Raw genomic sequence first — 57355 nt, 5'->3', positions numbered from 1 at the left:
TGGTAATAGACTTCAAACTCGTCGCGTTGCAGCGCCGCGCGCAGATCCATTTCCAGAAGGCGCCGCGCCTGCGCACGCGCATCCATGCCGGTGTCGAAGAAGCGGTAGGTGCCGCGGCCATCCGCCTTGGCGCGGTAGAGCGCAAGGTCCGCGTTCTTGAGCAGCTCGTCCGGATGGCTGCCGTCCTGCGGCGACAGCGAGATGCCGATCGAGACGCCGATCACGATCTGATGGTCGTCGATCTGGTAAGGCGCCGAGATCACCTCGACGAGGCGTCCGGCAAGCGATCGCGCGGCGATCTCCTCGGAGCGTCCGATCTGGACCACCGCGAACTCGTCGCCGCCGAGCCGCGCCACGGTGTCCTGTTCGCCGACGGTGGCCTCGAGCCTGCGGCCGACCTCCTTGAGCAGCGCATCGCCGATGGGATGGCCGAGCGAGTCGTTGATGTCCTTGAAGTGATCGAGATCGAGGCAAAGCACCGCGAGCTGGTCGCCCGACTTGGTCTGGCGCAGCCCCTGCTCGAGCTGTTCGTGGAACAGCACCCGGTTCGGCAGGCTGGTCAGCGCATCATGGCGCGCCATGTGCGAGATCTTGGCCTGCGCCTCCAGCCATTCGGTGATGTCCTCGAAGGTCGCGACCCAGCCGCCGCCCTGCATCGGCTGGTTGACGACCCGGATGGAGCGGCCGAACCGGTTGACGACGTCGGTCGTGGTGCGGCCCTCGCGCGCATCGGCGACGAGGCGGGCGAAGAATTCATCCGCATCGCCCTGCCACTGGCCCTTGGCCTGCTCTTCCCTGAGCACGTCGACCAGCAATCGGCCGGTGAGCGGCACGTCGGTTCGACGGAGCATCGCGGCATAGCGCTCGTTGAACAGGATGATCTTGCCGTCGGCGTCGAACATGCACAGCCCCTGCGACATGTTCTCCAGCGCGCTGTCGAGCACGATCTGCTGGCGGCCCAGTTCGCCCTCGGCGCGGCGGTCGAGCAGCGCGGCCACGAGCGCAATCGCGATGATCGCGACGGCGGCGCTGGCAGTCAGGAACGACAGCGAGGCCGGCGGGACCGAGAGCCCGCTGATCGCGATCGTCGGGTCCGGCGTCAACAGCACCGCGCCCATCGCGGTGAAATGATGGGCAACGATCGCGAGCGTCAACAGAGCAGTCGCGCTCAGCGCATGCCGAATGCCGTCACCTCGCGCGGCGACGAACAGCGCGAGCGCTGCGAAGACGACGCCGAACAGCACCGAGGCGGCAACCGTGCTCCCGATCCAATCCAGCCGTGCCGGCATCTCCAGCGCCGCCATGCCGGTGTAATGCATCGCCGCGACACCAAGGCCGACGATGGCGCCGCCGACGACGATCCACACCGGGCGCGAGGACGCCACGGCGATGCTGAGGCCCACGAAGGTCAAGGAGATCGCAAGCATCAGCGACAGAATTGTCACCGGGATGTTGTAGGCGCCGGCGCTTCCCGGGCCGTAGGCCAGCATCGCGATGAAATGCGTCGCCCAGATGCCGCATCCGCTCACGGCCGCATCCAGGGCGATCCAGGCCAGGCGCCCGGCTCCGTGCGTCGCGCGTGCGCGCTGAAACAGGCTGATCGCCGCGGCGCTGGCGAGCAGGCACACCGCGCCCCCAAGGGCCACCAGTCGCCAGTCATGCTCGTCGGTGAGACAGTAGAGAACTTGATACATTGCCGGCCCCTATCGACCCGCACTTGAGCCGACAGTGGTGGACGATCGGTAACCGGCTACAAACCTGCTCCGGAAGTGGTGAATGGAAGATGAGCGAGTTCGCTCACATTGCTGATCCTCGCGACGGCGCACCGAAGCAGCACCACGGCAGCGGGAAGCGAACAAGCACAAGCGCCGCGCGGACCGTCGCGCGGCGCTCGTAGTTTCCTCTACTCAGCTCGCCGCGCGCAGATTCACCTTGCTCTCGGCGAGTGTCGTCAGCTTCTGGTCGGTCGCCTTCTCCTCCTCGAGCGTCTTGGCGAGCACCGCCGCACAATCGTTGCGGCCGAGCTGCTTGGCCCAGGCGATCAGGCTGCCGTAGCGGACGATCTCGTAATGCTCCGCGGCCTGCGCCGCATTGATCAGGGCCGCGTCGAGCACCGCCTTGTCGGCGACTTCGCCGGCGGTCTCGTCGGCTTCCTCGATGATGCCATCGATCGCCGGGCAGTCGACCGCCTTCACGGGGACGCCGTGCATCTTGAAGACCTCCTCGAGCCGCGCAACGTGCTGCTTGGTTTCCTCGAGGTGCGTCAAAAAGCCCTGTTTCAGCTGCGGATCAGTGGCCTTGGTCGCCATCTTCGGCAGCGCCTTGGTGAGCTGCTGCTCGGCGTAATAGATGTCCTGGAGCTGATGTACGAACAGGTCGTTCATGGTCTTGATGTCTTTTGTGAACAGTCCCATCGTTCCGATCCTCTCGGGTCTTGGGAACACGGAGGCGCCGGCTTGCACGAAAAAGCCGCGTATTCCGCCATGTTCGATTGCTGATGGAGGCTAACGACCACGCGGCATCGACGTTCCAAAAACGCCGATACGGCTCTGCGTTGGAACAATGCGGACGGCGCCGGATCTGAGATCGTATCGGCACGGTGAGCGCGCGGATGGAGCCTGGTTTCGCGACTCATATGCTTAACGCGCCGCCGATATGAACCGCGTATGACAAAGTTGCCCGCCGAACGCAGAACCTATTGTTGTCAAGGGCTGCACAAGCCGCTGATTTTGCCTTAAATGAGCTGGATCATGCCTAGCGATCGATGCCTGCCTTTTGGCCGTGATCGCACCCGACCGGCCAATGTCTGGCCCGGTCGGTCTTGCCCCCCGCCGGGAGGATGAATGCACGGACTGCTGCCCGCGTTGAAACGCGGCTTCAATAGATGGATCGGCTGGCGACGGCTCGGCGTCGCCGCGAGCATCTTCATCATCGCGTTTGCGATCACGACGCTGGTGCGGACGCTCAAGGGCATCGATACCGGGGTCATCCTGACCGCGTTGACGGAGATTCCCCGCGGCAACATCGGGCTGGCGGCGATCTGCGTCTTCTTCGCGTTCTGTACGCTGACCTTCTACGACTATTTTGCGCTGCGAACGATCGGCAAGAAGCACGTGCCCTATCGCATCGCGGCGCTGTCCAGCTTCACGTCCTATTCGATCGGGCACAACATCGGCGCCACGGTCTTCACCGGCGGCGCGATCCGTTTCCGGATCTATTCGGACTACGGACTGAACGCGATCGACGTCGCGAAGATCTGCTTCCTGTCCGGCCTGACCTTCTGGCTCGGTAACATCTTCGTGCTCTCGATCGGCATGGCCATCCATCCGGACGCGGCCTCCTCGATGGATCAGCTGCCCTCCTCGCTCAACCGGTTGATCGCCGTCGGCGGTCTCGCATCGATCGGCGCGTATCTGGTCTGGCTCTGCATGGGCGAGAAGCGCCGTGAGCTCGGCCAGAAGGGCTGGAAGGTGGTGCTGCCCTCGGCGCCGCTGACTTTGGTGCAGATCCTGATCGGCGTCGTCGATCTCGGCTTCTGCGCCACGGCAATGTACCTCTTGATGCCGGCCAACCCGCCGATCGACTTCATGTCGCTCGCGGTCGTGTTCATCCTGGCGACCCTGATCGGCTTTGCCAGCCACGCGCCGGGCTCGATCGGCGTGTTCGATGCCGCCATGCTCGTGGCGCTGCCCCAGTTCGGCCGCGAGGAGCTTCTGGCCACGCTGCTGGTGTTCCGTATTCTCTATTTCGTGATCCCGTTCGGCCTTGCCATCTCCATCATGGGCACGCGCGAGCTTTGGACGAATGTGGTCGCGCCGTGGCAGGAGCGGCGGCGGCTGGCGGAAGCCTGCGCGCAGGCCAACCTGCCCAAGGAGGTGACGCCGATGGAGCGCGAACGGCTGCTGCGGCAGGCCGGCAAGCGCTGAGCCGCCCAAGGCGCCGCCGGCAATCAAGCCGCCGCCGGCAATCAAGGCCCCTCGGAATCATCAGGCAAAAGTTGCGGGCAGGCGCGCAATCCTCTCTTATTTCCGCCTCAACTTTGCCGTTGAAAACGCGGGCCATGATTTCCGTATTCCTTCGCACCCTCTCGGCAGGCGCCGTGCTGCTTGCCGGCCTTCTCGCTTTGCCCGAGCGCGCCGCCGCGCAGGACGCCGGCAGCATGCAGATCAGCTGGGAGGTGCGTAACCGCTTCCGGCTATTCCGCGAGGAGCGCGACTTCCTGCTCCATGTCGAGAACGCGCGCAACCGCAGCATTCTGGCCGCCGAACAGTCCCTGGAGCTCCAGAGCGAGGGCCGCGGCTGGGCCCGCAACATGGTCAACCGGCTCTGCATCGACCTGCAGGGCCGGGTCAACCAGCCCTGCACCCGCGACAATGTCAAAGAGAACTACATCACGCCGATCGACCATCCCGTGACGGTGCGCCTGACCGGCGCGGTGCCGGTCGGCGCCACCTGCGCCTGGTCATTCGATGACGGCGATGGCCCGCAGAGCTCGACCTTCGACTGCGCCGAGCCGATCAATTTGCGCGTCCGCTACGGCAAGCCGACGGTTGCGACCGTCGATGTCTCGGCCGGCTCCGATCCGACCCAGCGGATCCAGACCGAGATCCAGGTCCGCGACATCTTCATCGCAGGTCTCGGCGACAGCATCGCCTCCGGCGAAGGCAATCCGGACCGGCCGCTGGCGCTGTCGGACGAAGGCTTCTGCTTCCGCTCCTATCTCGGCACCGCCGGCGCGCAGTACTACCGGCCGAGCCGCCACGGCTTCAAGGGCGGCCGCGCCTGCGAGGCGCCGGATACGCTCGCCAACTGGCAGCGCTACAGCGCGCTCTGGTTCAATGCGCCGTGCCATCGATCGCTCTACAGCTATCAGGCGCGCACCGCGCTGGCGCTCGCGGTGCGCTACACCCACATCGCCGTGACCTTCCTGCCGCTCGCCTGCACCGGCGCGAGCATCGGCGACGGGCTGCTCGGCTCGCAGCGCGCCCGCGAATGCCCGCCCGGCAAGACCGGCGTCTGCAACACCAGCGTGAACGCGCAGGTCGCCGAGCTGCGGGAAGCCGTCACCGCGGCGAAGAAGCGCCAGCCCGATCGCACGCTCGATCTCGTGCTGCTCTCGGTCGGTGCCAACGACGTCTATTTCTCCGGCCTCGTCGCCGACGTCATCGTCGAAACCGCGACCGAGCGCGCGCTGTTCCGCCGCTCCGGCGTGTTGGCGAGCGTCGACGATTCCCGCGATGCGCTCCAGCGCGAGCTGCCGCAGAATTTCGTCAAGCTGCGCGAGGCGCTGAAGCCGCTGGTCGGCGGCGACCTCTCGCACGTGGTCTATGTCTCCTATGCCAACCCTGCGCTCGCCGACGGCGGCGCGCCCTGCCGCGGCGGCCGGGCCGGCTTTGACATCCACCCGTCCTTCAATGCCGATCCGCAGCGCCTTTCCCGCGTCTCCGCCTTCGTCGACAGCGAATTCCTGCCGCAGCTGAAGGGGCTCGCCACCTGCACCCGCGGTGCGCTGTGCCGCGATCCCGAAGCCGACCGCATGACCTTCGTCGATGCGCACCAGGCCGCGTTCGCCGAGCACGGCTTCTGCGCCCGTTCCGGCAACGATCCCGAATTCGACCGCAGCTGCTTTGCCGCGAACGGCCAGAGCTTCGATCCCGACATCGTCAGCGCGGCGAGCCAGCCGATGCTGTGCGGCCGCGGCGCCTCGGAGTACCGCGCCTACCTGCCCCGCGCGCGCTGGGTCCGCGACGCCAATGACAGCTATTTCGCCGCGATGACCTATCCGCAGGGCCTGCCGGCGGCGAGCCAGCCGACCGACATCCACGATGCGACCTGGGGCGTGCTCTCCGCCGTCTATGGCGGCGCGGTGCATCCGAGCGCCGAGGGCCATGCCGCGATGGCCGATGCGGCGCTGCCGGCGGCGAGCGCCGTGCTCGGTCTCGACGCCGTGCCGCCGAACGTGACGCGCGGACTGCTGCCGCAGCTGCTGCCCAGCGCGCAGCAATAGCTGCGCTGTCTCCACACACTCACCGTCATCGCCCGGCTTGACCGGGCGATCCAGTACTCCGTGACAGCAGTGATTGAATCGAGACGCCGCTGCGTACTGGATTCCCCGCCTTCGCGGGGAATGACAGCGGTGGTTTGATAGGGTTTCCCAACACCGATCATCCCCCACTTCGCCGTTCCATCGATCCAAAAACAGCATCGATCGATACTGCCTTGAACTTGGACACTTCGCCGCGCGCACCTCTAGGACTCGTGTCGGGCAAACGGCCGAGGCCTAAGAGTGGCGCGTGATGAGCGCAGTGGCGTCCGCAGCGGACGTGAGGCGGTCTCGCGTCAGCCTGTTCCTCCTGAGGGCTCCCATGGGAGCTTGACCAGGCAACTCAACGGCGGCCCACAAGGCCGCCGTCTTTGTTTTGGGGGTGATCGATGCTAGAAGTGCCGGGGAAACGCCTTATTCATCTAAGGCATGTATCGATGTTCGACCTCAACCAGCTCCGCTGTTTCGTCACGGTGGCGGAGGAATTGCACTTCGGCCGCGCCGCCGTGCGGCTCAACATGACGCAGCCGCCGCTGTCCCGGCAGATCCAGGTGCTCGAGCACATCATCGACGCGCCGCTCTTGGAGCGCACCAGCCGCTCGGTGCGCCTCACCCCGGCCGGGCGCAGCTTCCTGCCGGAGGCGCGACGCATCCTCAAGCTTGCCGAAAGCGCTTCGCAGGTGGCCCGCCGCATCGCGCTCGGCAAGACCGGCTCGCTGAAGGTCGGCTTCACCGCGGCCGCGGCCTATGGATTCCTGCCCGAACTCATCGCCGCCTGCCGCGCCAAGCTGCCGGAGGTCGATTTCTCTCTGAAGGAGATGGTATCGGGCGATCAGTTCGAGGCTCTGACTTCTGGCCAGATCGATGCCGGCCTGCTGCGGCCGCCGATCGCGCGGCCCGAGCTTGCCAGCCGCCGCGTCGTCGCCGAGCCGCTGCTCGCGGCGATCCCGAAGAAGCATCCGCTGGCGAATGCCGACGGCATCACCATCAAGGATTTCGACGACCAGCCCTTCGTGATGTACTCGCCCTATGAGAGCCGCTACTTCCACGATCTCCTGGTGGCGCTGTTCACCCGCGCCGACGTGCTGCCGCGCTACGTCCAGCATCTCAGCCAGATCCACTCGATCCTCGCGATGGTGCGCGCCGGCCTCGGCCTCGCCATCGTACCGGCGGCAGCGGCGAGCCTGAAGATCTCCGACGTCCGCCTGCGTCCGCTGAAGCTGCGCACGCGCGTTCCGGTCGAGCTGTTCATGGTGTGGCGGCGCGAGGACGAGAACCCGCTGCTGTCGGCGCTCGTCAAGATCGCCGGCGAATTGTCCTCCGCGGAGGTGGCGGAGGATTGATGCTCAATCCGCATCGGTCGATATAGGCTTTGGCTTGGACGCGCATCGAACGGTCTCCTAAACCACGGCGCATGGACGTGCGGCCTCTGCTTGCGTCCTCCGCAACACGAGAAGGGAGCGCCCATGAGCAAGATGACCCCGCAGGAAATGGCCCAGAAGATCGGATCGGGCCTCCTGTCCTTCCCCGTCACGCCGTTCAGGGCGGACTACTCCTTCGACGAGGCGACCTATCGCGCCAACATGGACTGGCTGTGCGGTTTTGACGTCGCAGGCCTGTTCGCCGCGGGCGGCACCGGCGAGTTCTTCTCGCTGACGCCATCAGAAGTTCCGCAGGTCGTGAAGGTCGCCGTCGACGAGACCAAGGGCCGCGTGCCCGTGCTCGCCGGCACCGGCTACGGCACCGCGATCGCCCGCGAGATCGCCATCGGTGCGGAAAAGGCCGGCGCCGACGGCCTCCTGCTGCTGCCGCCCTACCTCACCCATTCCGAGCAGGAAGGCCTTGCCGCCCATGTCGAGGCGGTCTGCGCCGCCGTGAAGATCGGCGTCATCGTCTATAACCGTGACAACGCCATCCTCCAGCCCGACACGCTCGCGCGCCTTGCCGAGCGCTGCCCCAACCTCGTCGGCTACAAGGACGGCATCGGCGACATCGAGCTGATGACCCGCGTCTACACCAAGCTCGGCGATCGTCTCACCTATGTCGGCGGCCTGCCGACCGCCGAGACCTTCGCGCTGCCCTATCTCGACATGGGCGTGACGACCTATTCCTCGGCCGTGTTCAACTTCGTGCCGGAATTCGCCACCAACTTCTACGCCGCGGTGCGCAAGCGCGACCACGCCACGATCCAGGCCGGCCTGAAGGATTTCATCCTGCCGCTGATCGCGATCCGCAACCGCAAGAAGGGTTACGCGGTCTCGATCATCAAGGCCGGCATGAAGGTGATCGGCCGCGATTCCGGCCCCGTCCGTCCGCCGCTGACCGATCTCACCGAGCAGGAGATGGCGGAGCTAACCGCACTGGTGCAGAAGCTGCCCGCCGCACGATCGTCACAACAAGCTGCAGAATAGCAAGACGACAGGGAGGAGCCTGCGATGGCCCAGACTGAGATTTCCGGCGCGTCAGTCGCCGGAGCACCTGTTATCACGGCGATGCAGGTGATCCCGGTCGCTGGCCGCGACAGCATGCTCCTCAACCTGAGCGGCGCGCATGCGCCGTTCTTCACCCGCAACATCGTCATCCTCACCGACAATGCCGGCCACACCGGCGTCGGCGAGGTGCCGGGCGGGCAGAAGATCTGGCAGACGCTCCAGGACGCGCGCGACCTCGTGATCGGAAAGACGGTCGGCGCGATGAACAACATCCTCGCCGATATCCGTACCGCCTTCGCCGACCGCGACGTCGGCGGACGCGGCAAGCAGACCTTTGATCTTCGCGTGATGATCCATGCGGTCACCGCGATCGAATCCGCGCTGCTCGACCTGCTCGGCCAGCATCTCGGACTGCCCGTCGCAGCACTGCTTGGCGAAGGCCAGCAGCGCACCAGCGTCGAGACGCTCGGCTATCTCTTCTTCGTTGGCGACCGCCGTAAGTCGAAGCTCGACTACGTCACTGGCGAGACCGCCAAGCCCGACTGGTTCAACCTCCGCCACCAGGAGGCGATGACGCCAGAGGCCGTGGTGCGGCTTGCGGAGGCGACCCACGACCATTACGGCTTCGCCGACTTCAAGCTCAAGGGCGGCGTGCTCCGCGGCGAGCAGGAGATCGAGGCGGTTACCGCAATCGCAAAACGCTTCCCCAGCGCGCGCGTCACGCTGGACCCCAACGGCGCCTGGTCGCTCGATGAGGCGATCAGCCTCTGCAAGGGCATGCATGGCATCCTCGCTTATGCCGAGGACCCCTGCGGCGCCGAGGCCGGCTTCTCCGGCCGCGAGATCATGGCCGAGTTCCGCCGCGCCACCGGCCTGCCGACCGCCACCAACATGATCGCCACGGACTGGCGGCAGCTCTCCCATGCGCTGCGGCTCGGGGCCGTGGACATCCCTTTGGCCGATCCCCATTTCTGGACCATGCAAGGCTCGGTGCGCGTGGCCCAGACCTGCCGTGACAACGGCCTGACCTGGGGCTCGCACTCCAACAACCATTTCGACATTTCGCTTGCCATGTTCACCCATGTCGGCGCCGCCGCCCCCGGCAAGGTCACCGCGATCGACACCCACTGGATCTGGCAGGACGGTCAAGCGCTGACGAAGGAGCCGCTCCAGATCAAGGGTGGCAAGATCGCCGTCCCTGATAGCCCGGGCCTCGGCATCGAGATCGACCGCTCCGCCATCGAGGCCGCGCACGAGCTCTACAAGAAGCATGGACTTGGGGGGCGGGATGACGCTATGGCCATGCAGGACTTGATCCCCGGCTGGACGTTTGACGACAAGCGTCCCTGCCTCGTGCGTTAGAAACGTTCCCCTGGAGGAAAAAGATGACAGCGATCCTGAAGAACTTCATCGGCGGCGAATGGGTCGACGGCTCCGGCGTCACCAGGAACATCAATCCCTCCAACACCAACGATCTCGTCGGCGAATACGCCAAGGCCGACAAGGCGCAGACCGAGAAGGCGATCGCCGCCGCGAAGGCCGCCTTCCCCGCCTGGGCACAGTCGACCCCGCAGGCGCGCTATGACGCGCTCAACAAGATCTCGACCGAAATCCTCGCCCGTAAGGAAGAGCTCGGCCGCCTGCTCGCGCGCGAGGAAGGCAAGACCCTCCCCGAAGGCATCGGCGAGGTCGCCCGCGCCGGCCAGATCTTCGCGTTCTTCGCCGGCGAAGCGCTGCGCCTGATCGGCGAGAAGGGCGCCTCGGTGCGTCCCGGCCTCGACGTCGAGCTCACCCGTGAGCCGGTCGGCGTCGTCGGCATGATCACGCCCTGGAATTTCCCGATCGCGATCCCCGCCTGGAAGATCGCGCCTGCGCTCTGCTACGGCAACACCGTGGTGTTCAAGCCGGCCGAGCTGGTGCCCGGCTCGGCGCATGCGCTGTCCGAGATCATCACCCGCTCCGGCATTCCCGCGGGCGTGTTCAACCTCGTCGTCGGCTCCGGCTCGGTGGTCGGCCAGACCCTGCTCGAGCATCCGGACGTCGCCGCGATCTCCTTCACCGGCTCGGTGCAGACGGGACGCAAGATCGCGCAGGCCTGCGTGCTCTCGAACCCCATGAAGAAGTTCCAGCTCGAGATGGGCGGCAAGAACCCGCTGGTGGTGCTCGACGACGCCGACCTCAAGACTGCCGTCGAGGTCGCCGTCAACGGCGCCTATTTCTCGACTGGCCAGCGCTGCACCGCCTCGTCCCGCCTGATCGTTACCGAGGGCATCCACGACCGCTTCGTCGCCGCCATGGCCGAGCGTCTGAACAGCCTGTCGGTGGACGATGCGCTCAAGGCCGGCGTGCATATCGGCCCCGTGGTGGACCAGAACCAGCTCGACCAGGACCTCCGCTACATCAAGATCGGCCAGGACGAAGGCGCCAAGCTCGCCTTCGGCGGCGAGCTGCTAAAGCGCGAGAATCCCGGCCACTATCTCCAGCCGGCGCTGTTCACCGAAGCCAACAACAACATGCGCATCGCGCGTGAGGAGATTTTTGGCCCGGTCGCCGCCGTCATTCGTGCGAAGAATTACGAAGAGGCGCTCGCCATCTCCAACGATACCGAGTTCGGCCTCGCCTCCGGCATCTGCACCACCAGCCTGAAATACGCCTCGCATTACAAGCGCAACAGCGAGTCCGGCATGGTGATGGTCAATCTGCCGACCGCCGGCGTCGACTATCACGTGCCGTTCGGCGGCCGCAAGGGCTCGAGCTACGGCGCCCGCGAGCAGGGCTCCTACGCGCGCGAGTTCTACACCACGGTGAAGACGGCTTACACCAATCCGGGCTGAGATATCGTAAGGGTGGGCAAAGCGAAGCGTGCCCACCGCTTACGCTCGGTGTGAGGACGGTGGGCACGGCGCGTTGCGCCTTTGCCCACCCTACGACTTCTGAGGCAAGTGCAGATGGACCAGGACGTCGCAGCGAAAGAGCAGCCCCGCTACATCAAGCTCAACGAGCGCGACAATGTCGCGATCGTGGTCAATGATTTCGGGCTCCCCGCCGGCGCGCGCTTTGCCAGCGGCCTGACGTTGCGCGCCTTCGTGCCGCAGGGACACAAGACCGCGCTGGTCGACATCGCGGAAGGCGAACCGATCGTCCGCTATGGCGAGATCATCGGCTACGCGCTGTCGCCGATCCTGGCCGGCGAATGGGTGGACGAGGCGCGCATCCGCATGCCGGAGGCCCCTGCCCTCGACAAGCTCGAAATCTCGACCGCCGTCCCCGCACCGCTGCCGCCGCTCGAAGGCTTCACCTTCGAGGGCTACCGCAATCCGGACGGTTCGGTCGGCACCAAGAACATCCTCGGCATCTCCTCCTCCGTGCAATGCGTCAAGGGCACGATGGAATATGCGGTGAAGCGCATCCGCGCCGAGCTGCTGCCGAAATATCCGAACGTGGATGACGTCGTGCCGCTGACGCACGCCTATGGCTGCGGCGTCGCCATCACCGCGCCCGACGCGGTGGTGCCGATCCGCACCCTGCAGAACCTCGCGCTCAACCCGAATTTCGGCGGGGAGATTCTGGTGATCGGCCTCGGCTGCGAGAAGCTCGCGCCCGAACGCCTGGTGCCGGAAGGCGTCGGTGACGCCATCGTGCGAATGCAGGACGAGGCTTTCGACGGCTTCGGCGCCATCGTTGAGGCGATCATGATCCAGGCCGAGGCGCGGCTGAAGGTGCTCAACACGCGCAAGCGCGAGACCTGCCCGGCATCTGATCTTGTCATCGGGCTGCAATGCGGCGGCAGCGATGCCTTCTCTGGCGTCACTGCCAATCCCGCCGTCGGCTTCGCCGCGGACCTCCTGGTGCGCGCCGGCGCGACCGTGATGTTCTCGGAAGTGACTGAAGTGCGCGACGCGATCCAGCTGCTCACCCGCCGCGCCATCAACGAGGACGTCGGCCGCGCGCTGGTGCGCGAGATGGCTTGGTACGATTCCTATCTCGCCCGCGGCGGCGCCGACCGCAGCGCCAACACCACGCCCGGCAACAAGAAGGGCGGCCTTGCCAACATCGTGGAGAAATCGCTCGGCTCGATCGTCAAGTCCGGCTCGAGCGCGATCACCGGCGTGCTCTCGCCCGGCGAGAAGGCGACGCAGAAGGGCATGCTGTTCGCCGCGACGCCGGCCTCCGACTTCATCTGCGGCACGCTGCAGCTCGCCTCGGGCATGACGTTGCAAGTTTTCACCACCGGCCGTGGCACGCCCTATGGCCTTGCGGCAGCACCGGTGATCAAGGTCGCGACGCGCAGCGAGCTCGCGCGGCGCTGGAAAGACCTGATCGACTTCGACGCCGGCAAGATCGCAACCGGCGAGAAGACCATCGAGGAGACCGGCTGGGACCTGTTCCGCCTGATCCTCGACGTCGCCAGCGGCCGAACCAAACCCTGGTCGGACCGCTGGGGCATCCACAACGACCTCACGCTGTTCAATCCCGCGCCGGTGACCTGAGGCGTTTTCGAGCGAAGTGGATCCCGGTTCGCGTCAAGAAAACGCGTCAAAACAGAACCGTCACTGTCCCTCGATCAAGTGCATGTCGCCCAGCGTGAGCGGCAGGCTTCGGACGATGAGGTTCGCGATCGCCGCACGCAGCCGTTCGCTCGAACCCGCGTCCTCGAACGTCGCTTCGATCGGTCCGCTCGGGCCGGCGATCCGTACCGTTCCAGTGTTGTCGAGCGGCGCGGCCGCCCTCTTCTCGATCACGTCGAACGACTTGCCCTCGATGATGCGAACCTCGTACAAGGCGTGGATCAGTCCGTAATCCGCAAGCAGCGTCCGATATTCGGCGAACCCGACGCCCTCGACGTTGCGGCCGTTTCCAAGCTTCGATCTCGCCCGGGTGATGACGATATATGCGTCCAGTCCCTGCGGCGTGACATCGCTGCGAACCAGCTCCTTGAACGGGTCGCTCCGCAGCAGATTGACCGGCGCGACCGCCGAATCCCTGATCGCGGCGAAGGCCGCGCGCCGGTAGCTCACCGGCTGCACATGAAACCGTCCGCTCAGCAGCTTCGTCGCCTGCTGGACGATCAGCTCGTCCAGCCCCCATGCGCCGATCGAGGCGGTCTGCGCGGCGTTGTCGAGCCCGGTCAGGCCGGCTCGCGTCAGGCTGATCTCCTCGCCGATCGCCGAGATGATGCCGACGGTCTTGATCGCCTGGAGCCGGCTCGCACGCGTCTCGAACGCCGCGGCGGCGCCGAGCGCGACGCTGGCGATCGCGCAAGCGAGAGTTAGGATGATCTTGCCGCGCATGGTCTATCGGATCCTGAAATCGAACGAATAGGACGCACCGAGACCGACGGTGGTCTGGTTCGAGGATCCCCGCAGCTTCACCAGTGGGCTGTCCGCGACATCGCCGAGCAGCTTCTGGTACTCGACATAGGCGTGGACCTCCCACTGCGGATTGATGCGGTAGGAGATCTGGCTGCCGAAACCGACCGAGTGCGCACCGCCTCTGGCATCGTATCTTGGAAGCCCCGATGCCAGCGCCTGCACGGCATCGACGCCGAAATACGGCGCAGTGGCATTGGTGCTCTTCCAGGTGAAGCGCGGGCCGGCCGAGATCGTCAGCCTTTGAATCAGCGGCACGATGACATCGGCAGATACATCCGCGACGGTGCCGGTATGGCCGCCCATGCCCTGGCGCAACTCGCTGCGCAGGCGCAGCCAGTCGACCGGATAATACTCCACGAAGCCGCCGAGCTCATAGGCGGCGTCGACATTGCCAAGGCCGGTCAGCTCGGCATATTTGTCGGCCTTCCTTGAGGCGACGTATTTGAACGCGGGGCCGGCGCGAAAATGGCCGATGTCGAGCAGCGCGATGCTGGCGCTGTCGCGCGGTCCGCGAAACTGGTCGATCGATCCGGCGCGGCGGATGGAGAAGATCGGGATCGGAAGAAACTTCCCGTTGTTCGATCCCACGAACTCGGGCCTGTATTCGCCGCCGATACCGACCATGACGGTCCAGTTTCCCGACGGCGAGGGCAGCATCGGCAGCTCCAATGGCGGCGCTGGCAGCGTGAAGGCGGTCTGCGCCGAGACTGATGGCGCAGTCGCCATGATCGCACCGAGTGCGGCGAGACAGGCGGTCGTCCGCCGCACAATCGCCGTGAGGCGGAGAGCGGCTTCTTCGAAATCATTCATTGCGGGGCCCCGGACCGGCCTTTGCAGGCCGAGTCGACTGTTGTGGTTAGGAGCCACAGCATCTGGTCCGGCAAAATTGCCCCAAGATTGCAAGGTGCGATCGGATGCTCCCCAGGGCCATGTCCGCCGCTGGCAGGCACGCCCGCCGGATCAACATTGCCCCAACATTGCACCACCGCGATCACGCCCTCAAAAACGTGACGGGCCGTGCCCGCGCGCTCACCCGGTCCTGCCTTTTATTCGCCAAGCTCGCTGCCTTTAAGGGAACCCTCGCGCACGAGCCGATACGCCAGAATTCGGCCAGGGAGCGTCACGGTCAGGGTGTTGTTGCCCCAGCAGAGTCAAGGACGACCCGCGTGCGCTCCCTCGTGATCGAAGACGAACCACAGATCGGCGCCTATGTGAGCCGGCTGCTCGGGCAATTGCACGGCATCGTCGACCTCGTCGGCTCGATCGCCGATGCCCGCCAGGCACTGAACAATTTCAAGTATGATCTGGCGATCGTCGACCGGATGCTACCCGACGGAGATGCGCTCCAGGTGGTCACGGCGCTGAGCCAATCGGCGGAGCGGCCCGCAATTATCATGCTGACGTCCAAGGACGCCAAGGAGGATGTCGTCGAAGGGCTCAACGGCGGGGCCGACGATTATCTCGGCAAGCCGTTCGAGCCGCAGGAGCTGCTTGCGCGCGTGCGCGCGGTGCTGCGCCGGCCTCGGCTGCTGGCCCCATCGGTGCTGTCGCTCGGCAACGTCGAGTTGCACCTCGGCAGCAACGAGGCGGTAGTCGCCGACACCAGGATCCTGCTGCGCCGGCGCGAGGCGCTGATCCTGGGGGCGCTGCTGATGCGGCGCGACCGCGTCATCACCCGCGCCGCCCTGATCGAGGAGATCTACGGCTTCGACGACGAGATCGAGTCCAACACGCTCGAGGCGCAGGTCTCGCGCTTGCGCAAGAAACTGGCCGAACTCGGCGGCGACGTCGAGATCCGCAGCATGCGGGGCATCGGCTACATCCTGCGGCTGGCAACGCCGCGATGAAGTCAATCGCCCGAACCTTTGCGTTCTCGCTCGGTATCGCCGCCACCACGATCTTCCTGATCATGCTTGGCCTCTTCATATGGCGTTACCCGACGGAGGAGCGCGAGTTCAGGGCGTGCCAGGTCGTAGCGGCCGTTCTCGATCGCGCAACGGTGATCGAAGGGCAAAGACTGATAATACGCTCGACTCCTGCGCTCGAGGAATTGAAGCTGGACAGCCCAAACCTCTGGTACGTGGTGTCCGCGGGCGACCTGCTCAGCGAGTACGGCAGCGAACACCGGCCTCCCCTTCCCTTCGTGCTGCCCTACCACGGGCCCATCGGCTCGTCCGTTTTCAGCACGCTCGACCAGAAGAGCACCTTCTGTCTTTCCGCCGTACAACGGGGCCCGTTGCGGCTCGCGATGATGGTCGGCGAGCCTCAGGTTCGCTTTGGCCGGATTGCAAGGACTTTTCTCCTCCGCAGGGTCTTTTCGATCGCCTTGGTGGCGCTGGCCTTTGCCGCGACCGTCGCCATCGGTTCAGCGCTTGCCGCACGTTTCGTCTCTCGTAGCATCGAGCGGGTGGCGCGTCGCGCGCTCGCGATCGACCCCTCGGCGCCGCAAGGTTTGATATCGCTGTCCGAGGTCCCTCGCGAGTTGAAGCCGCTGGTCGAGGCGCTGAACCGCGCTTTCGGCGAGATCGACGCCTATATCAGGATGCAGCGCCGCTTCCTCGGCAATGCCGCCCATCAGCTTCGCACGCCGCTGACGCTGCTGCGCGCCAAGATCGAGGACGTGCCCGAGCCGGCCCTGAAGGCCGAGCTGGTGCGCGACGTCCGCCGGCTGACCTCGCTGGTCTCGGCCATGCTGGACCTGGCGCGACTACAAAATCATGCGATCGAGAAGCGGCCGATCAATCTTGCCCAGATCACGCTGGACGTGCTGGCGGATTTCAGCCCGTCGGCGCTGGACGCCGGCATCGAGCTTGCGCTGGAGCACGATGGAAGAGGTCCCTTCGTGGTGCAGGGCGTAGACGCTGCGATCCGAAGTGCACTTGCCAATCTCGTCGGCAATGCGCTCATCCACGCCCATGGCGCGCGGCGCATCGTCGCCACGATCGGCTGCGATGGCGTGGCTATTCACGATGATGGGGCTGGCCTGCCCGATGGCGCCGAACACAGGCTGACCGAGCCGTTTCAGACCGGCAACGCCGCAGGTGCAGGCGCCGGTCTCGGCCTGTCGATCGTCCGCGAGATCATGGCGGCGCATGGCGGGGAGCTGGTCGTCGCTTCCGCGCTCGGCTACGGCACGACGATGCGCCTGCGCTTTGCCGCGGCCGCGGGGCCGGCGAGATCTGCGCAGCTCGATCTGCAAGAGCATTGAACGGGCGCATCGGCGCTTATCGCGAAACCGTCCGGAAACATTGGCGCGGAAAACGTCCTCCGCGTTTCGTCCCTTCGCATCACGCAATCAATATCTGCGCCGAAGACAACGGGAATGTTCGCGCACGGGCGAACCTGTTCTGCCATCGCGGCGACCAAACCTCCGATTGACATCTTCCACGGAGATTCTCCCATGCGTGTTCTCTCGATGATTGCCGTTGCCGGCGCCATGATTGCGAGCTCGGCCGCCGCGTTCGCCAGCGAACTTCCCTCCTATGAAGTGACGTCGTTTCCGATCACGACAACGCAAGTGCAGGTGCTCGGCGGCGCCGGCGTCGAGGAGCAGTCTGCAAGCCCCGCGATGATCGTCGCTGGCATGCCGGCCTCGCCCGTGCAGGTCGCCGTGCTGTCGCCGCGGATCAAGCAGCTCGCGAGCGCGGGTTCGAATAACCAGGCGCGCTAAGCTTGGCGTTGTCGCTCCGGTTCGGCGCTTCGCGCCGACCGGAATGACGCGCTTCTACGTCATGCTGCCCGGCATGAAGCAACGCACGCGCGGATGGCCGTCGATATAGTGCTTCCACACCATGGTGCGGCCGATCTTGTTCGGGACGGTGATCACGGCGCCGTCAGGCACCACGACCCACTCGTCGTCGATGCGCACGCGGTAGCGACCGCGATCGGACTCCCAATCGACGTCGGCGATGACGTAGCCGTCCGCATCCGAGCAGCATAGCCCGAACTCGCTACGCAAACTCTCGAACCAGGGTTTCAGGGGCGAGTTGGCGAAGCGGCCGTCGTCGCGCGCCAGCGCCGCATGCGTCAGAACCGCCAGCCCCAGCAGCACGGCGGCACACTGTCTTGCAGGTTTCATGTGGTCTCCGCGGTCGAAGTGATCACCGCGGGGCAAACGCTGCCATCCGCCTTCCGCATGGTGCGCGGCAGGCGTGGAGACGGCGACTCGCTCCCCCAGCAGCTTTGCCGACAGCTATGCAAATCCAGCGCCAGCGCGCATTCCGGGGAACTACTGGAGGGCGCCCGAGGCACGTTCGCCCTTCGGCGAAAGTGGCCGCACAGGCTGGAGACCCTGCGCTAGGGCCATTGAGACCGCGCAGCGCGCGGCTTGCGCCCTTACTGCTTTGCCGGCGCCATCATCGCGCCGCCCTTCTTCGCCGCGGGCGCCGGTTGCTTGGCGGCAGCAGCCTGCGCGGGCAAGTATTTTGCGACGATGGCCGGATCGACCTGCGCGATGTTGGCATCGGGCAGGCGCGTCCAGGTCTCGTCCTTGCCGAGCAGCGCGATGCCGAGATAGCCGCGCAACGTCAGGGTCTGACCGTCGAGGCTGACCCGCATGTTGGCCTTCCAGATCTGGCCGTCGCGCGGATTGAGCACGTTGCCGCCCTCGTACTTCAATCCTTCGCGCTTCATGTCGCGGACGAAGGAGATGCCGAGCACCCGAGCGTTCTTGCGATCGTCGGTGCACTTGGAGCAGACCTCGTTCGGGTCGTCGGTTGGCCGCGGGAAGGTCTTTGCGATTACGCCTTCGAAGACGCCGTTGCGATCGATGAAGAGGAACCATCCGACCGTCCTGCCGTCTTCGACCTTCTGCCAGAGGCCCGCCGCCGTGGGCTCGGCGGTCTGCGCCGCGCACGGCGTCACGATCGCGAGCGACAATGCGAGCGCCAGGAAGGAGAGCAGCCGAAAGCTGGAAACGAGAGTCCGCATTATGATCACCTTGCTGAGCCAATCACCTTTGCTGAGCCAAGACTTCGCAGAGCCAAACTGTGCTAAGCTAAAAACTTGGCCAAGCCTATGACCGGAATGGCCGCAGACTACGGCGATTTCGCGAACGGTTCCAGCACCAGAAACATGGGGCATCGCCGCCCCGGACGCTTCCGTCAGTTGACACCGAGCTTCTTTTGCAGGCTGGAGGACGAGGTCGTGTACTGGAACACGAGCCGCTTCTCCGGATAGACATAACGATGGGCTTTTTGCGACATCAGCGCGCCCTCGTGGAAGCCGCACAGGATCAACTTGATCTTGCCGGGATAGGTGTTGATGTCGCCGATCGCGAAGATGCCCGGCACATTGGTCTCGAACGCGGACGTCTCGACCGGCACCAGATTGTTCTCCAGCGCGATGCCCCAATTCGCGACCGGGCCGAGCTTCATGGTCAGCCCGAAGAACGGCAGCATGGTGTCGCAGGCGATTTCGGTGACGCTGTTGTCGTTGCCCTTGACGGTCGCGCCGGTGAGCTTTCCATCAGCGCCGGAGAGCGCGGTGACCTGGCCGAGCCGCAGATCCATCTTGCCGCCGGCAACCAGCGCGCGCATCTGCTCGACACTATGGGGCGCGGCGCGAAACTCGTCGCGCCGATGCAGCAGCGTGATGCGCTTCGCAATCGGATGCAGATTGAGCGTCCAGTCGAGCGCGGAATCGCCGCCGCCGACGATCAGCACGCTCTTGTCGCGGAACGTCTCCATCTTGCGCACGGCGTAATGCACCGAGGTGCCTTCATAGGCCTCGATACCCGGTACCGGCGGGCGCTTGGGCTGGAACGAGCCGCCGCCGGCCGCGATCACCACCACCTTGCATTCGAACACCTTGCCGGCATCCGTGGTGCAGCGAAACAAGGGATCGCCGATCTTCTCCACGGTCTCGACCATCTCGCCGAGATGGAAGGTCGGATGAAACGGCTTGATCTGCTCCATCAGCGCGTCGGTCAGCCCCTGCCCCGAAACCTGGGGAATGCCGGGAATGTCGTAAATCGGCTTTTCCGGATAGAGCTCGGCACACTGGCCGCCGACCTTGTCGAGGATGTCGACGAAATGCGCCTTCATGTCGAGAAGGCCGAGCTCGAAGGCGGCGAACAGACCACACGGCCCGGCCCCAATAATCAGCACATCGGTTTTGATCACGTCGCTCATGTCGTCTCTTTATCGATCGTTATCGGTTGGACGGCGCCCGTTGGGCAGAGGTGACCCTGCCTGTCTAGCCAACGGGGATGGAACAGGAAAGGCATAAAAGCGGGATCGCCCCGCAGCCGCGCCCACTTGCCGGGCCAAAATAACTGGGCTGTAACGAGGATGGATATGACGGAGATCAATCGGTGAACGCGCCAGCCCGCCTCGACACGACCCCGCGCCTTGAGGACTTTCCGTTTCGCCTCAGCGACAACGTCCGGTTCGGCGACCTCGACCCGAACCAGCACGTCAACAACGCGGTCTATGCCACATATTTCGAGACCGGCCGTGTCACGCTGATGAAGCTTCCCGAATACGGGCTGACCCCGCCGGGGCTCGCCTGGATCATGGTGCGGCTCGACATGCATTTTCGCGCCGAGCTGCACTGGCCCGGCTCGATCGAGCTCGGCCTCGGCGTGGTCAAGCTCGGGCGAACGTCGGTGACATTCGAGCAGGTCGTGTTCTCGAAAGGCACGTGCATTGCGTCGGCGACGTCGGTCGGCGTCCTGCTCGACGAGGCGACGCGCCGACCGGCGCCGCTGACCGCAGAGGTGATCGAGAAGCTCAGACCCTGGCATAAGCGCGGCATCGAGGTCGCGCCGCCGAGCACCTAGTCGACTTGGACAGTCTGCTTGGAGACGGATCAGGCCTGGCGCTCGGGCGTCGCCACGACGAGGCCGTCGAGCTCGTCGGAGACCTTGATCTGGCAAGACAGGCGCGAATTCGGGCGCACGTCGAAGCCGAAGTCGAGCATGTCCTCTTCCATCGGCGTCGGGCTGCCGACCTTCTCGCGCCAGGCTTCGTCGACATAGACATGGCAGGTTGCGCAGGCGCAGGCGCCGCCGCATTCGGCCTCGATGCCGGGAATGCTGTTGCGGATCGCAGCTTCCATCACGGTTGCGCCGTTCTCGATTTCCACCGTGCGGGTTTCGCCCTTGTGGTCGACAAAGTGAATCTTGGCCATGTGTGCTCGTGCTGCCGCGGTGCTTTGAATGAAGGAGGGTCCCGGCTGTCCTATAACGGGTCGGTCAGCCCGGCGCCATAGCGTTTTGAAGCCAAATGATTCCCGCTTTGCGGGAAGAAAACGCGTCAAAACAAGCGACTAGAGCCCGGCTCCGGACGTATCGGCTCAACGCTTCAGCATCGCCGCGATGGCAGCGCGGGCCTCGGCCACCGCCTCTTTCAGCGCGGCGAAGGCGTGGGGCCGGCCATGGCCGGTCCGGATCGCAGTCTCCAGGCTGGCAGCGGCATCAGCGACCGCAAAGGCGCCGATCCCGCGCGCCGAACCCTTGAGCTTGTGCGCAAGCGTGCCGGTCTCGGCCGGCAATGCGGTCATCGCCGCGAGCAGACGGGCCGCCTGCTCCGCGAACATGGCCAGCACTTCCTGCTCCAGCTCAGCGTCGCCGAGCGTCATTCGAGAGAGGTGATCGAGGTCGAGCGGGCTGTCGATGGGCGCAAGCGGGGGCGAAGGCATCCAGTCCATCCCTTGCAGTTCAGGCGTCATGGCGCAGGCCCCGGCTTCGCGCGACGGCCGCCGGTCCGGCGGTCAGATTCCCCTCACCCAAGCATGGAAATGGTTAACGAAATGTTTGGGGGATTTGACGCAGATCCGCCGGTTTATTGACGAAAAGTTGCCGCAATTGGCCGAGTCCGGTTGAGAATTGCGTTGATTGCTAAGGCGTTACGGCGCGATCCTGTTAACGATGATTAAGAATGTCTTAATCGCGGGCATTTCATTCGCGACGCTCTGCCAATAGGATGTTGCAGAAATTGGCGGACAAGCCGTCCGGGTGGGGACGGCTCGGAGATCCGCGCAAGCGGCATGATCCGGTCTGTGGGCTTGCGTCGCGCGCAGGGCTCGCGGGGGGACGCGTACAAGTAACGAGGGCTCGGACTGAACATGGCGAACACTCCGAAAAAGGCCAAAGACCCTACAGAAGTTGCGCTTTCTGCAATCCAGGAAGCTCTGAACATCAGCGACACCGCGGCCGATACCAGCCGCAACGCCGCAATGCGCAACGAAACGGCGCCCCCGGTGCCGCCGGCCGCGCCTCCGGCCTTCGACGAGCCGAGCTTCGAGCCGCGCCCCGCCGCCAACGAGCGCTCGACCGTGTTCGACCCGGTCGAGGAGCCGCGCACCGCGCGCCGCGCCGCCAACGACGATCGCGAGACCATCGGCCAGCTGCTCCAGGCGCTGCAGAAGGGCCGCCCTGCCCGCAGCGTCTACACCTTCGCCACCATCTTCGCCGGCATCTGGCTCGCCGCATGCGCTGCGCTGACCTTCGGCTTCCTGCCCTCGATCCAGGCCGCCATGGGCCAGAGCGGCGGCGTGCTCGTGATCGCCGGCCTCGTCGCGATGTTCTTCGCACCGGTCATGCTGTTCTACTTCCTCGCGAGCCTCGTCTGGCGCGGCCAGGAAATGCGCATGATCGCGCAGGCGATGGCGCAGGTCGCGATCCGCTTCTCCGAGCCGGAAGGCTCGGCCTCCGATTCCATGGTCACCGTCGGCCAGGCCATCCGCCGCGAGGTCGCGGCGATGGGCGACGGCATCGAGCGTGCGATCGCGCGCGCCGGTGAGCTCGAGACGCTGGTCGCCAATGAGGTCGCCGCGCTCGAACGCGCCTATTCCGACAACGAGGTGCGCATCCGCGCTTTGCTCCAGGACATCGCGCATCAGCGCGACAACCTGGTCGGCCAGGCCGAGCAGGTTCGCAGCGCCATTTCCGGCGTGCAGATCGACCTGCGCCACGACATCGCGCTGATCTCGGACGCGATCGCCTCCCGCGTCGACGAGGTGGCCAAGTCGATCACCGGCGCTCTGGAAGAGCGCGGCGCCCACATCACCCAGGCGCTGAGCAATGCCGGCGACAACATGATCCTGGCGCTCGGCGAGCGCGGCGGCGACCTGCTCGACCGTCTCGAGGAGGCCAGCAACGAGACCACGCGCGCCGTGCTCGACGCCAGCGAGCGGCTGACCACGAGCCTCAACTTCAAGACCGGCCACGTCCACGACGAGTTCGTCGACCTCGCCGACCGCGTCCACGAGATGCTGAACGAGCGCATCGACCGCATCACCGGCGAGTTCGAGCAGCGTTCCGCCGCGATCGTCGACGGCATCTCCGAGCGTACCGAGCAGGTGCACGATTCCTTGAAGAACTCATCGGACTCGCTGCTGCTCGAGCTCGAGCTGCGGTCCAACGACATCTCCGCCAAGATCGACGACGCCGGCAACCGCCTCGCCGGCCAGATCATGACGAGCGGCGACAAGGCCAGCGAAGCGCTCGACGCCACCGTCAACGCCCTGGTCGCCAAGGTCGTCAGCCAGACCGAGACCGCGCACGATTCGCTGTCGCTGCAGATGAGCGCGTTCGACGAGCTGGTGAGGAACCAGGGCACCGAGCTGGTCGAGAAGTTCGCCCGCGACTCCGGCACGCTGGGCGCGCTGATCACCCGCCACATCTCCGAGTTCGACCGCACCGTGAAGACCTTCGGCGGCGAGATCGTCGAGCGCATGGGCCAGCGCACGCAGGACATCGCCGAGACACTGAAGACCTATGTCGACGATTTCGACACCCGCTTCACGTCGAACGGCGGCCAGATCACGGCGGTGCTCGACCAGCGCCTCGCGCAGTTCGAGACCACGATCGGCGAACGCGTCGGCAATATCGACGCCTCGCTGAACGGCAAGATCGCCAGCCTCGACGGCACCATCCAAGGCCACATCAGGACCTTCGACGAGCAGCTCGTCGGCCGCGTCGCCGCGCTCGAGCTGTCGTTCGACAGCCGCGCGAAGTCGATGACCGAGACCATCGACGGACGCATCAACACGCTGGCGACGTCGCTGAGCGACGGTGCCGCGCAGGCGATCCAGTCTATCGACTCCCGCCTCACCTACCTCACGACGTCGCTGACCGGCGGGGCGTCGCAGGCCATCGAAACAATCGATGCACGGCTCAATCACCTCACGAGCTCGCTCACCGACGGTGCCTCGCAGGCCATTGAAACCATCGATGCGCGCCTCAACCACCTCACGAGCTCGCTGACCGACGGCGCATCGCAGACCATCCAGTCGATCGACACCCGCCTGACCCACCTCACGACCACGCTCACGGGTGGCGCGACGCAGGCGCTCGAATCCATCGACTCCCGCCTCACCTACCTGACCACCGCCGTGACCAACGGCGCATCGCAGGCCGTGCAGTCGATCGACACGCGCCTGACGCTGCTGACCTCGACGCTCACCGACGGCACCGCGCAGGCGATCGAGGCGGTCGACCGCCGCATCACCGGGGTTGCCGAGATCATCGACGGCCGCAGCACGCATCTGACCGACACGGTCACGGCACGCTTCCAGGAGATCCAGCAGGCCATCGAGACCAAGGTCGGCTCGGTCGCCAGCGACATCGACGTGCGCGTGGCTCAGTTCGAGGATCTGCTCGGCTCCCGCGTCGAGGCCGTGGCCGGCCGCATCGAAAGCAGCGGACGCCAGGCCAGCGAGGACATGATGTCCCGCGCCGAGATGATCTCGACCGCGATCCGCTCGCATGTCGAGGACGCCGAGCGCTCGCTCACCAACCTCGTCGTCAACACCAGCGAGACCATCCAGACCGGCGCGCGCACCGCCCAGCAGTCGCTGCTGACGGTCTCCTCCGATGTCAACGCCCAGCTTAAGATGACCTCGGCCGAGGTCGAGCAGGCGCTGACCGCAGTCGGCACCGGTGCGGCGAACTCGATCCTGACCAGCGCGCGCGAAGCGCAGTCGACGCTGGTCGCGGCCTCGGGCGAAGCCTCCACCCAGATCAAGGGGCTCGCGGCCGACGTCGAGCGCACGCTGTCGGCGGCGGGCTCCGCCACCGCAGCCTCGATCCTGGCCGGCGCCCGCGAGGTGCAAACCACCCTCGTCACCGCGTCCTCGGATGCGGCTAGCCAGGTGAAGACCCTCACCGCCGACGTGCAGCGATCGCTTTCGATGGCCGGCACCGCCACGGCGGAGTCGATCACCGCCGGCGCCCGCGATGCGCAGAGCACGCTGATCGCAGCCTCGACCGAGACCGCAAACCAGATCAAGGCGCTGTCCTCGGACGTGCAGCGCTCGCTGACGATGGCGGGCACCTCGACGGCCGAGACCATCATGAGCGGCGCCCGCGAGGCCCAGAGCACGCTGGTGACGGCGTCCTCGGACGCGGCGAGCCAGGTCAAGTCGCTCGCAGCCGAAGTGCATCGCTCGCTCTCGCAGGTCGGCCAGACCACTGCCGAGACGATCACCACCAGCGCCCGCGACGCCCAGAGCACCCTTCTTGCTGTCTCCGCAGAACAAACCAGCCAGGTCCGTTCGCTTGCGGCCGAGATGCAGCGCGCGCTGGCGACAGCCGGCGGCGCCACCATCGAGGCGCTCACCAGCGGCGTGCGCGAGGCCCAGGGCACGCTGATCTCCGCCTCGACCGATGCGGCGGGCCAGATCAAGTCGCTGACGACGGACATCGAGCGCACGCTGACCGCGGTCGGCGCCGACACCGCCTCGACCATCCTCAACAGCGCGCGTGAAGCCCAGATCTCGCTGACCTCGACCTCGGCCGACGCCGCGAGCCAGATCCGCACGATCTCGACCGAGATCGAGCGCACGCTGAGCGCAGCCGCCGCCAACGCGACCAACGACATCCAGACCAGCGCGCTCAATGCCCAGAACGCGCTGATCTCCGCCTCCAACGAGGCGAGCTCGCGCGTCAAGTCGAGCTCGGCCGACGTCGAGCGCTCGGTGCTCGCCGCCAGCTCCAGCTTCGGCCAGGCCATGACCGGCAAGACCGACGAGATCGTCACCTACGTGCAGCAGCAGGCCGACCGCCTGTCGAACATGATCGACGCCAAGCGCGGCGCACTGGTCGACGCGATTGGCTCCAAGACCAGCCAGCTCACGCTCGACATCGACCGCGTCACCTCCGACGCGCTGAAGTCGATCGAGACGCGCGGCCAGGCCTTCTCGCAGACCATGATGGGCAACGGCTCGGAAGTCGCCCGCACCATCAACGCGGCGAGCGAGGTCGCCACCAGCGCCGTCGGCAAGTCGCTCAAGGACCTCGAGCAGGCCTCGCGTTCCGCGATCGACCAGTCGCGCCAGGTCTCGATCGCGGCCGTCACGGAGATGCAGGAGACCAGCAAGATCCTGCGCACCGACACGGTTGCCCTGTTCGAGCGCCTGCGCGAAGGCAACATCCTGCTCCAGGAGGTGCTGACCGGTGCGCACGACAACCTCAACTCGCTCGAGCGGGCGCTGGTGACCCGCGTTGCCGACTTCGTCTCGGCGATGAACGACGTCACCTCGCGCAACGGCGCGGCGACGCAGAACCTGGAAGAGCAGCTCAACGTCTTCAACAGCAAGACCACGAAGGCGCTGCAGGATCTCGGCGAGCTGTCGACCCAGTTCGACAAGCATGGCCAGGCGCTGGTCGAGGCCGCGCAGGTCGTCGAGCAGAGCAACAAGAACACCACTGCCTCGCTCGCCGAACGCAAGCAGGCACTGGAATCGCTCGTCACCACGATCGACCTGCGCACGGCCGATCTCGACCAGCGGCTGTCGCGCTTCACCGGCCTGCTCGATGAATCGCTTGCCGCGGCCGAAGAGCGCGCCCGCGACATCGCCCGCGTCGTCGCCGAGACCGCCGGCGCCGGCTCGGCCGCGATCACCCGCCAGTTCGAGGCGGTGCGCGCGGCGTCTGAAGAGGAGCACCGGCAGACCATCGAGGCCATGCACGACATCTACCGCCAGACCACGGACGAGGCGGATACGATGTTCAAGCAGTCGACCGAGAAGTTCACCAACCTCGTCGCCAGCATGAAGCAGATGGCTTTGGAGATGCACAACGAGCTCGAAGCCACCCGCAACGAGCTGCGCCGCGGCGTACTCGAGATGCCGCAGGAGGCCGCCGAGAGCACGGCGCAGATGCGCAAGGTGATCGTCGACCAGATCGAGGCGCTCGCCGAGCTCAACCGCATCGTGGCCCAGCACGGCCGCGGGCTCGACGTCACCACGGCGGGCCGCGCCAGCGTGCAACGCCAGGAAGAGCCGGTGCTGGCCGCCGTCGGCGGCCGGGCTCCCGAGACCCGCATGCGCGACATCGGCAGCGCCTCGACGCTGCCGCCGCCGGACCTCGGCATGCCGGCCGGGCGCCGCACCGAAGCGCCGCCGGTCGCGCCCGGTGGCAACGACCAGGGCCGTGACGGCTGGCTGTCGGACCTGCTCAACCGCACCGACGCCAATCAGGGCGCACCGGCCGGTCAGGCTCCGCGTGGCCGCGCGGCACCCGCGCCGCAGCCGCAGGCGCCGCAGGCAAGCAGCAATCCGCTGGAATCGCTGTCGCTCGACATCGGCCGGCTGATGGACCGCAACCTCGCCGCCGAGATGTGGGACCGCTACCAGCGCGGCGAGAACAAGGCCTTCACCAAGCGCCTGTACACGCCTGCCGGCCAGAAGGCCTTCGACGAGGTCGCCCGCAAGTACCGCGCCGACCGCAACTTCAAGGGCACGGTCGACCGCTACGTCGCCGAGTTCGAGCGCCTGCTCGACGAAGTCGCCCGCGACGGCCGCGGCCCGCAGGAGCTGCGCAGCCACCTGATCTCGGAAACGGGCCTGGTCTACACCCTGCTCGCGCACGCGGCGGGCCGGCTGGGGTGAGCGGAAGCTCGCCAATGGCGAATTGCGAATAGCGAATAGCGAATGAAAACGGAGCCCTCGCGGGCTCCGTTTTTGTTTGGGATCGATCCGTGAGGAAGGCTGTATACGCTACTCGCTATTCGCCACTCCCCATTCGCGCTTTCCTACCGCCTACCGCCTCGGCGCTGCCGCAGGCTTCGGCGGCTCGGGCGGCGGGGCGGGCTGCGACGAGTTGCTGGCGCCGAACAGGACGCGGGTCGGGTTGCGGTCGAAATTGTTCACGGCGCGGCTGATGTCGCCGAGGGTGCGGCGGCCGTCGGCCATCAGAGCGCCCGAGCGCTTGTCGAAATCTTCGGCTAGCTCGCGGATCGACTTCACCGCCTGGAACAGCTCGCCGCCGTCCTTGCCGCCGGCCAGCGTGTTGAGGCCGAGCATGAGATTGTCGGCCTTGAGCATGACGCCGTCGACCTTGGCCATCACGGCGTCGATCTTTTCGGAATTGCGCGCCAGCGAGTTGGTAAAGGTCTCGAGGTTCTTCAGCGAGTTCTTCACCGATTCCTGATTGTCGGCGACGATCTTGTTGACGTTCTGCAGCGTGGCGCGGATCGCCTCGGTGACATCCTGGAGCTTGTTGGGGTCGGCCGTGAGCGTCGGGATGCCGTCCTGGTCGAGCGGCGGCGGGGCCGCAGCCTCCTCGCCGCCCTTGAGCGAAATTGCGGCGACGCCCGTGAGGCCCTGGAATTCGAGGCCGACCAGGGTGTCCTTGCGGATCGGGGCGTTGTTCTCGATCATGGCGAGTGCGACAACCCGCCGCGGGTTGTCCAGCTTCACCGAGACCACCTCGCCCACCCTGATACCGTTGAAATTGACGCTGCCGCCGTTGCGCAGGCCCGCCGCCGGGCCCTCGAACACGACGCGCAGGGGGCTGCGCTGCTTGGTGGTGTGCAGCGACTGAAACCACAGCACGAAGCCGATCGCGGCGGCGATCACCGCCAGCGTGAACGAGCCGATCAAAATGTAGTTCGCCCGCGTTTCCATCAGGTGCTCCGGCTACTCAACCCAGCTCTCAACCCATGACCGCGCGGGCGCGCTTGCCATGAAAATACTGCCTCAGCCAGGGATGCTGCGAGGCCTGCATGTCGGCGATCGACCCTGCCGCAATGATCTTACCGTTCCCTAAAACGGCGATGCGGTCACATGCTGTGTATAGGCTGTCGAGGTCGTGGGTTACCATGAAAACCGTCAGCCCCAAAGTGCGCTGCAGGGTCCGAACCAGCTCGTCGAAGTCGCCCGCGCCGATCGGATCGAGGCCGGAGGTCGGCTCGTCCAGAAAGACGAGGTCGGGATCGAGCGACAACGCACGCGCCAGCGCCACGCGCTTGATCATGCCGCCGGAGAGTTCGGACGGGAAACGCTCGGCGACCTCGGGCTTGAGGCCGACCATGGTGAGCTTGGCCATGGTGATCTCGTCCATCAGCCGCTGCGAGACGCGCAGATATTCGCGCATCGGAAACTGGATGTTCTGCCGCACGGTCAGCGAGGAGAACAGCGCGCCCTGCTGGAACAGGACGCCCCAGCGCCGCTCGACATTGCGCCGCTGCGACGCGCTCGATGAATCGAGGTCAACGCCGAACACTTCGATGGAGCCCGCGACCTTCGGCACGAGGCCGATGATGGTGCGCGTCAGCACCGACTTGCCCGCGCCCGAGGGGCCGACAAATCCCAAGATCTCGCCGCGCTTGACGTCGAGGTTGAGCCCGTCCAGCACGCGCGTTGAGCCAAACTGCACGGTGATGCCGCGGACGCGGATGATCGGGTCCTGTATCTCGCTTTGAGTTTCTCTTGCCATCGTCACATCCCGATCGAGGCGAAGAAGATGGCGAAGATGCCGTCCATGACGATGACGAAGAAGATGCCCTTCACCACCGACGCGGTGGTGTGCTGACCCAGCGATTCCGCGCTGCCCTGCACGGCGAGCCCTTCGACGCAGGCGACGATGCCGATCACGGCGGCCATCACCGGCGCCTTGACGATGCCGACGATGAAATGGTCGATCGAGATGGCGTCGCGCAGGCGCAGCAGGAAGGCCTCGGGCTGGACGCCGCCATAGAGCCAGGCCACCAGACCGCCGCCATAGAGCGCAGCCATCGCGCCGAGGAACGCCAGGATCGGCAGCGCCAGCACCAGCGCCATCATGCGCGGCAGCACCAGGACCTCGATCGGATCGAACCCCATGGTGCGAAGCGCGTCGATCTCCTCGCGCATCTTCATCGAGCCGAGCTCGGCGGTGTAGGCACTGCCGGAGCGGCCGGCGACCATGATCGCGACCAGGAGCACGCCGATCTCGCGCAGCACCAGCACGCCGAGCATGTCGACGACGAAGATGTCGGCGCCGAAGCGGCGGAAATGGAAGATGCCCTGCTGCGCGATGATGCAGCCGATCAGGAAGGTGATCAGCACGATGATCGGCACCGCGCGCCAGCAGACCTGCTCCATGTGATGCACGGTCGAGGTCAGGCGGAACGAGCGCGGATGAATCAGGACGCGAAACCACGCCGCGAGCACGGCCCCCAGCATGTCGACGAGGCCTGCCACCGTGCCGGCGACGCCGGCCACGGCCCGTCCGATCTGCTCCAGCATGCCGGAGATGGTGATCGGGTCGCTGTCGACCACGGCCGCCCCCCTGACCCGCCGCACCTCGTCCACGAGGCTGGAATAATTGGCGGAGAGCCCCGCGATCTGCGCCTCGACGGCCCCCTGGGTCAGGCTGCGGCGCAGCCGCTCGATCAGCCAGGCACCGAACGTGTCGAGCTTGGCGACCTCGGAGACGTCGATGAAGATGCTTTGCGGGGTGCCTGCGAGCTTCTCGGCGTCCGCCACCATGCGCTCCAGGACCGGCGCAAAGCTCGCGGTCCAGGTGCCGGTGGCGCACAGTGCCAGCGCGTTGCCCTTGGCAATCCGTTCCAGCTTCGGATCGCCACTCATGTCCGCTCCCGCGCCGGGGCGGAGAAAATCAGATGGTTGCGCACGCGCCCTTACCCAGAGAAGGTATCCCCAAGGGGTTAATGTTAGTTGCTAGAGGTAACTAGCAGGTTCAGATTTCGCCAGAGTTCAAAATGACTTCCAGCAAACTTGTGACCCTGGCGGTGCGAATCGAGCGCTTCCCGATCGCCGGCAGCTTTACCATCAGCCGGGGCGCCAAAACCGAGGCCGTCACGGTCGTGGCGGAGGTCAGCCGGGGCGGCCTGACCGGCCGCGGCGAGTGCGTGCCCTATCCTCGCTACGGCGAGACGCCGGAGGCGACGCTGGCCGCGATCCAGGCCATGCAGGAGGCCGTCGCGGGCGGGCTGACGCGAGAGACCCTGCAGGCCGCAATGCCATCAGGTGCGGCCCGCAACGCCTTGGATTGCGCCCTGATCGACCTCGAGGCCAAGGCGGCCGGCTTGCGCGCCTGGAACCTGCTGGGCCGCCCGGCGCCAGTGGAGCGCACCACGGCTTACACGATCTCGTTAGCGACCCCCGAGGCCATTGCCGCGGCGACCGCCAAAGCGGCGCACCGTCCGCTGCTCAAGATCAAGCTCGGCGGCGACGGCGATCCGGAGCGCATCGCAGCCGTGCGCAAGGCCGCCCCTGAGGCCGAGCTGATCGTCGATGCCAACGAGGCCTGGACCGAGGCCAATCTGGAAGCCAATCTCGCCGCCTGTGCCGCCGCCGGCGTGACCCTGGTGGAGCAGCCGCTGCCGGCAGGCCGCGACGAAGCGCTGGCGCGGATCAGGCGCCCGCTCGCCGTCTGCGCCGACGAGAGCGTGCATGACCGCAAGTCGCTTGCGCCCTTGCGCGAACGCTACGACGCGGTGAACATCAAGCTCGACAAGACCGGCGGCCTCACCGAGGCGCTGGCCATGGCCGATGCTGCCCGGGCGCTCGGCTTCGAGATCATGATCGGCTGCATGGTCGCGACCTCGCTGTCGATGGCGCCTGCAATGCTGGTGACGCCGCAGGCGCGCTTCGTCGATCTCGACGGCCCCTTGCTGCTGGCGCGCGACCGCGACCACGGCCTGCGTTATGACGGCAGCCTGGTCTACCCGCCGGACGCTTCGCTCTGGGGCTGAGCCGTGAGGCGATGCCGCGCCGACCAGATCAGAATGGCACCGGCAGCGGCCATCGCCGCCATGACGTAATAGACATTGTCGCCGATGCGGGCGTAGATCGCGCCTGATGCGATCGACGTCGCCGCCCCCAGGAGCCCGTTGCAGGCGGCGTAATAGCCCTGCCCGCGCGCGATCTGATGCGAAGACACGCGCTGCGCCAAAAGGTTCATGGTGCCGACGATGGTCAGGCCGAAGCTGAAGCCGTGGCCGAGCTGGGCGATCGCGAGCAGCACGAGCGGCGGCTCGCTCGCGGTGACGATCCAGCGCAGCACGGCGACCACGCCGCCGATCGCCATCAGCGTGGACGGCTGCAGCGAGAAGCGCGGCGACAGCGCGAACACGACGATCTCTGCCATGATGCCGAGCGTCCACAGCACCGCGATGGTCAGCCCGCTGATGCCTTGCAGCTGCCAGTTGATGGCCGAGAAGGTGTAGAAGGCGATGTGGCTGCTCTGGATCAGCGCCGCCGACGCGATCACGGCCCAGAAGTCTGCATCGCGCAGCAGCGGCTTGCCGGCATGCCGCTCCGGCGTCCTCCGCCTGAGATCGTCGAGCGGTTGCAGCAGCAGGCTGGCTGCGACCGCGACGACGGCCCAGGCCACGATGACCCAGATCAGGTCGCGCGGAGCGATGACGTCGACGAGATAGCCGCAGGCGAGCGAGCCGGCGGCAAACGCCGCCGACCCCCACAGCCGCAGGGGTCCGTAATCGAGCCCGTAGCGAGCGACACCGCGCAACGCATAGGCATCGGTCAGCGGCATCGTCGGCGTCCACACCATGCAGGTCAGCGCATAGATCAGGAACAGCGCCAGCGGCTGCTGCTGCAGGCCGACCATCGTAAATCCGATCGCGGTGGCCAGCGCCGACACCATGATGGCGGCGCGAATGGCCTGCCGCTTTTCGGCAAAGGCGGTCACTTGCGGCAGCGTGGTGAAGCGCGTGATCGCCGGCAGCGCGGCGATGATGCCGATCCAGACAGCGTCGATGCCGATCGCCTTCAGCCAGACCGGGAAGAACGGCACATGCGTGCCCAGAACCGCAAAGAAGGCCGAATAGAACACGGCGAGGCTCACGGCGAATCGCCGCTTCGTCGCTGCCGCGATGGGGATTTGTGATTCGGATTGCATCAAACCAATTGCGATTCGGTCGATATCGTGGTGATCGTTACAGTAACGCGCACTGATTTGCGCGACGAGATTGTCATGGCCAACGAAGCATTCGCCCTCTCGCCCATGTCTGCCCGCGCGGCCGCGCCGAACGAGCAGGATTACGACGCGATCCGCGAAGCCTTCATGGAGACCGCGCGCGGCCGCTGGTTCCTTGGCGAATATGCCAAGCGCAACCGCAATGCCGACACTCGCATGGTGCTGGATGCGGTCGCCAAAATCGAGGAAACCCTTGCGGCACAGCGGCAACCGATGGTCGAGGACCGCCTGCCCGAGGCGCTGGTCGAGATCCGCCGCGCCATCTGCGAGGCCGAGACGATCGCGCTCGCCGCGATCGATCCCGGCGCGATCGAGGCGAGTCTCGCGCCGATCCCGCGCGGGGTGCGCATCATCAAGGAGATCTCCTGGCGCTGGCGCGAGATCGGCGCCGACGGGCGAATCTGCGACCTCATTGATTCGCAGCTGGCCTCGATCGAGGCCGCCTGCGGGCAGATCTCGACCCTCGATCCCCGGATCGAGCTCAAGGCTGCGTTCGATCTGCTGAAGGACCGCGTCGAGCAGCTCGACGGCGACGCAACGCCACAGGCCGCTCCGGCTCCGACGCAGGAGGCGCCGTCATCAGTCGCAGCAGCCTCGCCCGTCGAGACGGCGGCGATGGCGGGCGATGCACCCGTGGCTTTTACGGAGACGCGCGAAGAGATCGCAGCAGCTCCGGAACTCGATGCGGCCGTCGAAGCAGCGGCCGTCGCTGAAACCGCCGCCATGGCCGAGCAGGCGATGGACGCGGCTGCCGCACAGGAGATCGCGGCCGAAAGCCAGATCCCTGCCGAAAGCGCGGCGCTCGAAAACGGCGCGCCTGATGATGCCGAGCTCGAAGCCGTCGCGTTTGAAGAGCCGGCCGCTCAGCCGGAGGTCTTGACGGAAGCAAGCGAGGAGTTCGCACGCGAGGAGTTCGCACTCGACGCCGCAGCCGAGGCCGAGGACGAAGCCATCCTCGAGGCCATCGCGATGGAGATGGCCGCGCCCGATCCCGACTTCGACGAGATCATCGAGCCGGTGGAGATGGCAGCCGCGACGCCGGAGCCGGCGCTCTCGGATGTCGTGGCGCCCATTGCCACCGAACAGCCGGAGCCGGTCGCAGCTGAGCCTGTCCTCGCAGCCATCGCCGAAGAGCCCGCGGACGCGCCGATCGCGCTGGACTCGCTCGCGCGCCTCACCGACGCCATCGCGGAAGCCGCCGCCGAGGTGATGGAGCAGCAGGCGCCGGCCATGGCGGCCACCGCATCAATGGCGGCAGCCCCGACCGCGACCCTGCCGATGCCCTCGCCCCTGCCCGCATCGATGTCCGACGTCTCGCTCGGCGCCACCATCCTCGCCAGCGGCATCCTGCAAAAACCCCGCGCACCGGCCAACGACCCCCTCGCCCCGATCCGCCGCATGACCCAGGCCGAGAAGATCGCGTTCTTTTCGTAAGGGGCGCGCACTCCCCCACACCGTCATTGCGAGCGGAGCGAAGCAATCCAGGCTGTCTTCGCGATGGGATTCTGGATTGCTTCGCTGCGCTCGCAATGACGCGTAGGCGACGTCAGCGCCTCACCCGCAATTCCAGATCGGACCGATCGGCGTGCGCGTCCAGCACGGGCCATAGCTGCCGCCGTTGTAGCGGCCGCCGTTGAATCCGGGGCGACCGAAATAGTGCCACTCGCCGTCCCAGCGATAATATTGCGGAACCGGGTCGATGTACCAATGGCGCCGGTCGGCGCGCGACAGGCGGCGCATGGCGTCTTTCTGCTTGTAGAGCGGGATGCTGTTGCTGAGCGGCTGCCGATAGCCCGGCAGGAAGCCGTAGCCCTTCCAGACCGGCTTGGGGCGCTTTTGCACGGGCTCGGCCGGTGCCACAGCCGGCAGCAGCGACAGGACGACAGCAACGAAGAGACACAGAAGGCGAGACATGAATCGACGATAGACAGGCGGATGCGAGAAGGCCACTCAAATTCGAGTGCGAGGCGTTTCGTCCCAGCAAACGCCAGTAAGACGACTAGCCGATCTTGTCGCGCACATGCGCTTCAACGCCGTCCAGGACATGATCGAGCGAACTCTCGGCCGTATCGAGCACCAAGCGCTCCCGATCCCACGGCTCGTAAGTCAGGCTCACGACGTCATCCCAGGTTGGGACCCTGTGACCGTCAATGTCAGGCAGCCGGATTTCCACGCGCTGCCGGTGTAACGCCGGTTCGCTGCAAATCACTTCAATCTCGACGATGCGTGCGCCGGTTCGCAAGGCAGTCTGCCGCCATCCGGCGCGGCTTGCCAGCACGGGATTGACGCAGTCCGCGATGACGATGCGCCCGAGCTTGAGGTTTTCGGCGGCGAGCGTGTTGGCAACGGCATAGCCGGCTGCGCCGACGATGAAACCTGCGTCCCGCAATGGCTGCTCGATCGCATCGATACGAAGATAGGTCGCCGCCAGCCTGACGGTGAGTTCGCGAGCGATCGTCGTCTTACCGGTACCTGGAAGGCCGCCGAACACGATCAGTGAGGATGGATGCTTCATGATATTCCTAGCCGATCACACCCTTGCGGATCAGGAAGCAACCATAGCCCCTGCTGTCGCCGACCTGCACGACGCCGAAGCCAGCCGCTGCCGCGCGATAGAAGTCGGGACGCGCGAGCTTGCCGGGCGTGACCGGCCGGCCAGCGGCACGCGCGATCTCCGCGAGCACCGCGCGCTGCACCTCGGGCACGCGGTCGGGATCGTCGATCGGCATCATCACACGCACCGGATCGGGATCGAAATCGTCGAGCGGATAGACCGACATGATGGCCCGGATGGCAGTTTCCATCGTCATGCCCGGCAATTGGATCAGGCGCTGCGACGAGGTGCTCTGCGCGATCCGGGTGGCGGGGTGATTGGCGTCGACGAACACGAGGTCGTCGCCATGGCCCATCGCGGCGAGCAGCCAGAGCAAATCGGGGGTGAGGATCGGATCGATCGATTTCAGCATGTGGCGGACGTCCTCCCAATCGATCGCTAACCATAACAGGTTCCGAGCGTGATTCAGATCACGGAGGCCAGCATGGTGACAGGGATCACGGACCGCAAGGGTCGAACGCGGCCAAGCTTGCGCGCAACCAATCTCGCATCGAGATGAGTGCCAAAGGAGCACGCCATGTTCCGCCTAAAGCCCTTTTTCATGACGGCGAGCCTGCTGGGAAGCCTGTTCGGCTTCGCCTGCGGGCCCGTTTCCGCGCAAGTCGCCCCCGTGCAGCCTGCCCCCACCGCGCTGCAAGGCCCGGAGCAGCGGGTGGCGCTGGTGATCGGCAATGCCAACTACCAGAACGCGCCGCAGCTTGCGAATCCCGACGATGACGCCCAGTCGATGGCGCAGTTCCTGAACTCCGCCGGGTTCGAAGTGGTCGCCGCGACCGACTTGACCCAGAACGACATGCTCCGCGTCGTCCAGGACTTCTCCGCCAAGGTCGCCTCGCGCGGTCCGAACACGGTGGCGATGGTCTATTACGCCGGTCACGGCGTGCAGCTCGCCGGCGAGAACTATCTCGTTCCGGTCGACGCCAAGGTTTCCAGCCCGACCGAGCTGGTCAACAATTCGCTGCGCCTCGTCGACGTGATGTCGACGCTGGAGACGATCCCGAGCCGCATGCGCATCGTCATCCTCGATGCCTGCCGCAACAACCCTTTCCCTGAAATCAACGACGCCGGCCGTGGCCTTGCCATCGTCGATGCGCCGAACGGCTCGATCGTCGGCTACTCGACCGCGCCAGGTGCCGAGGCGCTCGACGGCACCAATGGCCACAGCCCGTACACACAGGCGTTCCTGAACGTCGCGCGCGAGCCCAACGTGCCGATCGAGCAGCTGTTCAAGCGCGTGCGCCTGCAGGTCAACCAGACCACCAGCGGCGCGCAGATTCCGTGGGAGAGCTCGTCATTGACGAGCGACTTCACCTTCTTCGGTGACACCGCCGTTGCCGCCAACCGCGCGCCGGTGAAAGCGCCGGTCGTGCAGATGGCCTCCAATTTGCCGAGCCGCTCCACCCGCCAGGCCTATGACTACGTCGTGTCCGAGGGCCGGCCGGAGTACTATCAGGAGTTCATCCGGATGTACCCGCACGACCCGCTGTGCGACCACATCCGCTGGCTGCTCAACAACATCCTGATCTCGCAGGCCTGGCACAAGGCGGTGCTCGCCAACTCGCCGCTCGCCTACAAGAGCTTCTATGACAGCTACGGCAACAGCCCCTATGCGCAGGTCGCGCTGAAGCTGCAGGTGCAGCCGAAGCAGATCCCCCTGATGCAGGCGACCAAGTTCCTGGCGCCGCAGACCATTGCTCCGACGATCAAGATCGGCAATCTCGGCCAGCCCAAATACATGCCGCTGATGCAGCAGGGCAATGGCGCGCAGGTGAACGGCAATCTGCCTGTCGTGCAGAAGCCGCTCGACGGTAACGTCCTCGGCAAGCTCGGCAATGGCGGCCAGATCGTCACCCTGCCTGCCGGCAACAACCAGCCGAACCCGCAGAACGGCACGCCGCCGCAGACCCCGAGCAAGATCGTCACGCTGCCTGCGCCGACCAACACGGTCAACGGCAAGGTCGGCATCGGCAAGATCGTGACCCTGCCTGCGACCAGCAAGCCGCAGAACGGCGGCAACAATGCCGGCAACGGCTCTCCGCCCAAGATCGTGAGCATGCCGGTGAATGTCGGCAAAGGCAGCACCAAGATCGACGTGAAGCCGGCCAACGTTCAGACGCAGAACCAGCCGATCCGCGTCAACAACGGCAACACCGGCATCGTGAGGCCCAACATTAGCCCGGTCAACAAGGTGCAGGTGCAGACCAACGTGCAGACGAGCCGTCCGCAGCTCAACACGGTGCCGAACCGCATGGTCAGCAGCAACAACAACTTCCGGCAGTCGATGAACCAAGCGCCGAGCATGAACAATGGCGGCAACCGTCGCGGCGGCTTCACGCACTGATTGCGGCGAGCGAGACGACAAAGGGGCAGAGCGGAAACGCTCTGCCCCTTCTTCATGTCTGTTCTTGGTCATTCCGGGATGCGCCGTAAGGCGCAGGCCCGGAATCCATACTCCCGATCGTGGTTATGGATTCTCAGATGCGCAATTGCGCATCATAGCTCTCGCTGCGCGAGCCCCGGAATGACGATCAGGCCACCAGCTCCGCGAACAGATCCGCATCGACATTGCCGCCTGACAGCACGATGACGACGTTCTTGCCGGCCACATCAAGGCGGCCCGCGAGAAGCGCAGCAAGCCCCACCGCGCCGCCGGGCTCCACCACCAGCTTCAGCTCGCGATAGGCAAAGGCGACCGCCGCGCCGACTTCCTTGTCCGACGCCGTGACGCCGCGCGCCAAGAGCTTGCTGTTGATCGCAAACGTCATCTCGCCCGGCATCAGGGCCATCAGCGCATCGCAGATGGTGCGGCCGGCCGGCGGATGCGGCTCGCGATGGCCTGCGCTGAGTGAAATGCCGTGATCGTCGAAGGCCTCGGGCTCGGCGACCACGATCTCGGCTTGCGGATAGCGCGCCTTCACGGCGGTCGCGACACCCGCGATCAAGCCGCCGCCGGAGGCCGGCGCCACCACGATGTCGGGGCCGAGGCCGAGCGTTGCCATGTCCTCGGCGATCTCGCGGCCGGCGGTGCCCTGCCCTGCGATCACGAACGGATCGTCGTAGGGTTTGACCAGCGTCGCGCCGCGCTTCTCGGCAATGCCGCGCGAGATCGCCTCGCGGTCCTCGTTATAGCGATCATACAGCACGACCTCGGCGCCGTAGGATTTGGTGCGCTCGCGCTTCGACAGCGGCGCATCCGCTGGCATCACGATGGTGGCCTGCATGTCCAGGATCTTTGCCGCCGCCGCCACGCCCTGGGCGTGGTTGCCGGAGGAGAACGCAACGACGCCGCCGGCGCGCTTGTCCTGCGGGATCGAGAACACCTTGTTGAAGGCGCCGCGGAACTTGAACGAGCCGGTGCGCTGAAGCATCTCCGGCTTCAGGAACACCTTCGCACCGACGCGCTCGTTGAGCACGGGGAAGGACAACAGCGGGGTGCGGATGGCGTAAGGCGCGATCACGCGCGCTGCGGCATCGATGTCGGCAGGGCCGACCGGAAGGGCCTGTTCGGTCATGGCGGAATGTTATCGCGGCCGATCAGGCCCGGGCAAGACACCTCCGCGAGAGGATTTCTTGCCTCAAGCCACGAAACGCGGCTGTTCCGCGGCGTTCCGACCGGGCAGCACCGCCCCGACCGCCAAAATGCTGTCGATAAAGACCGTTGCAGAGGCCTCCCAGGTGTAATTGGCGGCGAACGCGACGCAGTCCTGCCGGGAGATATCGAGCGCGGCGAAGCAGGCATTGCGCAGATCGTGATCGAGCGCGCCGACCGGCGCATCGCCAATCACGTCGCGGGGACCCTTCACGGGGAAGGCCGCGACCGGCAGGCCGCTCGCGAGCGCCTCCAGCAGGACCAGGCCGAAAGTGTCGGTCTTGCTCGGGAACACGAACACGTCGGCGGCCGCGTAGATATCCGCCAGTTCCTCGACGTGCTTCTCGCCGAGGAAGATCGCATCGGGGTAGACCTCTTCCAGCGAGGCGCGCGCCGGGCCGTCGCCGACGACCACCTTGGTGCCGGGTAGGTCGAGGTCGAGGAACGCCTCGAGATTCTTCTCGACTGCGACGCGGCCGACCGACAGGAACACGGGTGCCGGCAGGCAGAGATCGATGACGCGCGGGTGGAACAACGTGGTGTCCACGCCGCGCGGCCACAGCACGACATTGTCGAAGCCGCGCTCGGTCAGTTCGCGCGCGAGCGCCGGCGTCGCCGCCATCACGGCGCGACTGGCGCTGTGGAAGCGCCGCAGCGCCCGCCAGATCAGCGAGCCCGGCACTGGCACGCGGGCGCGGACATATTCGGGAAAGCGGGTATGGAAGCTGGTCGTGAACGGCAGCTTGCGCTGGCGGCAATAGCGGCGGACCATCAGGCCGATCGGCCCTTCGGTCGCGATGTGGATGCTGTCGGGACGTGCCTCCTCGATCAGCCTTGCGATCCGGGCCGGGCGCGGCATGGCGAGGCGCAAGTCGCGATAGCTCGGCATCGCGAAGGTGCGGAACGATTGCGGCGTCAGGAACGTGAACTCGACGCCGAGCGCTTTTGCAGCGTCAGCGAGCTTGGTCAGCGTCCGAACCACACCGTTGACTTGCGGGTGCCAGGCGTCGGTCGCGACCAGGATGCGCATCAAGTGGTCCTTGTTATGCAGCTCTGGCTGCGACCTGTGGCACCTGCTCCGGCTTCCGCAACTGATCCGCCCAGGTGATGATCTCGAAATGGCCGTCGTCATGCTCGACCAGCGCGGTGCAGCTCTCCACCCAGTCGCCGCAATTCATGTAGCGGATGCCGGCCTCGTCGCGGATCACGGCGTAGTGGATGTGGCCGCAGATCACGCCGTCGGCCTGGTGACGCCGCGCCTCGGCGGCGAGCGCCTGCTCGAACGCGCCGATATAGTTGACGGCGTTCTTGACCTTCTGCTTGGCCCATTGCGACAGCGACCAATAGGGCACGCCGAACAGGCGGCGGAAGAAGTTGACCAGGCGGTTCATCTGGATCGCGAAGTCGTAGGCCTTGTCGCCGAGATGGGCGAGCCAGCGCGCGTTCTGCACCACGAGATCGAAGATGTCGCCGTGAATGACGAGATAGCGCTTGCCGTCGGCGCCGGTGTGAACCGTGTTCTCGACCACGTCGATGCCGCCGAAATGCGTACCGTAATAGTTGCGCAGGAACTCGTCGTGATTGCCGGGAATGTAGATGACCTTGGCGCCCTTGCGCGCCTTGCGCAAAAGCTTCTGGACGAGGTCGTTATGCGATTGCGGCCAGTGCCAGCTCGATTTCAGCGCCCAGCCGTCGACGATGTCGCCGACGAGATAGATCGTATCGGCATCATGGTAGCGCAGGAAGTCGAGCAGAAGATCGGCTTGTGAACCGCGGGCCCCGAGATGGACGTCGGAGATGAACAACGTGCGAAAGCGCCGCTCCGGGCTCTCGTCACTCACATCGTAACTTCCCATGCGCCAGCCTGTAACAATGTCCCGTGACAGGGGGATGACCGATTGAACCCTTGAGGCACCTTCAAATACGAATCACGCCTTGCCTCGCCCTCCCCGCGAATATCAGTCGCATGCGACAATCAGGCGACATGGCGCCGCAGGGGCGCAAGCCCCCGCTCTTCTCTGAGGCAAACCTCCCCGCGGCACATCCTTCGAGACGCCCGCCCTTGGCGGGCCCTCAGGATGAGGACCGAGTGTGCGGCCCTAGCTTCAACGGGCACAGTGCTGCTTAGCCTCATCCTGAGGAGACCGCTGGAAGCGGTCGTCTCGAAGGATGGGGCGCGCGTTCAGGTGCCCGCCTCAGTAGAACTTGTGGAAATGATGGATCGGCCCGTGGCCGTGGCCGACGCTGAAGCGGTCGGCGGCGGCGATCGCGGCGCTGATCCAGGCCTTGGCGTTGCGCACGGCGGCCTCGAGGTCCTCGCCCCTGGCCAGCCCTGCCGCGATAGCGGAGGACAGCGAGCAGCCGGTGCCATGGGTGTTGCGGGTGGCCACACGCGGCGCGGCGAGCGCGATCGCGGTCTCGGCAGTGACGAGATAGTCGGTGCTCTCGGCGCCCTCCCCGTGCCCGCCCTTGATCAGGACGGCGCGGCAGCCCAGCGCCAGCAGGCGGCGTCCCTGGCTTTCGATCTCGGCCTCGCTCGCCGCCACCGGCGCATCGAGCAGGGCCGCAGCCTCCGGCAGGTTCGGCGTGATCACGGCAGCCAGCGGCATCAGCCTGGCGCGCAGGGCGTCGACGGCCTCCGTGGCGAGCAGGCGGTCGCCGGAGGTCGCCACCATGACGGGATCGAGCACGACATGCCGCGGCGCCCAGCGCGACAGCGCGGCCGCGATGGCATCGATGCTGGCGGCCTGGGCCACCATGCCGATCTTCACCGCACCGATGTCGAGGTCGGAGAACACCGCGTCGATCTGCTCGGTGACGAACCCGGCCGGCACCGCGTGAATGCCGGTCACGCCGCGCGTGTTCTGCGCCGTCAGCGCCGTGATCACGGAGGCGCCATAGACGCCGAGCGCGGCAAAGGTCTTCAGGTCCGCCTGGATGCCGGCGCCGCCGCTCGAATCGGAACCGGCGATGGTGAGTGCGACCGGGGTCGTCATCGCGGGAGACATGTGCTTGAGGAGGCCGCCATGGCCACTCGTAGCGCGACCGTGGAGCGTCAGCAAGCGCGCCGGGCCGCCGCCAGGCGTGATTCGCGAATCAATTGCGCGCCTTGCGAATCAGTCGGACACAGCGCGAACCAAGGCCCGAAATGATGCGGGCTTGAAAATGCAACGGCGCCGGACCCTTGCTATAGTCGCGTACCTTAGCGTGCTTCGCCGGTTACGCGAGACGTCAGGTGGTGGAACCGTCCAGCGCCCCCATGTTGCGGGCCGCCGGCCCCGCAAGCCACCTGAACAAGACTCCTTGGGGTGGAACGATGTGGGCCTTCTTCGAACGTCTCCTCGACTCGTCCATGCTGTCGCCGCACGGCATCTGCCTGTTGTGGGAGCCTCAGCTGATCTGGCTTCACGTCGTTTCCGACGCCAGCATTGCCGCCGCCTATTTCTCGATCCCGTTCGCCCTCGCCATCCTCGTCACCAAGCGGCGCGACCTCAAATTCGGCTGGGTCTACTGGGCGTTCGCGATCTTCATCATGGCGTGCGGCCTGACCCACGTGCTGTCGATCTATACGCTCTGGGTTCCGATCTACGGCATCGAGGGCATGCTCAAGGCCGCCACGGCGGTCGCGTCGGTCTTCACCGCCGCCGCGCTCTGGCCGCTGCTGCCGAAGATCCTCACGATCCCCTCGCCGTTCGAGCTGCGACAGGTCCAGGCCGCGCTCGAGGAGGAGGAAATCAAGAGCCGCGACGCCACGCTGCTGCTGCAGCAGGTCCGCGACGCCCAGCGCGCGATGCGCGAGAGCGTGGCGCGCCTCACCGCGATCGTCGAGACCGCGGTCGACGGCGTCATCCTGCTCGATGCGCAGGACCGCATCCTGCTGTTCAATCCGGCCTGCGAGCGCCTGTTCGGCTACCGTGCCGACGAGGTGATGAACCGCAACGTCGGCATGCTGATGCCCGAGGCGGATGCAGCATCCGAGCGCCAGGCGCGGCATTTCGCGACCAGCGGCGAGGCCGTCGGCCTGCGCAAGGACGGCACGACGTTTCCGATGGAGCTGTCGGTCGGCCAGGCGCGGCAGGACGGCGAATTGATCTTCGTCGGCATCGTCCACGACCTCACCGCGCGCAAGCTGACCGAGCAGCAGCTTCAGCAGGCGCAGAAGATGGAGACGGTCGGTCAGCTCTCCGGCGGCATCGCGCATGACTTCAACAATCTGCTGACCGTCATCATCGGCAATGCCGAGCACCTGAGCGAGCAGCTCAAGGCGAGGCCCGACCTCGGGCGCTTTGCCGACGACATCTGCCAATCGGGCGAACGGGGTGCCGAGCTGACGCAGCGCCTGCTCGCCTTCAGCCGCCGCCAATTGCTGCGGCCTCAGACGATCGATTGCCGGAGCCTGCTCGATTCCATGTTCAAGCTGCTCAAGCGCACCTTGCGCGAAGACATCGAGATCAGGACGACCTCCGAGCCCGGCACGATCCTGGCCTTTGCCGACCGCGCCCAACTCGAATCCGCCGTGCTCAATCTCGCGCTCAACGCGCAGGATGCCATGCCATCGGGAGGCCACCTCACGCTGGCCACGGAACTGGTCACGATCGAAGATGATGACGGTGCCGTTCACCGGGAGGTCGCACCCGGCAGCTACGCCCTGATCGCGGTTACCGATGACGGCGAAGGCATGACGCCCGAGGTCGCCGCACGCGCGTTCGAGCCGTTCTTCACCACCAAGGAGGTCGGCAAGGGCTCGGGCCTCGGCCTCAGCATGGTCTATGGCTTTGCCAAGCAATCAGGCGGCCATGTCTCGATCTACAGCGAGGCTGGCCTTGGGACCACGGCCAGGATCTACCTGCCGCGCGCGAGCACCGGTAGGTCGCAAGCCGATCTTCCCGACGGCGAGGACACGGCGCCGCGAGGCTACGAGACGGTCCTGATCGTCGAGGACGATCCGTTCGTCCGCTCCTCCGTCATTCGCAGGGTAGAAGCGCTCGGATATCGCGTCGTCGCCGCGGTCAACGGCAAGGATGCCTTGCAGCAGCTGCAGGGCGATCCCGGCATCGACTTGCTGTTCACCGATATCGTGATGCCGGGCGGCATGAGCGGCTGGGAGCTCGCCGATCAGGCGCGGCGGGTGCGTCCCGGCCTGCCGGTCCTGTTCACCTCGGGCTACGCGCTGGAGACCTTGGTCGAGCAGGGCCGCGCGCAGGCGCGAGCGGTCGTGCTGACCAAGCCCTACCGCAAGGTCGAGCTCGCCCAGCGCCTGAGGGATGCATTGGCCGCCGCAGTGGTCCCATCCTAGCATCGCGCCCGAATGCACCTCGGATGATCCAGCAAGTTCGCTTGCTAAATCCAGCCGGTTTTGGCCTATTAGCCGGAAGAATACGCTTTCGGAGTGCCCGCGATGGTTCCTTTTTTCGTTCAGATCAAGTGCAAGCTCGGCCAGTCCTATACGGTGGCCAATGCGCTTGCCGAAGCCGAGATCGCCTCCGAGATCTACTCCACGGCCGGCCAATACGACCTCCTGGTGAAGTTCTACGTCGACAAGGATACCGACATCGGCCACTTCGTGAATGAGAAGGTGCAGGTGCTGCCGGGCATCCAGGACACTCTCACCATCATCACCTTCAAGGCGTTCGGCACCGGCTAAAGCATGATCCGGAAAAGTGCGGAGCGGTTTTCCGGAAAGATCATGCGTAAACAACAACCTAAAGCGCGATGATGATTCATCCCAATCTCATCGCTTTAGATCACGCGCAAAACAACGGCCGAAGCGCCGGCAGCGCTAGCCGCCCTCCTTGCGCTTGGGCGGTGTCGGTCCCTGCACCGGCGGCAGCGACTTCAGATAGGCGGCCATCGCGGCGCGGTCTTCCGCGGTAAGTTGCGCCAGATTCTTGATCACCGCCCGCATCGCGCCCGAAGCGCTGTCGCCCTCGGGCAGGTCGCCGGTCTCGAGGAAATCCGCGATATCCTTCTCGCTCCAGTTGCCGATGCCCTGCTGCGTGATGTTGGGCACCCAGCCCTCCCCTTCGGGATTGGGCCCACCGGCAAAGCGCTGGCTGGCGATGATGCCGCCGAGCGCATTGCGCGGGCTGTGGCATTCGGCGCAGTGGCCGAAAGCGTTCACGAGATAGGCTCCGCGATTCCATTGCGGCGAGCGCGCGGCGTCCGCGACGAACGGCGCGGTGTCCATGAACAGCAGCTTCCAGATGCCGACATTGCGGCGGATGTTGAACGGAAACGGCAGCGCGTGGTCGCCCACTGTGCCGGACACCGACGGAAGCGTCTTCAGATAGGCAAAGAGATCGCGGACGTCGTCGACACTGGCCAGATGATAGGACGTGTAGGGAAACGCGGGGAAATAGTGCGTGCCCGCGGGCGAGACACCGCGCATCACGGCGTTGACGAAATCGGCCTCGCTCCAGCGGCCGATCCCGTAAGCGGGATCGGGGGAAATATTGGGGACGTAGAACGTCCCGAACGGCGAGCCCAGCGCCAGCCCGCCGCCGAGCCGCAGGCGATCGGGCTGATTGGGGGTGGCATGACAGGACGAGCAGCCGCCGGCGTTGAACAGCTCCTGCCCGTTGGCGAGATCGGGGTTGCGTATCGGCGCCGGCACGGCCAGCACGGCCGGGGCGGTCAACCACCAATAGAGGGCGAACGCCGCGACGGCGGCGATCAGGGCGGCAAGGAGCGTTCGTCGCAACATTCGATCATTCCATCGTGAACGCGCGAACTTAAGGGTCATGCCGCGCTCGATCCAACCACGAATATTTTAGACGGCCCGGATGTAATGCCGGAATAAACCGCATGACGCACTGTTTGAAAAGCAATCAGGCGTCAACAGGAGAAAGCCATGACCAAAGCCGTTTTTGCCACACTGGTACTCGGAGCCGCCGTTGCGTTCGCCGCCCCGGCCAGCGCGGAGAAACTGAAGGCGACGCTGGACGGCAAATCCGAAGTCCCCGCCAACACCAGCAGCGCGACCGGAACGGCCGATCTGGACTACGACGCTGCCAGCAAGAAGCTGTCCTGGACCGTCACCTATTCCGGCCTCTCGGGCCCCGCCACCGCCGCGCATTTCCACGGGCCTGCCGAAGCCGGCAAGAACGCCGGCGTCGCGGTCCCGATCCCGAATGCAGCCTCGAGCCCGGTCAAGGGCGAAGCCACGCTCACCGACGCGCAGGCCGCCGATCTGCTCGGCGGCAAGTACTACATCAACATCCATACCGCGGCGAACCCGGCCGGCGAGATCCGCGGTCAGGTGACGAAGTAAAGCGAAAACGCGGGCTTCGTCGCGGAAAGGCCGGATGCAAGGAGGGAGCGTCCGGCCTTTTTCGATTCCAAGCAACTTCGTAGCCCGGATGGAGCCAACGGTCGGCGCGAAGCGCCGCCCGTTGGTGCAATCCGGGAGCCCTGCGCGTTACGGACAGGTCCCCGGATTTCGCTGCGCCCCATCCAGGCTACGACGCTACGACTCTGACCGTGCTCAAGCCGCGTTCAGCGCCTGCGCGAGGTCTGCGATCAGGTCCGACGGGTTCTCGATGCCGATCGACAGCCGGATCGTGGAATCGAGCACGCCGATCTTTTGGCGGATGTCGGCGGGAACGCCGGAATGGGTCATCGTCGCCGGCAGGCTTGCGAGCGATTCCGTGCCGCCAAGGCTCACCGCCAGCTTGAGGATCTGCAGCGCGTTGAGGAATTTCACCGCCGCCTCCTTGCCGCCGACGATGTCGAACGAGAACGTCGAGCCCGCGCCCAGGCATTGCCGCGCGAACACACGGCCGGACAGCGAGCCCTGCTCGTGGTGACCGAGGTAGTGCACCCTGGCGACCTTCGGATGGTCGCGCAGGAAGTCTGCCACGAGCCGCGCATTCGCATCGGCCTTCTCCATCCGCAGGCTGAGCGTCTCGAGCGAGCGGTTGATCATCCAGCACGAATGCGGATCGAGCTGGGTGCCGATGGCGCCGCGCAGCGCCTTGATGCCTTTCATGATCGCCTTCGATCCGAGCGCGGCGCCCGCGATCAGGTCGGAATGACCGCCGACATACTTTGTCAGCGAATACAGCGACAGATCCGCGCCGTGCTCGATCGGCCGCTGAAACACCGGCCCGAGCAGCGTGTTGTCGCAGGCGATGACCGGCGTGTGTCCCTGGGCCTTGCCGATGGAATCGGCGATGCGGCGGATCATTGCGATGTCGACGAGGCCGTTGGTCGGATTGGCCGGCGTCTCGATCAGGATCATCGAAACCCGCCCCTTGCCCATGGCCTCCTCCGAGGCCTGCTTGACCGCCGTCTCGTCGATGCCGTCGGCAAAGCCGACGGCGCCGATCGACAGGCGCGCGAGCGTGTTCGTCAGCAGCGTCTCCGTCCCGCCATAGAGCGGCTGCGAGTGCAGGATGACATCGCCCGGGCGAACAAAGGCCAGAATCGTGGTTGCGATCGCTGCCATGCCGGACGAGAACAGCGCGCAACTCTCCGTGCGCTCGTAGATCGCGAGCCTGTCCTCGACGATCTCGCTGTTGGGATGATTGAAGCGCGAATAGACCAGGCCGGCGCCCATGCCTTCCGGCGGCTCGCGCCGTCCGGCGACGTAGTCGAAGAAGTCCTGGCCATCCTCGGCGGTCTTGAACACGAAGGTGGAGGTCAGGAACACCGGCGGCTTGATGGCGCCCTCGGACAATTGCGGATCATAGCCATAGGTCAGCATCAGGGTTTCCGGATGCAGCATATGATTGCCGATATGGGTCTTGGAGGGGAACGGTTTTGCCATGGCCTGTCTCGCTGTTGATCGAGGTGCTCGCCGCGCGCTGGGAATCCCGACGTGAGGATGCCGGGAGAGACTCGTGTGAGCGCACGGCCGTTGGCGCAAAGATAGCCGCTCTCGCGGCAATCCGTCAGGCCTTGCGGACGGAAGTTCCTGCGGGCCGCGGTCAAGAAAAAGGCGGTTGCTTTCGCAACCGCCCTTTCCGAAGTCCTTGGTAGCCCGTTAACTGCGCCCCGCTATTTCAATTTCACGCGATACGTTTCGTGACAATCATTGCAGCGGTCGTTGATCGCCGTGTAGGCCGCCTTCAGGCCCGCGACATTAGTGATCTTGCCTTTGACGTCGGCGATCGCCTTCTGCACCGGCGGGATCTTGGCATCGAAATCGGCCTTGTTCTGCCAGACCTTCGGCGAGGAGCCGTAGGTCGCGTTGACGACATCCTGCTTGGGATTGATCTCGAAGGTCTTGGCGATCTTGGCAACATCGGCCTCGATGCTGGCGATGGCCTCATCGGCAGCCTTCTTGTCGAAGGGAATATCGCCCTTGCTCATCTTCTGAAGCACGCCATACTGATTCTTGGCGATCGCCCGCATCAGATTGTCCTGCTGGACGGCAATCTCCTGTTGCGCCATGACGGCGCCCGCGCCCAGCACGAGGACGCCCGCGACAATCATCGTCCGTTTCATTGGTTGGTTTCTCCGGCTATCGAGACGTTCAGGGAATGAGACGTCACCGGCTTCGCGCGAAGCCGGGACCCATCATGGGTAGAACCCCGCGCGGCGGGTTTATTCCCGTGCGCGCGGGAAGCGCGGCTTCACAAGCTGTGACGGCGGTGATGCTCGCTGATCGCAATCCACACCCGCTCGGGCGTTGCCGGCATGTCGATGTGGTCGATCTTGTACTCGCGCCAGAGCGCATCGACGATGGCGTTGACCACGGCCGGACAGGAGCCGATCGCGCCGGCCTCGCCGGCCCCCTTCACGCCCATCGGATTGGTCTTGCAGGGCACGTTGTGGGTCTCGAACACGAAGGCCGGCCCGTCCGCCGCGCGCGGCAGCGCATAGTCCATGAAGGTCGCGGTGATGAGCTGGCCGTCGGTCGGTCCATACACCACCTGCTCCATCAAGGCCTGGCCGATGCCCTGCATGGCGCCGCCATGCACCTGGCCGGCCAAGAGCAGCGGATTGAGCGTCTTGCCGAAATCGTCGACGATCACGTAGTTGACGATTTTGATGATGCCGGTCGCCGGATCGATCTCGACCTCCGCAACATGGGTGCCGTTGGGATAGGTGCCGTCGGCGCTGGCAAAGGTCGCGCTGCCGTTCAGCTTCGATGGATCGACGCCGGGCCGCTTGGCCAGGTCGGCAAACGAGATCGAGCGGTCGGTGCCGGCGATCCGCACCACGCCTTCGGAGATTTCGAGGTCGCCCGCGCTGGCTTCCAGCGCCTGCGCCGCGATCTCCTTCAGCCTCGAACCGAGCTCGCGCGTGGCACGTTCGACACTGACGCCGCCGGAGGGGATCGAGGCCGAGCCGCCGGTGCCGAGGCCGGTTGCGATCTCGTCGGTGTCGCCCTGCCGGACATGCACGCGCTCGGGCACCACGCCGAACTGTTCGGCGACGATCTGCGCATAGGCGGTCTGATGGCCCTGCCCGCTCGATTGCGTGCCGATCAGCACGGTGACGTCGCCATTGGCATCGAGGCGGACGTTGGCCGTCTCTTCACCCATCACGCCGCAAATCTCGACATAGCTCGCAAGCCCGATGCCGCGGATCAGGCCGCCCTTCTTGGCCGCCTTGGCGCGCTTGGGGAATTCCTTCCATTCCGCGATCTCCATCGCGCGCTTCAGGTGCGCGGCGAAGTCGCCGGAATCGTAGACCTTGCCGGTCGCGGTCTTGTAGGGCAGCGCCTTCGGAGGGATGAAATTCTTGCGGCGGATGGCGTCCGGCGTCATGTCGAGCTTCCGCGCGCAGGCATCGACGAGGCGCTCGATGACATAGGCGGCTTCGGGCCGGCCCGCGCCGCGATAGGCGTCGACCGGCACGCTGTGGGTGAAGATCGTGCGCACCCGGCAATGGAAGGCCTGGATGTCGTAGAGGCCGGGCAGCATGCCGGCGCCGCCATGCGGGATGTAGGGCCCGAAGGTCGACAGATACGCGCCCATGTCGCCCATGAGGTCGCAATCCATCGCGAGGAACTTGCCGTCTTCAGCCAGCGCCATCTTGGCGGTGGTGACATTGTCGCGGCCCTGCGCATCGCCCATGAAATGCTCGGAGCGGTCGGCGGCCCACTTCACCGCCTTCTTCAGTTTGCGCGCAGCGACCGCCATCAGGGCATATTCCCGATACGGAAACAGTTTTGTGCCGAACCCGCCGCCGACGTCGGGGCAGATCACCCGCATCTTGTCGGTGGGGATGTTGAGCACGTTCTGGCAGAGGATGTCGCGCAGACGGTGGCTGCCCTGGCTGCCGACCGTCAGCGTCAGATGGTCGCGCTTGGAATCGTATTCGCAGACGGCAGCGCGGGTCTCCAAGAAGCTTGCAACCACGCGCGGATTGACGATGGAGATCTCGGCGACCGCATGCGCTTTCGCGAAGGCAGCTTCCGTCGCCGCTTTGTCGCCGATCGAGACGTCGAACAGCACGTTGCCCGGCTTGTCCGGCCAGACCAAGGCTGCGCCTTTCTTCACGGCGTTGACGACGCCGGTCACCGCGGGCAGCGGCGACCATTTGACCTCGATCGCCTCGATCGCGTCGCGAGCCTGGTCGATGGTCTCGGCGACCACGAAGGCGATGGCGTCGCCGACATGGCGCACCTCGTCCTTGGCCAGGATCGGGTAAGGCGGGCCGGTGAACGGATCGGTCTCGAGGTTGAACAGGCAGGGCAGATTGCCGAGATCCCCGACGTCGTCGGCCGTCAGGATCAGCGCAACGCCCGGCAGGCCGCGCGCGCGGCTCGCATCGATGCTGTATTTGGCATGCGCATGCGGCGAGCGCAGCACCAGGCAGCGGAGCGCGGCCTGCGGCGCGTAATCGTCGGTATAGCGGCCCTTGCCGCGGATGAGCGCGTCATCCTCCTTGCGCAGCACGCTTTGGCCAACGCCGAACTTGATGGGAGCCGCCATTTTATCTTCCCGTTCTCATGGTTGTTTTGTGGGCATATTGCCGTGGAAAAACTGGCAAGGCAAACGGGTTTAGGCGGGCGCAGGGGTCGCAGGTTCAATCGCGCCACGCGTGCCTCACGGGAATGCTCGGCAAGGTCCCAGCGTGATCGTGTGACGTTGACGGCGAGAGCCAAGCGCTCCCACTTAGCTGTTCTCGTGCTCACCCCGAGCTTCAAATAGCTGATGAGCATCGGAGGCCGTGAGCGTCAGCCCGTACAAATCTTTCAGCGTCGAAATGCGTTGCAGCGTCGCAGGCTCGAACGGAGTCTTGCCTTCGAACGAATGCAGGAGAACGCCCTCCAGCAAATCACCGAGGCTCATATCCAGGTATTCGGCGAGGCCCTTCGCGACCTTGAGAATGCGCTTCTCGATCCGAACTCCCGTCTGTACGCGTTGGACTGAATGTTTGTGAGCTTCTGAGTTCATAATGTGTGACCTCGATCGGAAGACGGGGGTTTAGTCGCATCATGCCATTGCCGGACTTGCTCGGGCATCGGTCTCCAGCCCTGCAACTCACGTCCTCAGAGACCAGGTGAATCTTGGATTCGTTCGGACGCCTGCGGGGGTCGACGCTCTGACCGAGGAACGATTGTTGTCACACAGGCAGAGCCTGGGCGGCCGAGTTGACCGATCCCAATTTGCCTTTAATGTTACTTTGGTACCAAGGTAACATAGGACGCAGCCATGAGCAACAGACGTAGCTGCACGGATGCTGCAGAGGTCGCCGAACTGAGCGAGGGCTTCCTCGCGCGTACACTTCCGGGGGCACGTTTCAGCCATCGTGAACATCTGATCGTGACGAGCTACTTGCTCGCCACCGATCCGGCTCGGGACTGGCGGGTCGAACTCCCCGAGATGATCCGCGCCTACAATGTTGCCGCTGGCGGCGTGAACGACGATGTGCGTGGCTATCACCACACGATTACGATGGCTTTCTTGATGATCATCGAAGGAATTCTTGCGGAGGTCGGCCGCCGCGACATTGTCGCCGCCTGCAACGCGGTGCTGGCGTCCCCGGCAACCGAAAAGGATGTACTCTTACGTTTCTGGAGCCGCGAAGCGCTGTTCTCGCGGGAGGCCCGGCACGGCTGGATTGAGCCAGACCTTGCCGCGTTCAAGCTGCGCGAGGCAGGTCGTATGCCGGCGTGAGGATCGTCGATTACTCACATCCCGCGGCTCAACAGATACCTCGTACTATCTCTGAGCGCATCGATCGCCCGCCCAGGTGCGAGATAGTTGATCTCGGCGCGCGTCAGGCCGATGTCGGTCAGCTCCCTGTCGCTCAGATCCATCAAACTGACCCGCGGGTGCAGGCGCCACGTCCCAAAAGCAGACCAATATCGCTTGAGCAGGCCCAGGAGACTTTGCGCCGGCGCGGCTGCGGCAGCTTCTCTCCCCGACAAGGCTTGGCCCGGCGTTGCAACGGACACGTTGAGACGAGCCGCTGCCGCCAGAACCTCGTCCATGGCCTGCTTCGCCAGCGCAATGGATTGGTCGAGGCGAAGCACCGCCGCATCGTGCTCGGCCTCGGATGAGATGTTCGTCAGTTGTGGTGGCATCGGACGCTCCTGCTGTTGAGCCGGCAGGGAGCGTGGCCAATGAAAAGGCCCCGTCCGATGCCGGCGGGGCCTGGTGGAAAAGATGTCGTCGAAATCCTAGCGCACGACTCCTCCCACCTCCCAGCCGAAGCGGGTGATGTGGTTGCGGGAGACTTTGCGCGAGCACTTGATCATGAGCGACTCCTACCACCGCAATCGCGCAAAATCAAGAGATGTGCCGATGTTGGCTGCAGCCTGGAGGCGAATGCCGTGCTCTCTAGCCACGCACCAGCGAGACCAGCCATTTGCGGCCGAACAGCACGAGGATCGCGAGCGCGTAGACGATCGTGCCGCCGACGGCGAGCAGGACCAGCATCAACTCATCCCGGAAGTGCATCGCGCCCAACCAGGGGCCGCTGAAACGTGCAATCAGCCAGAACGCGGCGGCGAGGATGAGGCCGCTTAGCAAGAACTTGGCGAGCGACAGCAGCCAGGCGCGGTCGAGCACGAGAAAGCCGCGCCGCACGGCGAAGAACAGCACCAGCAAAAGGTTGGTCCAGACGCCGACGGCGGTCGCCAGCGCGAGGCCGATCTGGGCCAGCGATCCCATCAAAGCGACCTTCAGCGCGACATTGACCGCGATGCCCGTCAGCGACGCCCGGACCGGCGTTGCGGTGTCCTTGCGCGCGTAGAAGGTCGCGACCGCGCTGCGGATCAGCACGAACGGGATCAGGCCGATGGCATAGGCCGCGAGCGTCGCACCGGCGGCGGCGGCATCGGCCTTGGAGAACGCACCGCGCGCGAACAGTGCGCGCATGATCGCATCGGGCACGGTGAGGAAGGCCGCGACGAACGGGATCGAGAACAGCAGCGTGAAATCGAAGGCACGGCGCTGCGCGCTCAGCGCACCGTCGTGGTCGTTTGCGGTGATCCGCCGCGACATCTCCGGCAGCAGCACCGTGCCGATGGCGATGCCGATGACGCCGATCGGCAGCTGGTTAAGCCGGTCGGCATAATAGAGCGCCGACAGCGCACCGGCGGGCAGGAACGTCGCAATGATGGTGTCGGCGAACAGCGCGAGCTGCGTGCCCATCGAGCCCAGCGTCGCAGGTCCGAGCGCTTTGAAGAAGCCGCGAACGTCCTCATCAAGCTTCAAGGGCGCAAAGCGCGGCAGGCCGCCATGGCGGGCGAGATCGCCCGCGAGCAGGAAATATTGCAGGAAGCCGGAGATCAGCACGCCCCAGGCCGCGGCATGGCCTGCGGTCGGAAACCAGACGGCAACCGCCAGCGTCATCATCATCGCGACGTTGAGGAAGATCGAAGCGGCCGCGGCGCTGGCAAAGCGCTGCATCACGTTGAGCATGCCGCCATAGAGCGTCACCAGCGTGATCAAGAGCAGATAGGGAAAGGTGATGCGGGTCAACTCGATCGCGAGCTTGCGCTGCTCGGCATCCTCACCAAAACCTGGCGCCAGGATGCTCATGGCCTGCGGCATGAACAGCCAGGCGGCGATCAGCAGCACCACCTGCGAGGCCAGGAGCAGCGTGAAGATGCGGTCGGCGAATAGCTTTGCCGCCGCCTCCCCCTTCTCGCCATGGACATGGGCATAGGCCGGCACCCAGGCGGCGTTGAAGGCGCCCTCGGCGAAGATCGCGCGGAAATGGTTGGGAAGCCGCAGCGCCACGAAAAAGGCGTCGGCCACCGGCCCGGCACCGAGGATCGCCGCGAGCATGATGTCGCGGGCAAACCCCGTCAGCCGCGACAGCAGCGTGTAACCACCGACCGTGAAGATGCGTCCGAGCATGCGGATTGTTGTAGAGACTTATCGGACGGAGGTCGATGCATCTTGCGATGCGCATTACTGCGCCCTCTCCCTTGCGGGAGAGGGCAGCACCGCAGGCAGATACAGACTCAATCGGGTGAGGGGTATCTCTCAGTGCATGCCGTACGGAGAGAGACCCCTCACCCGGCTTCGCTTCGCGAAGCCAACCTCTCCCGCAAGGGGAGAGGGAAGAACTCAGCCCGCCAGCGCGCCGCGGACGGCGGCGATGATTCGCTCCTGATCGGCCTCGGTCAGGTAGGCATGCATCGGCAGGCTGATGACGTCCGGCGACAGGCTCTCGCAACCGGGCAATCCGCCCTCGGCGACCGGGTACTGTTTGTAGGCGGTCTGCTGGTGCATCGACTTGCCGTAATAGATCGCGGTCGGCACTCCCTGGGCTTTTAGCGCGGCAGCGAAGCCGTCGCGGTCGATACCCTTGGGAAGACGAATGGTGTACTGCGCCCAGACTGAGGTATTGCCCGGCGCGATGCGCGGCACGGTGACCACGTTGGACAGGCCGCGCGCATAGCGCTCCGCAACCCTGTTGCGGGCGGCGATCTCGTCGTCAAAAATCTTCAGCTTCTCGATCAGGACCGCGGCCTGCATGGTGTCGAGCCGGCCGGTCAGGCCGAGGCGGACGTTGTCGTATTTGTCGACGCCCTGCCCGTGCACGCGGATGCTGCGCAAGGTGGCGGCGAGCTCGTCGTCATCGGTGAAGATGGCGCCGCCGTCGCCGAAGCAGCCGAGCGGCTTTGCCGGGAAGAAGCTGGTCGCAGTGGCGTGGCCGAGGGTGCCGAGCTTGCGCCCCTTGTAGCTCGCGCCAAAGCCTTGCGCGGCGTCGTCGAGCACGAACAGGCCTTCGGCCCTGGCGATCTCGGCGATGGCGTCGTGATCGGCGGGCTGGCCGAACAAATCGACCGGAATCACCGCGACGGGCTTGAGACCGGCCTTGCGGGCGGTGGCGATGCCGCGCTTGAGCGATTCCGGGCTCATGTTAAAGGTCGCCTCGTCGACGTCGACGTAGACAGGCGTCGCGCCGGTCCGCGCCACCGGCGAGGCGGTCGCGATGAAGGTAAAGGACGGACACAGCACGGCATCGCCGGGCCCGACATTCCTGGCCATCATCACCATCAGGATCGCGTCGGTGCCGCTGGCGCAGCCGATCACGTGCTTGGCGCCTGAGTAGGCCGCGAGCTGCTTCTCGAGCTCGAAGACCTCCGGCCCGTTGACGAACTGGCAATGGTCCATCACGCGCTTCACGGCCGCATCGAGCGAGGCGCCGAGCCGGCGGCGCTGCGACGCGACGTCGATGAAGGGAATGGGTTCGGAACGTAAGTGCTGGTTCATGACGCCTTGTGACGTTTGAGCGGTCGACATGGAAGGGATCAGCCGGCGACGCGGCGCGGCCCCTTGCGCGCGGGTGACGTCGCCGCAGGACGCGAGGGCCTCTCCAGGCATTGCGTGGCGATCTCGAGGCTGGCGACGCCCTCGTCGCCCGTCACCGCCGGCGTCTCGCCGTTGCGCACCGCCTTGAGGAATGCGATCAGCTCGGCGCGAAGCGGCTCGTCATGGCCGACCGGCAGATGCCGCATCGAGTAGCTGCCGTCCGGCTTGAACCCGAAGCATTCGGTGACCTGGCGCGTCAAGAGATCGCCCATCACGTATTTGCCGCGCGTTGCGACCGTGACGCTGCGCGCCTTGAACGGCGTCAGCCAGTTGGTGTTGATGTGGGCGAGCACGCCGCTCTCGGTGCGGAACTGCAAGAGCGCGATGTCCTCGCGCTCGGCGACCGCGCTCGACAATTGCGGCTGCACCTCGACGATGTCGGATTCGGTGAACCAGCGGATCAAATCGATGTCGTGCACGGCAAGATCGATGACGACGCCGACATTGGACATGCGCGGCGGGAACGGGCCGACGCGGGTGATCGCGATGGAGAGAATGTCCTCGCCCGCGATCGCCTGCTTGACCGCGGCGACCGCCGGATTGAAGCGCTCGACATGGCCGATCATCAGCGTGACGCCCGCCTTGTGCGCGGCGGCGACGATCTCGCGGCCCTCTTCCACCGTGGATGCGATCGGCTTTTCGACCAGCACGTGGATGTTCTTGGCGATGCATGCGAGCGCGACCTCGTGATGCAGATGGGTCGGTGCCGCGATGGTGACGGCATCGACGCCTTCGGCGAACAGCTGGTCAAGTGTCTCGAAGCTTTCGCAATTGGCGAGCTCCGTGGCCCGCGCACGATGTGCCGGCGAGGGATCGACGACGCCGACGAGGCTGACGCCGGGCAGGCCGCTGAGCACGCGCGCATGGTTGCTGCCCATCACGCCGGCGCCAATGACACCGACGCGCAAGCCGGCCTTTGCCGGTGCAGATCCCCTGGAAGTCATCTGAGCAAACCCCAATTCAACGCAAATCCCCGGGCCGCTTCTAGCACGGACGCCACATTTGTGGCGAATGCCGCCCTGGCGGGCCGGACACGATTTGATTCAAAAAGTTACACGTTCCCCGGGCCTTAGGCCGAAAAAGATACCGCTTCTCGGCCCGGGTCGCGTGATTCGGAGTTTGCTGGTTACGACCTTTGATAGTCGTCTTCAATCCGGATGATGTCGTCTTCCCCCAGATAGCTTCCAGTCTGGACCTCGATCAGCTCCAGCTGGATCTTGCCGGGATTCTCCATCCGGTGGACGGCGCCCATCGGGATGTAGATCGACTCGTTCTCATGCACCGTCTTCACGGTCTCGTTGACGGTGACCTGCGCCGTGCCGCGGACCACGATCCAGTGCTCGGCACGATGATGGTGCTTTTGCAGCGACAGCCGCCCGCCCGGCTTCACCACGATGCGCTTGA

At 65.6% G+C, this 57355-nt stretch carries 49 protein-coding genes (1 of these 49 cut by a window edge); 19 read left to right on the top strand and 30 right to left on the bottom strand.

Annotated features, from left to right (window positions below):
• Both I6F36_RS34895 and I6F36_RS34890 read right to left on the bottom strand, forming a co-directional pair.
• On the bottom strand, window positions 1–1694 hold the 5' portion of the coding sequence (locus I6F36_RS34895; RefSeq protein WP_225173013.1) for an EAL domain-containing protein. It extends 706 nt beyond the left edge of the window; the window shows 1694 of its 2400 coding nt (coding positions 1–1694); the start codon lies at window positions 1692–1694; its stop codon lies off the left edge, out of view.
• A 213-nt stretch (window positions 1695–1907) separates the two neighbouring features.
• Window positions 1908–2414: a ferritin-like domain-containing protein gene (locus I6F36_RS34890; protein ID WP_036015620.1), complete on the bottom strand. Its 507-nt coding sequence runs from the start codon at window positions 2412–2414 to the stop codon at window positions 1908–1910.
• A 429-nt stretch (window positions 2415–2843) separates the two neighbouring features.
• On the opposite strand from I6F36_RS34890, the gene I6F36_RS34885 reads away from it, so the two are divergent.
• From I6F36_RS34885 to garD, 7 genes are all read left to right on the top strand, one after another.
• Window positions 2844–3926 (top strand): YbhN family protein, encoded by a 1083-nt coding sequence (locus I6F36_RS34885; RefSeq protein ID WP_225173012.1) that lies wholly within the window; start codon window positions 2844–2846, stop codon window positions 3924–3926.
• Window positions 3927–4060: 134 nt separating this feature from the next.
• Window positions 4061–6007 (top strand): hypothetical protein, encoded by a 1947-nt coding sequence (locus I6F36_RS34880; protein WP_225135905.1) that lies wholly within the window; start codon window positions 4061–4063, stop codon window positions 6005–6007.
• A 473-nt stretch (window positions 6008–6480) separates the two neighbouring features.
• Entirely contained in the window at window positions 6481–7386 is a 906-nt protein-coding gene (locus tag I6F36_RS34875) for a LysR substrate-binding domain-containing protein (RefSeq protein ID WP_036015611.1), read from the top strand.
• Between the two features lie 123 nt (window positions 7387–7509).
• Window positions 7510–8454 (top strand): 5-dehydro-4-deoxyglucarate dehydratase, encoded by a 945-nt coding sequence (gene kdgD, locus I6F36_RS34870; protein WP_225135903.1) that lies wholly within the window; start codon window positions 7510–7512, stop codon window positions 8452–8454.
• A gap of 24 nt (window positions 8455–8478) precedes the next feature.
• Window positions 8479–9837: a glucarate dehydratase gene (gene gudD / locus I6F36_RS34865; protein WP_225135901.1), complete on the top strand. Its 1359-nt coding sequence runs from the start codon at window positions 8479–8481 to the stop codon at window positions 9835–9837.
• A gap of 23 nt (window positions 9838–9860) precedes the next feature.
• Window positions 9861–11309, top strand: a complete 1449-nt coding sequence (locus tag I6F36_RS34860; RefSeq protein ID WP_036044516.1) for an aldehyde dehydrogenase family protein — start codon at window positions 9861–9863, stop codon at window positions 11307–11309.
• Window positions 11310–11423: 114 nt separating this feature from the next.
• Window positions 11424–12965 carry a galactarate dehydratase gene (gene garD, locus I6F36_RS34855; protein ID WP_225135899.1) on the top strand — a complete coding sequence of 514 codons (1542 nt, stop codon included), beginning with the start codon at window positions 11424–11426 and terminating at the stop codon, window positions 12963–12965.
• Between the two features lie 60 nt (window positions 12966–13025).
• Here garD and I6F36_RS34850 read toward each other — a convergent pair whose 3' ends face one another.
• Together I6F36_RS34850 and I6F36_RS34845 are read right to left on the bottom strand one after the other, a co-directional pair.
• Window positions 13026–13766 (bottom strand): hypothetical protein, encoded by a 741-nt coding sequence (locus I6F36_RS34850; RefSeq protein WP_225114191.1) that lies wholly within the window; start codon window positions 13764–13766, stop codon window positions 13026–13028.
• Between the two features lie 3 nt (window positions 13767–13769).
• Complete coding sequence (locus I6F36_RS34845; protein ID WP_225135897.1) at window positions 13770–14657, bottom strand: MipA/OmpV family protein; 888 nt, start codon at window positions 14655–14657, stop codon at window positions 13770–13772.
• Window positions 14658–15013: 356 nt separating this feature from the next.
• Between I6F36_RS34845 and I6F36_RS34840 the strand changes: the two genes are divergently transcribed.
• The 3 genes from I6F36_RS34840 (at window position 15014) to I6F36_RS34830 (ending at window position 17517) form a co-directional block, all read left to right on the top strand.
• A complete protein-coding gene (locus tag I6F36_RS34840; protein WP_036015597.1) occupies window positions 15014–15694 on the top strand; it encodes a response regulator transcription factor in 681 nt (226 codons plus the stop codon).
• On the top strand, window positions 15691–17055 hold the full coding sequence (locus I6F36_RS34835; protein WP_225135893.1) for a cell wall metabolism sensor histidine kinase WalK: 1365 nt from the start codon (window positions 15691–15693) through the stop codon (window positions 17053–17055). The genes I6F36_RS34840 and I6F36_RS34835 overlap by 4 nt, the downstream gene beginning before the upstream one ends.
• A gap of 192 nt (window positions 17056–17247) precedes the next feature.
• On the top strand, window positions 17248–17517 hold the full coding sequence (locus I6F36_RS34830) for a hypothetical protein (protein WP_036015592.1): 270 nt from the start codon (window positions 17248–17250) through the stop codon (window positions 17515–17517).
• A gap of 54 nt (window positions 17518–17571) precedes the next feature.
• On the opposite strand, the gene I6F36_RS34825 is transcribed toward I6F36_RS34830, so the two are convergent.
• The 3 genes from I6F36_RS34825 to I6F36_RS34815 form a co-directional block, all read right to left on the bottom strand.
• Window positions 17572–17925: a hypothetical protein gene (locus I6F36_RS34825; RefSeq protein ID WP_057028767.1), complete on the bottom strand. Its 354-nt coding sequence runs from the start codon at window positions 17923–17925 to the stop codon at window positions 17572–17574.
• 257 nt (window positions 17926–18182) lie between these two features.
• Window positions 18183–18776: a DUF2147 domain-containing protein gene (locus tag I6F36_RS34820; protein WP_225173011.1), complete on the bottom strand. Its 594-nt coding sequence runs from the start codon at window positions 18774–18776 to the stop codon at window positions 18183–18185.
• 173 nt (window positions 18777–18949) lie between these two features.
• Window positions 18950–19978 (bottom strand): NAD(P)/FAD-dependent oxidoreductase, encoded by a 1029-nt coding sequence (locus tag I6F36_RS34815; RefSeq protein ID WP_036015581.1) that lies wholly within the window; start codon window positions 19976–19978, stop codon window positions 18950–18952.
• A gap of 182 nt (window positions 19979–20160) precedes the next feature.
• Here I6F36_RS34815 and I6F36_RS34810 point away from each other — a divergent pair, with 182 nt between their 5' ends.
• On the top strand, window positions 20161–20628 hold the full coding sequence (locus I6F36_RS34810; RefSeq protein WP_225135891.1) for a thioesterase family protein: 468 nt from the start codon (window positions 20161–20163) through the stop codon (window positions 20626–20628).
• Window positions 20629–20657: 29 nt separating this feature from the next.
• On the opposite strand, the gene I6F36_RS34805 is transcribed toward I6F36_RS34810, so the two are convergent.
• Together I6F36_RS34805 and I6F36_RS34800 are read right to left on the bottom strand one after the other, a co-directional pair.
• Window positions 20658–20978 carry a 2Fe-2S iron-sulfur cluster-binding protein gene (locus tag I6F36_RS34805; RefSeq protein ID WP_008143731.1) on the bottom strand — a complete coding sequence of 107 codons (321 nt, stop codon included), beginning with the start codon at window positions 20976–20978 and terminating at the stop codon, window positions 20658–20660.
• A gap of 165 nt (window positions 20979–21143) precedes the next feature.
• Entirely contained in the window at window positions 21144–21518 is a 375-nt protein-coding gene (locus I6F36_RS34800) for an Hpt domain-containing protein (RefSeq protein WP_085969292.1), read from the bottom strand.
• Between the two features lie 396 nt (window positions 21519–21914).
• On the opposite strand from I6F36_RS34800, the gene I6F36_RS34795 reads away from it, so the two are divergent.
• Window positions 21915–27683, top strand: coding sequence for a negative regulator of septation ring formation (locus I6F36_RS34795; RefSeq protein WP_225135889.1), 5769 nt, complete (start codon window positions 21915–21917; stop codon window positions 27681–27683).
• Between the two features lie 150 nt (window positions 27684–27833).
• Here I6F36_RS34795 and I6F36_RS34790 read toward each other — a convergent pair whose 3' ends face one another.
• Genes I6F36_RS34790 through I6F36_RS34780 form a run of 3 tightly spaced genes read right to left on the bottom strand, consistent with a single transcriptional unit; the run spans window position 27834 to window position 30647 of the window.
• Entirely contained in the window at window positions 27834–28700 is an 867-nt protein-coding gene (locus I6F36_RS34790) for an MlaD family protein (RefSeq protein WP_057028765.1), read from the bottom strand.
• Window positions 28701–28728: 28 nt separating this feature from the next.
• Window positions 28729–29511: an ABC transporter ATP-binding protein gene (locus I6F36_RS34785; protein WP_036015555.1), complete on the bottom strand. Its 783-nt coding sequence runs from the start codon at window positions 29509–29511 to the stop codon at window positions 28729–28731.
• A 2-nt stretch (window positions 29512–29513) separates the two neighbouring features.
• On the bottom strand, window positions 29514–30647 hold the full coding sequence (locus I6F36_RS34780; RefSeq protein ID WP_225135887.1) for an ABC transporter permease: 1134 nt from the start codon (window positions 30645–30647) through the stop codon (window positions 29514–29516).
• A 131-nt stretch (window positions 30648–30778) separates the two neighbouring features.
• On the opposite strand from I6F36_RS34780, the gene dgcA reads away from it, so the two are divergent.
• Window positions 30779–31774, top strand: a complete 996-nt coding sequence (gene dgcA / locus I6F36_RS34775) for an N-acetyl-D-Glu racemase DgcA (RefSeq protein WP_225135885.1) — start codon at window positions 30779–30781, stop codon at window positions 31772–31774.
• On the opposite strand, the gene I6F36_RS34770 is transcribed toward dgcA, so the two are convergent.
• Entirely contained in the window at window positions 31744–32940 is a 1197-nt protein-coding gene (locus I6F36_RS34770; protein ID WP_225135883.1) for an MFS transporter, read from the bottom strand. The two genes, dgcA and I6F36_RS34770, sit on opposite strands and share 31 nt — an antisense overlap.
• Window positions 32941–33015: 75 nt before the next feature.
• Here I6F36_RS34770 and I6F36_RS34765 point away from each other — a divergent pair, with 75 nt between their 5' ends.
• Window positions 33016–34452 (top strand): hypothetical protein, encoded by a 1437-nt coding sequence (locus I6F36_RS34765; protein ID WP_225135881.1) that lies wholly within the window; start codon window positions 33016–33018, stop codon window positions 34450–34452.
• Between the two features lie 120 nt (window positions 34453–34572).
• Here I6F36_RS34765 and I6F36_RS34760 read toward each other — a convergent pair whose 3' ends face one another.
• The 3 genes from I6F36_RS34760 to I6F36_RS34750 all read right to left on the bottom strand — a co-directional run bounded on the left by I6F36_RS34760 (window position 34573) and on the right by I6F36_RS34750 (window position 35984).
• Entirely contained in the window at window positions 34573–34932 is a 360-nt protein-coding gene (locus I6F36_RS34760; protein ID WP_036015565.1) for a hypothetical protein, read from the bottom strand.
• Window positions 34933–35017: 85 nt separating this feature from the next.
• Window positions 35018–35509 (bottom strand): AAA family ATPase, encoded by a 492-nt coding sequence (locus I6F36_RS34755; protein WP_338129089.1) that lies wholly within the window; start codon window positions 35507–35509, stop codon window positions 35018–35020.
• Window positions 35510–35540: 31 nt separating this feature from the next.
• Complete coding sequence (locus I6F36_RS34750) at window positions 35541–35984, bottom strand: RbsD/FucU family protein (RefSeq protein ID WP_225135877.1); 444 nt, start codon at window positions 35982–35984, stop codon at window positions 35541–35543.
• A 165-nt stretch (window positions 35985–36149) separates the two neighbouring features.
• On the opposite strand from I6F36_RS34750, the gene I6F36_RS34745 reads away from it, so the two are divergent.
• On the top strand, window positions 36150–37973 hold the full coding sequence (locus I6F36_RS34745) for a caspase family protein (protein WP_225173010.1): 1824 nt from the start codon (window positions 36150–36152) through the stop codon (window positions 37971–37973).
• 187 nt (window positions 37974–38160) lie between these two features.
• Here the strand turns inward: I6F36_RS34745 and I6F36_RS34740 are convergent, their stop codons facing one another.
• From I6F36_RS34740 to thiD, 4 genes are all read right to left on the bottom strand, one after another.
• Entirely contained in the window at window positions 38161–39144 is a 984-nt protein-coding gene (locus tag I6F36_RS34740) for a threonine/serine dehydratase (protein ID WP_225135872.1), read from the bottom strand.
• A 63-nt stretch (window positions 39145–39207) separates the two neighbouring features.
• Window positions 39208–40251, bottom strand: coding sequence for a glycosyltransferase family 1 protein (locus I6F36_RS34735; protein WP_225135869.1), 1044 nt, complete (start codon window positions 40249–40251; stop codon window positions 39208–39210).
• A gap of 13 nt (window positions 40252–40264) precedes the next feature.
• The gene (locus I6F36_RS34730; RefSeq protein ID WP_109143147.1) at window positions 40265–41077 is read right to left on the bottom strand and encodes a UDP-2,3-diacylglucosamine diphosphatase; all 813 of its coding nucleotides are present in this window, start codon (window positions 41075–41077) and stop codon (window positions 40265–40267) included.
• Window positions 41078–41416: 339 nt separating this feature from the next.
• Window positions 41417–42217, bottom strand: coding sequence for a bifunctional hydroxymethylpyrimidine kinase/phosphomethylpyrimidine kinase (gene thiD, locus I6F36_RS34725; RefSeq protein WP_225135867.1), 801 nt, complete (start codon window positions 42215–42217; stop codon window positions 41417–41419).
• Between the two features lie 320 nt (window positions 42218–42537).
• Between thiD and I6F36_RS34720 the strand changes: the two genes are divergently transcribed.
• Window positions 42538–44517, top strand: a complete 1980-nt coding sequence (locus I6F36_RS34720; protein WP_225173009.1) for a PAS domain-containing sensor histidine kinase — start codon at window positions 42538–42540, stop codon at window positions 44515–44517.
• Window positions 44518–44619: 102 nt separating this feature from the next.
• On the top strand, window positions 44620–44865 hold the full coding sequence (locus I6F36_RS34715; protein ID WP_018642903.1) for an Lrp/AsnC family transcriptional regulator: 246 nt from the start codon (window positions 44620–44622) through the stop codon (window positions 44863–44865).
• 135 nt (window positions 44866–45000) lie between these two features.
• Here I6F36_RS34715 and I6F36_RS34710 read toward each other — a convergent pair whose 3' ends face one another.
• On the bottom strand, window positions 45001–45924 hold the full coding sequence (locus tag I6F36_RS34710; protein WP_225173008.1) for a cytochrome c: 924 nt from the start codon (window positions 45922–45924) through the stop codon (window positions 45001–45003).
• Window positions 45925–46071: 147 nt separating this feature from the next.
• Between I6F36_RS34710 and I6F36_RS34705 the strand changes: the two genes are divergently transcribed.
• Window positions 46072–46491 (top strand): CHRD domain-containing protein, encoded by a 420-nt coding sequence (locus I6F36_RS34705; protein WP_036015536.1) that lies wholly within the window; start codon window positions 46072–46074, stop codon window positions 46489–46491.
• Window positions 46492–46704: 213 nt separating this feature from the next.
• On the opposite strand, the gene I6F36_RS34700 is transcribed toward I6F36_RS34705, so the two are convergent.
• From I6F36_RS34700 to I6F36_RS34685, 4 genes are all read right to left on the bottom strand, one after another.
• Window positions 46705–47988 carry a cystathionine gamma-synthase family protein gene (locus I6F36_RS34700; protein ID WP_109143142.1) on the bottom strand — a complete coding sequence of 428 codons (1284 nt, stop codon included), beginning with the start codon at window positions 47986–47988 and terminating at the stop codon, window positions 46705–46707.
• 230 nt (window positions 47989–48218) lie between these two features.
• Entirely contained in the window at window positions 48219–48668 is a 450-nt protein-coding gene (locus I6F36_RS34695) for a cytochrome c (RefSeq protein WP_036015531.1), read from the bottom strand.
• Between the two features lie 128 nt (window positions 48669–48796).
• Complete coding sequence (locus I6F36_RS34690) at window positions 48797–51106, bottom strand: xanthine dehydrogenase family protein molybdopterin-binding subunit (RefSeq protein WP_225173007.1); 2310 nt, start codon at window positions 51104–51106, stop codon at window positions 48797–48799.
• 183 nt (window positions 51107–51289) lie between these two features.
• Window positions 51290–51571: a hypothetical protein gene (locus tag I6F36_RS34685; protein WP_036015526.1), complete on the bottom strand. Its 282-nt coding sequence runs from the start codon at window positions 51569–51571 to the stop codon at window positions 51290–51292.
• A 258-nt stretch (window positions 51572–51829) separates the two neighbouring features.
• Between I6F36_RS34685 and I6F36_RS34680 the strand changes: the two genes are divergently transcribed.
• Window positions 51830–52294, top strand: a complete 465-nt coding sequence (locus I6F36_RS34680; RefSeq protein WP_225135858.1) for a hypothetical protein — start codon at window positions 51830–51832, stop codon at window positions 52292–52294.
• Between the two features lie 14 nt (window positions 52295–52308).
• On the opposite strand, the gene I6F36_RS34675 is transcribed toward I6F36_RS34680, so the two are convergent.
• The 5 genes from I6F36_RS34675 to I6F36_RS34655 all read right to left on the bottom strand — a co-directional run.
• The gene (locus tag I6F36_RS34675) at window positions 52309–52704 is read right to left on the bottom strand and encodes a DUF1127 domain-containing protein (RefSeq protein ID WP_225114172.1); all 396 of its coding nucleotides are present in this window, start codon (window positions 52702–52704) and stop codon (window positions 52309–52311) included.
• A gap of 256 nt (window positions 52705–52960) precedes the next feature.
• Window positions 52961–54487, bottom strand: coding sequence for a murein biosynthesis integral membrane protein MurJ (gene murJ, locus I6F36_RS34670; RefSeq protein WP_225135856.1), 1527 nt, complete (start codon window positions 54485–54487; stop codon window positions 52961–52963).
• Between the two features lie 213 nt (window positions 54488–54700).
• Window positions 54701–55852, bottom strand: coding sequence for a DegT/DnrJ/EryC1/StrS aminotransferase family protein (locus I6F36_RS34665; RefSeq protein WP_225135935.1), 1152 nt, complete (start codon window positions 55850–55852; stop codon window positions 54701–54703).
• Window positions 55853–55890: 38 nt separating this feature from the next.
• Window positions 55891–56895, bottom strand: coding sequence for a Gfo/Idh/MocA family protein (locus tag I6F36_RS34660; RefSeq protein WP_036032059.1), 1005 nt, complete (start codon window positions 56893–56895; stop codon window positions 55891–55893).
• A 182-nt stretch (window positions 56896–57077) separates the two neighbouring features.
• Window positions 57078–57355: cupin domain-containing protein (locus I6F36_RS34655; RefSeq protein ID WP_225173006.1), on the bottom strand; the 278-nt coding region annotated here is incomplete at its 5' end.

It is taken from the genome of Bradyrhizobium sp. BRP19 (assembly GCF_020194195.1).
In the GTDB taxonomy this organism is placed as follows: domain Bacteria; phylum Pseudomonadota; class Alphaproteobacteria; order Rhizobiales; family Xanthobacteraceae; genus Bradyrhizobium; species Bradyrhizobium yuanmingense.
The sequence above is the reverse complement of the archived record's forward strand: the minus strand, read 5'-3'. Positions and strand labels throughout refer to the sequence as shown.

Excerpts from the sequence above, each read along its gene's own strand:
- I6F36_RS34890 (WP_036015620.1), bottom strand. The coding sequence starts at position 2,414 with ATGGGACTGTTCACAAAAGACATCAAGACCATGAACGACCTGTTCGTA.
- I6F36_RS34885 (WP_225173012.1), top strand. The coding sequence starts at position 2,844 with ATGCACGGACTGCTGCCCGCGTTGAAACGCGGCTTCAATAGATGGATC.
- I6F36_RS34880 (WP_225135905.1), top strand. The coding sequence starts at position 4,061 with ATGATTTCCGTATTCCTTCGCACCCTCTCGGCAGGCGCCGTGCTGCTT.
- I6F36_RS34875 (WP_036015611.1), top strand. The coding sequence starts at position 6,481 with ATGTTCGACCTCAACCAGCTCCGCTGTTTCGTCACGGTGGCGGAGGAA.
- kdgD (WP_225135903.1), top strand. The coding sequence starts at position 7,510 with ATGAGCAAGATGACCCCGCAGGAAATGGCCCAGAAGATCGGATCGGGC.
- gudD (WP_225135901.1), top strand. The coding sequence starts at position 8,479 with ATGGCCCAGACTGAGATTTCCGGCGCGTCAGTCGCCGGAGCACCTGTT.
- I6F36_RS34860 (WP_036044516.1), top strand. The coding sequence starts at position 9,861 with ATGACAGCGATCCTGAAGAACTTCATCGGCGGCGAATGGGTCGACGGC.
- garD (WP_225135899.1), top strand. The coding sequence starts at position 11,424 with ATGGACCAGGACGTCGCAGCGAAAGAGCAGCCCCGCTACATCAAGCTC.
- I6F36_RS34850 (WP_225114191.1), bottom strand. The coding sequence starts at position 13,766 with ATGCGCGGCAAGATCATCCTAACTCTCGCTTGCGCGATCGCCAGCGTC.
- I6F36_RS34845 (WP_225135897.1), bottom strand. The coding sequence starts at position 14,657 with ATGAATGATTTCGAAGAAGCCGCTCTCCGCCTCACGGCGATTGTGCGG.
- I6F36_RS34835 (WP_225135893.1), top strand. The coding sequence starts at position 15,691 with ATGAAGTCAATCGCCCGAACCTTTGCGTTCTCGCTCGGTATCGCCGCC.
- I6F36_RS34830 (WP_036015592.1), top strand. The coding sequence starts at position 17,248 with ATGCGTGTTCTCTCGATGATTGCCGTTGCCGGCGCCATGATTGCGAGC.
- I6F36_RS34825 (WP_057028767.1), bottom strand. The coding sequence starts at position 17,925 with ATGAAACCTGCAAGACAGTGTGCCGCCGTGCTGCTGGGGCTGGCGGTT.
- I6F36_RS34820 (WP_225173011.1), bottom strand. The coding sequence starts at position 18,776 with ATGCGGACTCTCGTTTCCAGCTTTCGGCTGCTCTCCTTCCTGGCGCTC.
- I6F36_RS34815 (WP_036015581.1), bottom strand. The coding sequence starts at position 19,978 with ATGAGCGACGTGATCAAAACCGATGTGCTGATTATTGGGGCCGGGCCG.
- I6F36_RS34805 (WP_008143731.1), bottom strand. The coding sequence starts at position 20,978 with ATGGCCAAGATTCACTTTGTCGACCACAAGGGCGAAACCCGCACGGTG.
- I6F36_RS34800 (WP_085969292.1), bottom strand. The coding sequence starts at position 21,518 with ATGACGCCTGAACTGCAAGGGATGGACTGGATGCCTTCGCCCCCGCTT.
- I6F36_RS34795 (WP_225135889.1), top strand. The coding sequence starts at position 21,915 with ATGGCGAACACTCCGAAAAAGGCCAAAGACCCTACAGAAGTTGCGCTT.
- I6F36_RS34790 (WP_057028765.1), bottom strand. The coding sequence starts at position 28,700 with ATGGAAACGCGGGCGAACTACATTTTGATCGGCTCGTTCACGCTGGCG.
- I6F36_RS34785 (WP_036015555.1), bottom strand. The coding sequence starts at position 29,511 with ATGGCAAGAGAAACTCAAAGCGAGATACAGGACCCGATCATCCGCGTC.
- I6F36_RS34780 (WP_225135887.1), bottom strand. The coding sequence starts at position 30,647 with ATGAGTGGCGATCCGAAGCTGGAACGGATTGCCAAGGGCAACGCGCTG.
- dgcA (WP_225135885.1), top strand. The coding sequence starts at position 30,779 with ATGACTTCCAGCAAACTTGTGACCCTGGCGGTGCGAATCGAGCGCTTC.
- I6F36_RS34770 (WP_225135883.1), bottom strand. The coding sequence starts at position 32,940 with ATGCAATCCGAATCACAAATCCCCATCGCGGCAGCGACGAAGCGGCGA.
- I6F36_RS34765 (WP_225135881.1), top strand. The coding sequence starts at position 33,016 with ATGGCCAACGAAGCATTCGCCCTCTCGCCCATGTCTGCCCGCGCGGCC.
- I6F36_RS34760 (WP_036015565.1), bottom strand. The coding sequence starts at position 34,932 with ATGTCTCGCCTTCTGTGTCTCTTCGTTGCTGTCGTCCTGTCGCTGCTG.
- I6F36_RS34750 (WP_225135877.1), bottom strand. The coding sequence starts at position 35,984 with ATGCTGAAATCGATCGATCCGATCCTCACCCCCGATTTGCTCTGGCTG.
- I6F36_RS34745 (WP_225173010.1), top strand. The coding sequence starts at position 36,150 with ATGTTCCGCCTAAAGCCCTTTTTCATGACGGCGAGCCTGCTGGGAAGC.
- I6F36_RS34740 (WP_225135872.1), bottom strand. The coding sequence starts at position 39,144 with ATGACCGAACAGGCCCTTCCGGTCGGCCCTGCCGACATCGATGCCGCA.
- I6F36_RS34735 (WP_225135869.1), bottom strand. The coding sequence starts at position 40,251 with ATGCGCATCCTGGTCGCGACCGACGCCTGGCACCCGCAAGTCAACGGT.
- I6F36_RS34730 (WP_109143147.1), bottom strand. The coding sequence starts at position 41,077 with ATGGGAAGTTACGATGTGAGTGACGAGAGCCCGGAGCGGCGCTTTCGC.
- thiD (WP_225135867.1), bottom strand. The coding sequence starts at position 42,217 with ATGACGACCCCGGTCGCACTCACCATCGCCGGTTCCGATTCGAGCGGC.
- I6F36_RS34720 (WP_225173009.1), top strand. The coding sequence starts at position 42,538 with ATGTGGGCCTTCTTCGAACGTCTCCTCGACTCGTCCATGCTGTCGCCG.
- I6F36_RS34715 (WP_018642903.1), top strand. The coding sequence starts at position 44,620 with ATGGTTCCTTTTTTCGTTCAGATCAAGTGCAAGCTCGGCCAGTCCTAT.
- I6F36_RS34710 (WP_225173008.1), bottom strand. The coding sequence starts at position 45,924 with ATGTTGCGACGAACGCTCCTTGCCGCCCTGATCGCCGCCGTCGCGGCG.
- I6F36_RS34705 (WP_036015536.1), top strand. The coding sequence starts at position 46,072 with ATGACCAAAGCCGTTTTTGCCACACTGGTACTCGGAGCCGCCGTTGCG.
- I6F36_RS34700 (WP_109143142.1), bottom strand. The coding sequence starts at position 47,988 with ATGGCAAAACCGTTCCCCTCCAAGACCCATATCGGCAATCATATGCTG.
- I6F36_RS34695 (WP_036015531.1), bottom strand. The coding sequence starts at position 48,668 with ATGAAACGGACGATGATTGTCGCGGGCGTCCTCGTGCTGGGCGCGGGC.
- I6F36_RS34690 (WP_225173007.1), bottom strand. The coding sequence starts at position 51,106 with ATGGCGGCTCCCATCAAGTTCGGCGTTGGCCAAAGCGTGCTGCGCAAG.
- I6F36_RS34685 (WP_036015526.1), bottom strand. The coding sequence starts at position 51,571 with ATGAACTCAGAAGCTCACAAACATTCAGTCCAACGCGTACAGACGGGA.
- I6F36_RS34680 (WP_225135858.1), top strand. The coding sequence starts at position 51,830 with ATGAGCAACAGACGTAGCTGCACGGATGCTGCAGAGGTCGCCGAACTG.
- I6F36_RS34675 (WP_225114172.1), bottom strand. The coding sequence starts at position 52,704 with ATGCCACCACAACTGACGAACATCTCATCCGAGGCCGAGCACGATGCG.
- murJ (WP_225135856.1), bottom strand. The coding sequence starts at position 54,487 with ATGCTCGGACGCATCTTCACGGTCGGTGGTTACACGCTGCTGTCGCGG.
- I6F36_RS34665 (WP_225135935.1), bottom strand. The coding sequence starts at position 55,852 with ATGAACCAGCACTTACGTTCCGAACCCATTCCCTTCATCGACGTCGCG.
- I6F36_RS34660 (WP_036032059.1), bottom strand. The coding sequence starts at position 56,895 with ATGACTTCCAGGGGATCTGCACCGGCAAAGGCCGGCTTGCGCGTCGGT.